Below are 44,454 nucleotides of genomic sequence, written 5' to 3' on the forward strand. Positions count from 1 at the left end.
CCCCGGTGCCGGCCGCCCGCCGCGGCGCGGCGGGCACCGCCGGTGACTTGTCGGCCTGGACGCGGCCGAGGAGGTAGGCGGCCAGGGGGGCGGGCGCCGGGTGGTCGAAGACGAGCGTGGCCGGCAGCCGCAGCCCGGTCGTGGCGGCGAGCCGGTTGCGCAGTTCGACGCCGCCCATGGAGTCGAGTCCGATGTCCTTGAACGGCCGGTCCGCGGGGATCGCGTCGCCGCGGGAGTGCCCGAGGACGCCCGCGGCCGTGTCGCGGACGACACGCAGGACCGCCGCCTCCCGTTCGTCGGCGGGCAGCGCGACGATCTGCCCCGCCCAGGCCGGCTGGTCCCCGCCCGATCGACGCGCGCGTGCGGCGGGCCGGGCGGGCGCGGGCAGCAGGGTCCGCAGCAGGGTCGGCACCTCGGCCGGTACGGCACGGGACATCCGCAGGGATACGGGCGCGAGGAGCGGGCTGGGCGTGGCGAGTGCCCGGTCGAACAGGGCGAGACCCTGCTCCGCGCCCAGCGGCGTCACGCCGGACCGCGCCCAGCGGGCGCGTTCGGCCTCGCCGAGCGTTCCGCCCATGCCCCGGTCCTCGTCCCACAGCCCCCAGGCGAGCGAGGTGGCCGGCAGGCCGTGGGCGGCGCGGTGCTGGGCGAGGGCGTCGAGATAGCTGTTCGCGGCGGCGTAGTTGGCCTGGCCCGCGGTGCCGGTGAGGCCGGAGACGGAGGAGAACAGCACGAACGCCCGCAGGGCGGAGTCGCGCGTCAGGTCGTGCAGATGCCGGGCCGCGTCGGCCTTGGGCCGCAGGACGGCGTCGAGCCGCTCGGGCGTCAGCGCCAGCGCGGTCGCGTCGTCCAGGACGCCTGCGGTGTGGATCACGGCGGTCAGCGGGTGGGCGGCGGGCACGGTGGCGAGCAGCGCGGCGACGGCGTCGCGGTCGGCGACGTCGGCGGCCTCGATGCGGACCTCGGCGCCCAGGCCGCTCAGTTCGGCGGCGAGTTCGGCGGCGCCCGGCGCGGCGGGGCCGCGGCGGCCGACGAGCAGCAGGTGGCGCGCGCCGTGCGCGGTGACGAGGTGGCGGGCGAGGAGCGAGCCGAGCCCGCCGGTCCCGCCGGTGACGAGCACGGTGCCCTCCGGGTCGATCGCCGCGGCCGGCCCGGCCGGCGGCGGTGCGGCCCGCACCAGGCGGGGCGCGCGCAGCACGCCGTCGCGGACGGCGAGTTGCGGCTCCGCGGTGGCCACGGCGGCCGGCAGCGCGGCGGCTGCTTCTCCGGAACTTTCGACGTCGATCAGCGTCACCCGGTCCGGGTGCTCGGACTGGACGGACCGCACCAGGCCCCACACGGCGGCGGCGCCGAGGTCGGTGACGTCCTCGCCCGTCCGCGCGGCGACCGCGCCCGAGGTGACCACGACCAGCCGGGCGTCGGCGAACGCCTCCCGGGACAGGAAGTCCTGGACCAGGCGCAGGACGCGCCGCGCCGCCGCGTGCCCCCCGGCGTCCTCGTCGCCCCCGGACTGCCGCACGACGACCACGTCGGCCCCCTCGACCGGGGAGAGGTCGTCCCCCGCCTCGGCCCAGTGCTGGGCCGGGTCCGGCGGCCGCGGGGCGGTGACCTCCTGCCACCGCACCTCGTACAGGGCGTCGGCCGTGTGCCGGGCGGCGTCGCCGAGCCGTTCCCTGGCCACGGGCCGCAGCACGAGCGACTCCACGTGGGCGACGGGCGCGCCGGTCCCGTCGGCGAGGGTGAGGGCAAACGTGTCGGGGCCGCGCGGGCTGATGCGGGCGCGGAGTTCGGTGGCGCCCGCGGCGTGCAGGGTGACGCCGGTCCAGCTGAACGGCAGCCGGATCGTGTCCTGTCCGGCCCCGGCCGCCGCGGCGAGCACCAGCGGGTGCAGGACGGCGTCGAGGAGCGCGGGGTGGGTGGCGAAGCCGCCCGCCGATGCGTGCAGTGCCCCGGGCAGCCGCACCTCGGCGCACAGGTCGTCGCCCGCGCGCCAGAGGCCGGTCAGGCCGCGGAAGGCGGGCCCGTAGGCGTAGCCGAGCGCGGCGAGCCGCTCGTACGCGTCCTCGACGGGCTCCGGAGCGGCGTCCGCGGGCGGCCACGCGGCAGACTCCGGCCGCGCGGCGGCGGCGTCCGCCGGCTCCCGGTCGAGCAGGACGCCGGTGGCGTGCCGGGTCCACCGGCGTTCGCGGTCGTCGCCGCCGTCCGGGCAGGCGTGGACGCTGAACGGCCTGCCGCCGCCCGCGTCGGGGGCGCCGACGGTCACCTGCACGCGGGCGGCCCGGTCGGGGAACAGCGGCAGCGGCGCCTCGACGGTCAGCTCGCCCACGTGCGGGGCACCGAGGTGGTCGCCCGCGGCCACGGCCAGTTCGAGGAAGGCGGTGGCCGGGACCAGCACGGTGCCCGCGATGGTGTGGTCGGCCAGCCAGGGGTGGCCGGACAGGGAGATGCGGCTGGTCAGAACGGCCTCGCCGCGTTCCGCGAGGTCGACCGCGGCGGTGAGCAGCGGGTGGTCCGCCGGGTCGAGGCCGAGGCTGCGCGCGTCGGCCGGGGTCTTCTGGGCGAGCCAGAAGTGCTCCCGCCGGAACGCGTAGGTGGGCAGCTCCGCGGGGGCCGCGCCGGGGAAGAAGGTGGCGGCGTCCAGGGGCGCACCGGCCGCGTGGGCGCGGGCCATGCCCAGGGCAGCGGTGCGGGCCTCGGGGCGGCCCTTGCGCAGCAGCGGCACGGCCGTGGCCCCGGTGTCGGCCAGGGCTCCCTCGGCCAGGGCGGTCAGCACGGCGTCGGGGCCGAGCTCGACCAGAACGGTGACGCCCTGGCGGGCGAGTTCCTCGGCGGCGGCGCGGAAGCGCACCGCGGCGCGGATCTGACCGGCCCAGTAGCCGGGCGAGGTCAGCTGCTCCGCGGTGGCGATCTCGCCGGTCACGGTGGAGACCAGGGGAATCGCGGGCGGGTGGAACGCGATCCGGGCCGCGGCCTCGCGGAACGCCTCGACGATGCCGTCCATGTGCGGGGAGTGGAAGGCGTGGCTGACCGTCAGCCGGTTGGTCCTGCGGCCCCGTTCGCGCCAGGCGGCGGCGATCTCGTCGACGGCGGCCTCGTCGCCCGAGACGACCACCGAACGCGGGCCGTTGACGGCCGCGATGGCGACGGCCCCCTCGTGGCCCGCGAGCGAGGGCAGGATCTCCTCCTCGTCGGCCTGGACGGCGGCCATGGCGCCGCCCGCCCTTGCCGACTGCATCAGCCGGCCGCGGGCGGCGACGAGCGTCGCGGCGTCGCCGAGGGTGAACACGCCCGCCACATGGGCGGCGGCCAGTTCACCGATCGAGTGGCCGGCCAGCAGGTCCGGCGTCATGCCGTGGTGCTCCAGCATGCGGAAGAGGGCGACCTCGACGGCGAACAGCGCCGGCTGGGTGTACGTCGTCTCGTGCAGCAGCGCCGCCGCGTCGCTGTCCCCGGGCGCGAACAGCACGTCGCGCAGCGGCCGTTCCAGCGTGCCGTCGAAGGCGTCGAAGACGTGGTCGAGCGCGGCGGCGAACACGGGGTGGGCCGCGTACAGTTCCCGGCCCATCCCCGCGCGCTGGGCGCCCTGGCCGGTGAAGAGGAAAGCGGTCCTGCCCGGGGCCGCGCTGCCGCGGACGACATCGGGCGCGGCGCCGTCCGCGGCGCCCTCCGCGACGGTACCGGCGGCCAGGGCGTCGAGTCCGGCCAGGTAGCCGGCGAGGTCGTCGGCGAGGATCACGCCGCGTTCCTCGAAGACGGTGCGCGTCGAGCCAAGGGCGCGCCCGATGGCGGCGGGCGCGGCCCCGTTCCCGAGGTGGGTGCGCAGCCGCGCGGCCTGGGCGCGCAGTGCCGCCTCGTCGCGGCCGGTGAGCACCCAGGGGGCCGGCAGTCCGGGCCCCTGGCCCATGGCGGGCGCGGCGGGCGCGGCGGGGGGTTCGGCGTCCGGGGCGTGCTCGATCACGACGTGTGCGTTGGTGCCGCTGATGCCGAACGAGGAGACGGCGGCCCGCCGCGGCCGGTGCGTGTCCGGCCAGGGCACGGATTCGGTCAGCAGCCGTACGGCGCCGGAGGACCAGGCGACGTGCGGCGTCGGCTCGGCGACGTGCAGCGTCCTGGGCAGGACGCCGTGGCGCATCGCCTGGATCATCTTGATGACGCCGCCGACGCCCGCGGCGGCCTGGGTGTGGCCGATGTTGGACTTCAGCGAGCCGAGGAACACCGGTCCGGCCGCCGCCCGGTCGCTGCCGTAGGTGGCCAGCACGGCCTCGGCCTCGATGGGGTCGCCGAGCTTCGTGCCGGTGCCGTGGGCCTCCACGGCGTCCACGTCGGACGCGTTCAGCCGGGCGTCGGCGAGTGCCTGGCGGATCACGCGCCGCTGGGCGAGCCCGCTGGGCGCGGTAAGGCCGTTGCTGGCGCCGTCCTGGTTGACGGCGGAGCCGCGGATGACGGCGAGGACCTGGTGCCCGTTGCGGCGGGCGTCCGAGAGGCGCTCCACGAGGAGCAGGCCGACGCCCTCGGCCCAGCCGGTGCCGTCGGCGTCCGAGGAGAAGGACTTGCAGCGCCCGTCCGGTGCGAGCCCGCGCTGCCGCGAGAACTCCACGAACATGCCGGGGGACGCCATCACGGTGGCGCCGCCGGCCAGCGCCAGGTTCGTCTCGCCCGACCGCAGGGAGCGGATCGCCAGGTGCAGGGCGACCAGCGAGGACGAGCAGGCGGTGTCCGTCGTCACCGCAGGCCCGAGCAGGCCGAGTTGGTAGGCGATGCGCCCGGACATGACGCTCGCGGTGCTGCCGGTGAGGACGTTGCCCTGGACGCTCGGCGGCGCCTCGGACATCCGGGGCCCGTACTCCAGGGCGGTGCCGCCGACGAAGACGCCGGTGCGGGTGCCGTGCAGGGACCCGGGCACGATCCCGGCCCGCTCGATGGCTTCCCAGGACGTTTCGAGCAGCAGCCGCTGCTGCGGGTCCATGCCGAGCGCCTCGCGCGGCGAGATGCCGAAGAACGCGGCGTCGAACTCGCCCGCGTCGTGCAGGAATCCGCCGTGGCGCACGGCGCTCTTGCCCTGCCGCTCCGGGTCCGGGTCGTACAGGTCCTCGTCCCAGCCGCGGTTGGCGGGGAACGGGCCGATGGCGTCGCGCTCCCCCGCGACCAGCCGCCACAGGTCCTCGGGCGAGGCCACGTCGCCCGGGTAGCGGCAGGCCATGCCGATGACGGCGATCGGCTCGGCCGCATCGGCCGCGCCTGCCTGCGTCTCGGAACGGGCGTCGCCCCCGCCGAGCAGTTCGGCGGCGAGGTAGGCGGTCAGCGCCTCGGGCGTCGGGTGGTCGAAGACGAGGCCGGTGGGCAGGCGCAGCCCGGTGGCGGCGGCCAGGGCCGTGCGCAGCTCGGTGGTCATCATCGAGGTGAAGCCCAGTTCGCGGAACGGCGTCCGCCACTCGATCCGCTGCCCGCCGGGCGCTTCGAGCACCACGGCGGCCAGCTCGTTCACCAGATCGGCGACGGCCCGCTCGCCCTCGGCGGGCGACAGCCCGGCCAGGCGGGCGCGCAGGGAACCGCCGGGCTCCCGCTCCGGCTCCGGCTCCGTGGCGGGGGCGGCGGCCGGGGCGCGGGAGGCGCCCGCCGCGGGGCGCGCCCGCTCCGCCAGCCAGTACCGCTTCCGCTGGAACGCGTAGCCCGGCAGGTCGGTGCGGCGGGCACCGGTGCCCTCGTACAGCGCGGCCCAGTCGGCCTCCGCGCCGCGCACGAACGCGGTCGCGAGGGCGGTGACGGCCGTTTGCGCCTCCGGCCGGTCGCGGCGCAGCACCGGAACGGCCGCGACGGCCCCCGGGTCGAGCACGGAGTCGGCGGCGAGCGAGCTGAGCACGGCGTCGGGGCCCGCCTCGACGAAGGTGGTGACGCCCAGGCTCTCCAGGTGGCGCACCCCGTCCGCGAAGCGGACGGTGCCGCGCAGGTGCCTGGCCCAGTAGTCGGGCGAGGCCAGTTCTCCCGGCGCCGCCCGCACGCCCGTGACGTTGGAGATCACCGGCAGGTGCGGCTCGCGGTAGGTGAGCCGGGCCGCGACCGCGCGGAACTCCGCCAGCACGCCGTCCATGTGCGGCGAGTGGAAGGCGTGGCTGACGGTGAGGTGCTTCACCCGGCGGCCCTGCGCGCCGAGCCGGGCGGCGATGTCCGCGCAGGCGTCCGGGTCTCCGGAGATCACGGTGGCGCGCGGGCCGTTGAGCGCGGCGAGTGACACGCGGTCCTCGCGGCCCGCCAGCAGGGGCAGCACTTCTCCTTCCGTGGCCTCCAGGGCCACCATCGCCCCGTCGGCGCGGGCGGACTGCATCAGGCGGGCGCGTTCCGCGACCAGGGTGGCCGCGTCGGCGAGGTCGAGCACGCCGGAGACGTGGGCGGCGGTCAGTTCGCCGATGGAGTGCCCGGCCAGGAAGTCGGGCCGCAGCCCCCAGGACGCGAGCAGCCGGTAAAGGGCGACCTCGACGGCGAACAGCGCGGGCTGGGTGGCGGCCGTCTCGTCCAGACGCCGCCCGGTGGTGATGGTGTCGGCCAGCGGGTGCGGCAGGTGCGCGTCGAGCGCGGCGGCCACCTCGTCGAACGCGGCGGCGTAGACGGGGAAGGCCGCGTACAGTTCCCGGCCCATCCCGGCCCGCTGCGCGCCCTGGCCGGTGAACAGGACGGCCAGGCCGCCCGGTTCCGCGACGCCGGTCACCAGGCCCGGGGCGGGGCGGCCGGCCGCCAGGGCCGCGACGCCCTCCAGCAGGCCCGCGGCGTCGGGCGCGACGGCGACGGCCCGGTGCCGGAAGAACGTGCGCGTGGTGGCGAGCGACCGCCCCAGATCGGCGGAGGGCTCCGCCGCGCCCCGCCCCCCGGGGGCCGCGAAGGCCGCGAGGCGCCCGGCCTGGGCGCGCAGCGCGGACTCCCCCGCGGCCGTGACCACCCAGGGCAGCACGGCGGGGGCGCCCCCGGCCCGCTCCGCGGCGGCGGCCCCGGCCGGCGGCTCGGCGACCACGACGTGGCAGTTGGTGCCGCCCATGCCGAACGAGCTGACGCCCGCCACCAGCGGGCGGTCCGGGCGCGGCCAGGGGCCCGTCGTCGTCTGCACCCTCAGGCGCAGTTCGTCCAGCGGGATGCGGGGGTTCGGCGTCTCGAAGTTGAGGCTGGCGGGCAGGGTGCGGTGACGGATGCCGAGCAGCGTCTTGATCAGCCCGGCGATGCCCGCCGCGCCCTCCAGGTGCCCGATGTTGGTCTTGACCGAGCCGACGGCCAGCGGCTGCGCCGCGGGGCGGCCCGCACCGAGCACCGCGCCGAGCGCGGCGGCCTCGACCGGGTCGCCGACGGGGGTGCCGGTGCCGTGCAGTTCCACGTACTGGACCTGGTCGGCGGGAACGGCGGCCCGTTCGTACGCCGCCCGCAGCACCTCTTCCTGGCCCGCGCGTCCTGGCACGGTGAGGCCGTCCGTGGCGCCGTCGTTGTTGACGGCGCTGCCGTGGATGACGCCGTGCACGCGGTCCCCGTCGGCCAGCGCCTGCCGCAGCCGTTTGAGGACGAGGACGCCGCCGCCCTCGCCGGGGACGAAGCCGTTGGCCCTGGCGTCGAACGTGTAGGTGACGCCGTCGGGCGACAGCGCGCCGAACCGTTCCTCGGTGACGGTGTTCTCCGCCAGCAGATTCAGGTTCACGCCGGCGGCCAGGGCGACCGTCGACTCGCCGCCGCGCAGGCTCTCGCAGGCCAGGTGGACGGCGACGAGCGAGGAGGACTGGGCGGAGTCGACGGTCAGGCTCGGCCCGCGCAGGCCCAGGTGGTAGGAGACCCGCCCGGCGATGACGCCCCGGTTGACGCCGGTCATGGTGTGCTGGGTGACCGCGTCGGTGCCCTGCTGGTACAGCAGGGCCGTGTAGTCGTCGCGCAGGGTGCCGACGAACACCGCGGTGCGGGTGTCGCGCAGGGACGCCGGTACGATGCCCGCGTCCTCCAGTGCCTCCCAGGCCAGTTCGAGGACGAGCCGCTGCTGCGGGTCGACCGCGGGTGCCTCGCGGGGGGAAATGGCGAAGAATCCGGCGTCGAAGTCGCCGACGGATTCGAGGAATCCGCCCCGCGTGACGGCGGCCGGTGCGTCCGGCCCCCACCTGTCCTCGGGAACGTCCCGCACGGCGCTCGTGCCGCTGTTCAGCAGGTCCCAGAATTCCGCGGCGTTTTCGGCGCCCGGGAGCCGGCAGGACAGCCCGATGACAGCAATGCGGTCGTCCTCTTCCGCGGGTCCGCCCGCCGAAGCTGCCTGCTCACCCATCATGACGTTCAGCCGCCCTTCCATTCATCGAATCCCCACGACACGAGACGTTGGATCTGCGCACGGGACGCGCGCGACAAAAGCGGGTGGTGTTTTCCGAGTCCGGCACTGCACGCTATCGCCGCAGGCGCATCCGTTCTCCAGCGCGCGGCCACACAGCGGTAATCGGTAATTCCGCGGACGAAGGACACGGCTCGGGGCCGGGGCCGGGGCCGGCACGGAACTGGTGCCGTGCCGGTCCCGGCCGCAGGCCGCGTCAGGTCACGTAAGGCCGCTTCAGGCCGCTTCAGGCCACGGGAATGGCCAGTCGTTTCCCGGTCTGCCCGCGCAGGATGGCGCAGACGTCGGTCAACGCCTCCTCAAGACGGTCGATTTCCGCGTCCGTGAGCAGGACGGAGGGCTCGAAGCGCAGGGTGCTCACCGCGCTCGCGGTGGGGAACGTCCGAATCCGGTGCGCTTGGAGCAGGTGCCCGGCGATCAGGTAACCGAACGTTCCGGAGGCGACCGCGTCGCGGATCAGGGGGTCGGTGGAGCCGGACTGGTCGTGGAATTCGAGGCCGAGCATGAGCCCGCGGCCGCGGATCTCCTTGACGACGTCGGGGAACGTGGCGCGGACCGACTCCAGCATCCCGGCCAGCGCTTCACCGCGTTCGAGGGCCAGGGTGTAGGCCCGGCCGCCGTCGGCTTCCAGGAGTTCGAGGACGGTGAGCGCGATGGGGCAGGAGAAGCCGTCCTTGGCGAAGGTCGAGCTGTGGACCAGCTCGAACTCCTGCCGGTACCTGCTGCCCCGCACGAGCATCACCGCGGCCTTGGCCAGGCCGCCGCCCAGCGACTTGGCGAGCACGTAGTAGTCGGCGCGCAGCCCGAGGTGGGAGCTGGCGAGGAGCCGGCCGACCCGGCCCATGCCGCTCTGGATCTCGTCGACGACGATCGGGCAGCCGGCCGCCGCGGAGAACTCCTGGATCTGCCGCGCGAATTCCTCGGACAGCGGCCTGATGCCGCCCTCGCCCTGGATGGGCTCGACGAGGAAGGCGCACAGGGTGTGGTGGTCGCGCTCGACGAGCCGGACCCCGCCGCCGGTCACGGCCAGGCCGAGCAGGGTACCCGACTCCTCGGCGAGAATGTCCTTCAGCACCTCGGGGCGCTCCCGCGGCACGAAGCGCGCCCCTGCGGCGAGTGCCTGGAAAGGCGCACGGTAGCCCTCGTTGTGGGTCAGCTGGACACTGGTGCCCAGCTTGCCGTGGAAGCCGCCCTCCAGGGCGAGGAAGACGGGCGGCCGCGCGGTCTGCACCGCGTTGCGCCGCGCGATCTCCGCCACGAGGTCCGCCACCGCGTCGCCGTCCCCGGCCGGGCGCGGCACGCCGAGGCGCTGCCACACGCCGGGGTCGACGGCCGCCTCGCCGGCCAGCACGGCGGACCGCGCCCGCGCCGTCGCGGCCTCCAGTTCGCCGGTGACGGCGGAAAGGCGTGAGACCCGGTCCAGTTCGGCATGCTTCACGGCGGCCTCGACGGCCTCGGCGCCGCTGTTGGCGAAGGTGGCGTAATAGGGCTCGGTGTCGCCGAGTTCCCGGTGAATGATCCGGTTCAACTCCAGGACCAGGCGGCTCGCCTGCGGATGCGCGGAGAACTGGGCGAGAACCGGCGTCCCGGTGTCGAGTAGTTCGCGGGCGCGCGCCGTGATGACGGGATGGTTGTGCCCGAAGAACAGGGCCCCGTATCCGCCGGCGTAGTCGATGACGGGTATCTCGGCACCGTCGTCGCCGCGCATGAACAGCGTATTCCCCGCACCGCGGACGTATTCGACGTCGAGCCCGATCGTCGTCAGCCAGGCGCGCAGATTGGGTTCGGCAAGCTCGGTCGCGCCGGATTCAGAATTCATGCCACTCCTTGTCGGACATGAAGCGGATGCCCCCGGCGGATGGCGGCTGCGCTCCTGATGCCCGTGAGATCCTCCGGACATCATCGCGCTTTCACCCCAGTGCGCGGTCACGAGCAAGTCATGCGCCACCATCGGGTTCTCATATGGCTGCCGGAAATGGTCGCCCGATTACCCGGCCCTGCCACCGGAGTTACTGAACGGGGCGCGGGGCCCGCCGGAAGGGGCGGCGGGCTCCGCGCCGTTTCAGACGCCGGTGTCGGCAGGGCTCTTCGGCCGTTCGCTGCGCGCCGCCGACAGCAGGAACTCCACCAGTTGTTCGGTGGTGATCCGCGCCGGCGGGTCGAGGGTGACGGTGGTCGCGTGGCTCTTGCCGCCGGCCCAGGTCGGGCGGCGCAGCAGCAGGTCGGGGGACGCGGCGGCGATGACGACCAGCGAGCCCGACCGGGCGGACTCCGCCAGCTCCTCCACGGCCCGCAGTACCGCGTCGTCGGCGCGGTGCAGGTCGTCCACGCACAGCACGAGCGGAACGCGCCGCGCCGCCTCCTGGAAGAAGCCGCACCACGCGTCGAGCACGTCCTCGGCCGCGCCCGCCCCCGCGCGAGCGCCCGCCACGGTCTCGATCAGCGGCGTGAGCACCGCCAGGTGCCGGCTCGCCGCGGGCCCGTCGGCGAACAGGGCGCGGACCTTGGCGGCGAGCGCCGCCCTGGCCACCACCACGTCGTCCGCCGGCCTGACGCCGCAGTAGGCGGCGAGGGTCTGGGCCTGTGCGAGGAGCGGGTCCTCGTGCGGGGCGGTGGGGGCCCGGCCCGCCAGGAAGAGGGTGGGCTCCGGCTGGGAGGCGATCAGATGCCCGAAGTCCCCGAGCATGCGGCTCTTGCCCGTGCCCGGCCCGCCCAGAACGGTGATCAGGTGCGGGACGGAACGGTGCCTGGTGCGTTTCACCAGCCCGTGCAGGACGTCGAGTTCGTACCCGCGGTCCTGTCCGCCGGGGCGGCCGTCCGGGGTCTCGGACCAGGCACCGATGGCGCGCCAGCCCGCCGAGGGCGGATCGGCCTGGTGGTAGACGATGGTGTTCTCCGTCGCCCGGCGGATCGCGTCGTTGACCCGCACCTCGCCCGCGGGGACGCCCTGGAGCAGCGACTGCGACTCGTCCAGCACGCCGCCGACGACCGTGGGGGTGGCGGTCTGGCCGCGGCGGCGCAGCAGGACCTGGCCCATGCTGACGGAGACGTGGACGCTGAACCGGGCGTGTCCGGCGCCGGTTTCGTCGCACACGTCCAGCGCGTCGCGGATGGCGAGACCGGCGAGCACGGCCTGTCTCGCGTCGTCATCGGCCGGCTCATGGACCCCGAACAGGGCCAGCGAGACGGAGCCCATGGAGGCCATCACGGTGCCCCCGAAGCGTTCGATCTGCTCGCCGACGACGAGCGTCACCCCGTCCATGAGGTCGTCCCTGTCCTCGCGGACGCCGGTGCTGAGGGAGGGGGCCATCCAGGTGCGCACCGCGACGACACTGACCCGCCTGCGGTCGACGTCCGGCTGCCGGACCGCCGCGGCGCCGCCGTTGCCGGAGGCGGGCGCGGTGACCCGGGGCGTCTGCGCCGCCGGGGCGGCGGGCCGGCGGGGGCGGGCCTGCTCGCGGGCGCCGGGTGCGGAGGCGGCCACCAGCTCCGGTTCCCTGACGGGCTCGCCCGCCATTTCCCGCAGGACGTCGCCTGCCCCGGTGCGGGTCTGCGACAGCGCCGGGTCCTGGGTGAGGATCGCGCGCTGGAACCGCTGGAGTTCGCGGCCCGGCTCCAGGCCGAGTTCCTCGACGAGGGCGGAGCGCACCCGGCTGTAGGCGTTGAGCGCGTCGGCCTGCCGCCCGCAGCGGTAGAGCGCCAGCATCAGCTGGGCGCATGAACGTTCCCGCAGCGGCTCGGCCTGCGAGATCGTCTCCAGTTCGGCGAGGACGGTGCTGTGGCGGCCGCAGGCCAGTTCGGCGTCGAAGTAGTCCTCCATGGCGTCCAGCCGCAGGCTCTGGAGCGCGCCGAGCTCGGGCCAGTCGATGCCGACCTCGACCAGGTCGGCCAGCACGGGACCGCGCCACAGCGCGAGCGCGTCCCGCAGCAGCGCGGCCGCCTGCTCCACCGCGCCTTCCGCCTGCTTTTCACGCCCCTGGCGCACCCACTTGTGGAAGAGGTACATGTCGACCTGCTCCGGGTCCACCCGCATCATGTAGCCGGGCGGCCGGGTGAGCAGGGTGGCGCTCTCGCCTCCCGCGGCACGCCCGCCGGCCAGGATGCCGCGCAGGCTGTAGACCGCGTTCTGAAGGATCTTGCGTCCGGTCGTCGGCGCGTCGTCCACGCCCCACAGGGCGTTGAGCAACTGGCTGGTCGCCACAACCCTATTGGCCTGTAATAAGAGGAAACCCAGGGTGGCGCGCTGCTTCGTGCCGCCCAGGGCCACGGGCCCGTCGCTGCCGACCACTTCGAGCGGGCCCAGTATTCGGAACTGCATCGATCCCCCACTTCGCACCAACCGGTGGTCGCGCCGCCGGTGGGCGGGCGCGCTCAGCCATGCCGCGACGCCCGCCTATCGGCAGACGTCAAAAACCATGGTGGATGGGGGTACTCCAAGCCCACACAAACCTTGGCCAAGGGGCAGGCCCGCCCGGCGCGGCGCGGGCGGGAAAGGGCCGGCGCCGGTGCGCAGGCCGGATGCGGCGCGGGCGAACGGGGCACGGCCGAACGGCGGCCGGGCACGAACCCGGCCGATGGCCGACCGGTCGGCGCAGTCTACGCAACGGCCGCACCGGGCCCGCGCGCGGGTTGCGTCAACGGCGGGGCACGGCCCGCGGCACGGCCGCGGCTACCGGTCCGCGTCCGGCGTCGGCGCGACCGCGGCCAGCCCTTCGTCCAGCCACCACAAGTCGAGCTTCGCCGTCTCGTCGGCGTGCCAGACCTCCAGGCCCGTCCCCTTGGCATTCAGCGCGGCCAGGCCCTGCTGCGCGGACAGGCGCGGCAGCATCACCTGCCAGAACCCGGTGACGGAGCGCCGCAGGGGCCACTCGGGGTCGCTGCGCGCGAGCACCGCGATGCCCACCACGGCGGCCGTGATCGCCCCGACCGCGTCCTCGAGCGACACGTCCGCCGCCAGACTGCCCTGACCGCTGGCGAAATTCAGCATTCCCCTGACCCAATTCCGCCACTCCAGCCACAGCTTGACCCCGGCGTCCCAGGTCAGGTCGTTGCCGAGGCCGAATCCCGCGCGCAGGACGACGTCCTCCTCCAGGCGCTGGGCCAGGAAGTGCGAGGCGTCGACGAGAAGTTGCAATGGCGCGTCGTGTCCGAGCGGACAATGGGCGATGATGCGGTGGAGCGTGTGCGCGGCGGCGGCCTCCACCGCCTCGCCCAACTCCTTTTTACTGCTGAAGTGAAAGTGCAGGGCCCCGGTGCTCACACCCGCCCGGCTGCTGATCTCGGCCAGCGAGGAATGCGCGAACCCGCCCCGGTCGAAAGCCTCGGCCGCCGAACGGATCAACTCCTGGCGTGTGCGCATCGCGCGGTCCTGCCTGGCCATCCAGTCGCTCCGTGAGTCAAGATCAAGCGGTGTACACCGACGCACACAGGGGGATCGACCTTAGCAGACCCACTGTATGGCACTGATCAACAGACCGTCATGTCTGGCTAAAGTGGCGCGGGCCCGATGTGCGGCGATCGAAACAACGGGGCACGTGGGGCACCTTGGGGCGCCCGTATGGAAGGACTTCCGGCCACCCCTTGGGTAACATCGCGCCGGGCCGAGGCGATTGCCGAATGACGGGCGAGGAGAAGGCGGGGCGGGCGTTGACCACCGAGCGGTTGCGGGTGCCCGTCGGCGCCGACGCCGAACGGTGGGTGACCCGGCGGGCGGCGCGGCGCGCCCTGTTCGTGGTGCACAACGTGACCTCCGCGACCCGCCTGCTGGACGTCCTGCCGCTGCTCGACAGCGATCCACGCCTCCAGCTGCTGGCCACCTGCACCGGTTCCTCGCCGTTCCTCGCGGGCGTTCCCGAGGCGCTGGAGACGATGGGGCTGCCCGTGCTGCCCTGGGAGCAGGCGGTGCGGCTGCCGGTGCACCTGGCCGTCACGGCCAGTTACGGCGGCGGGCTGCACGCACTGCCCGGCCGCCTGGTGACCCTGTCACACGGGGTGGGTTACAACAAGAAATTACGGTCGGCGTCCGGTGCGGACGGGCCGGCGGCCTTTGGCTTCGGCCCCGAGTGGCAGCTGCACGGGGGCCGGCCGATAGCGGCCGCGACCGTTCTCTCGCACCCCGAGCAGGTGGAGCGGCTGGCCGCGGCCTGCCCCGAGGCCGCACCGACCGCCGTGCTCGCCGGTGACCCGTGCTACGACCGGATTCTGGCCGAACTGCCGCTGCGTGAACGGTTCCGGCGGGCGTTCGGCGTGGCCCGCGGGCAGCGGCTGGTCGTGGTCAACTCCACCTGGGGGCAGCGTTCCCTGTTCGGCGACGGCGGCGAGGCCGACCCGCTGCTCTCGCTGCTGCCGCGGCTGACCGCGGAGCTGCCGGCCGACGAGTACCGCGCGGCCGCCGTGCTGCACCCCAACGTCTGGCACGGGCACGGCCCCGGACAGGTGCGGGCCTGGCTCGCGGAGGCGCGCCGCGGCGGGCTGACGCTCATCCCGCCGCTCGGGCCGTGGCGGCAGGCGCTCATCGCCGCCGACTGCGTCATCGGCGACCACGGCTCCGTCACGTTCTACGCGGCGGCGATCGGCCGCCCCGTGCTCATGGCCGCCTTTCCCGACGAGGACCTGGACCCCGGCTCCCCCGTCGCCTCCCTGGGCCGGGCCGCGCCGCGGCTGGCCCCGCACCGCGGGCTGCGCGCGCAGCTGGACGAGCTGATGGGGCGGCACGTGCCCGGCCGCTACGCGGCGCTCGGCGCCCTGTCAAGTTCGGCCCCCGGCGGCTCAGCGGCCCTGCTGCGCACGCTGTTCTACGACCTGCTCGGCCTGCCGGAGCCGCACGGGCGGCCCGCCGCCCTGGCCCGGCTGCCCCTGCCCTCCCCGGCGGCCGAGGAACGCACCGCGCCGCTGCGCGTCCTGACCCGGGTGTGCGCGGGCGCGGCGCCCGAGGTCGCGGTGGCCCGCCACGCCGGCGCCACGGCGGAGCCGGCGGTGGACGGCTTCGAGGACGCCCACACGGTGGTGCACGAGGACGGGCTCGACGTCACGCGTCTTGAGGTCGCCGACGTGATCGTGCGGTACGGCGCCGTGGACGATCCGCGGACGGGCCCCCCGCGGGCGTGGGCGGCGGAGGTCCTGGGGCGGCACCGGCACTGCCGGCTGGCCGCGTACGTCACCGGGCCCGACAGCTGCACCGTCCTGGTGCGCGGCGGCCGGGTGTTGCGGCTGACGGCGGAGCCGGAACCGTCCGGCCGCGTGGACCTGTGCGACCCGGCCGCCTACGCCTCGGCGCTCCACGCCTGGCTGACGGCGGGGAGTTCACTCCCCGGCGGCCTTGTGGTGCGGACCGGCGGGACGCGGCACCGCGTCCGCGTCGAGCCCGGCGGCTGACCACGCCGCGGCGGCGGGCTGCCGGGCGAGGGCCTCCAACTGCCGGACCACGCGGGCGAGCGGCGCCGTCGCGTCGATCTCGGCATCGGCCGTCGCCCGCAGCAGCGGCTCGACCTCGGCCAGGTCGGCCAGGATCGCGGCGCGCTCCTCGGGCCGCTTGCCGTAGGGGTTTCCGGTGCGTGCCGCGCCGCGGTCCATCAGGACCGCGGCGGGCGCGCTCAGCAGCACCACCCGGTCGAACAGCGGGTAGAAGTCCCCCTGGTTGCTCTTGCAGCCCGCAACGAACAGGCTGCCATCGCGGTGCCCGGTGAGCAGATCCTTCATGGCCGCCTCACGCCGCACCCGGTCGGCGGAGCCGTCCGGCAGCGTCACCCAGTGGCTCCACCGGTCGGTGTCGGTGTCGACGGCACGGTGCCCGCGGCCGGCCAGGGCCCGGAGGGCGGTCGACTTGCCAGTGCCCGACATTCCGGTGACCAGGACCTTCGGCATGCCAGGAGCGTACGCGGCGCGCTGCGGTCAGGAGGCTCCGAGGCCGCGCAAACGTTCGTCGATGCGGGCCACGAGGGCGTCGTTCCCCGTCTGCGCGTACAGGGCACGCGCCGTGCGCAGGTGCTCCGCCTCGGCCCGCGGCTCGGAAAGCTCCATGGCGCAGCGCGCCAGCAGCCGCGCGCACTCGGCCTGTTGCATCGGCGCGCCGTCGGCGGCCATCGCGGCGGACGCCTCCCTCAGCGGCGTCCGGGCGGCGCCCGGGTCCCCGGCGTCGAGGAACGTCTCGCCCAGGCTCATTTTCACCCGCGCCTCGTTGTACGGGTCGGGCGCCGGAAGCTCGGTGAACAGTGCGAGAGCGTTGAGCAGTTGGGTCGTGGCCTGGTCCGTGCGGCGCCCCAGGCGCAGCGCCCGCCCGCTGTGGTGGGCCAGGATCGCCAACGCGCGCGGCACGTCGGCGGCCCCGTCCTGGTCCTGGGCGATGAGGCCGAGCCGGTGCCTGGCCTCGGCGAAACGGGACTCGGCCTCCTCGTACCGCCACTGGTCGAGCCGCAGCAGACCCAGCACCTCCAGGGCGGTGGCCTCGCCGCGGTGGTGCCCGGCGCGCCGGTCGGACTCCGCCGCCCGGGCCAGCTGCCGTTCGGCTTCGTCGTACCGCCCGAGCCCCTTGAGGGCGAACGACAGCTGGACCCGCATCCGGCCCTCGGCGCGGGGGTCCCCGAACGCCTCGGCACAGCGCTCGGCCGCGGCCACGCCGCGCTGGTGCGTCTCGGCCCACTGCCGGTGGAAGCCGCATTTGAGGTGCAGGCCCCACAGCGCCTCGCACAGCTGCCAGACCAGGTCGTCGAAGCCGTGCTCGTCCGCGGCACGTACGGCCTCGGCCAGGTTCTCCCGTTCCCGCAGCAGCCAGTCCAGGCCGGTCGCCGCGGACTCGCTCCGGGGCAGGCCGCGTTCGGCGTAGGCAGGGCCGAGCCGCCAACGGCCGGGCAGGACCGCGCTGTCGGCGGCGGCCGCCTCGCGCAGATACCAGCGGACGATGCGGCCCGTGGCGCGCGCGGACTCCTGCGGACCGTCCGTCAGGGCCGCGCGCTGCTCGGCGTGGCGGCGGATGACGTCGTGGTAGCGGTAGCGCTCCTCGCCCGTCTCCTCGACGAGGTGGGCGGCGGCCAGTTCTTCGAGCAGGGCGCGCGCGGCGGCCTCGTCCCCGTCCCCCGCCGCCGCGGCGGCGGCGCCGACGGAGATGTCCGGCCAGGGGCGGAGGCCGAGCAGCCGGTACAGGCGGGCGGCGGGCGCGCCGAGTTCGCGGTAGGACAGGTCGGTGGCCCGGAAGGCCGCGGTGTCGTCCGGCCCGCTGTGCATCGCTCCCTCCCGCCGTTCCCCGTCGCCGTCCCCGCCGCCGTCGCCGGATTCGGCCTCGGTGAAGTCGCGGAGAATCCGCTCCCAGCTGAGGTGTTCCCGCCCCGCGGCGCGCGCACCCGTGGCGCACAGCGTCAGCGGCAGCCCGGCGCACCGCCCGGCGACGGCCTCGGCGTGCTCGCGGCCCTCGGCGACGCGGTCGGGGCCGACGAGGCGGGCCAGCAGGCGCAGCGAGTCCTCCGGCGGGAGCGGGCCGAGCCGGATGACGCGGGCCCCGTGGTCCCTGACCAGCTCGGGCAACCGGTAGCGGCTGGTGACCATCACCAGCGACCGCGGCGCGGCGGTCAGCAGCGGCGCGACCTGCGCCGCCGAATGCGCGTTGTCCAGCAGTACCAGGAGCCGCCGCTCGGCGGTCAGGTCGCGGTAGAGGTCGAGCAGGCGCTGCTCGTCACCGGAGATCCGGCCGGCCGGGACACCGAGAACGGCGAGGAAACGGGCGAGGACGTCGGAGGGGGCGACGGCGGTGGCCGCCGCGGCGCCCCTGAGGTCGGCGTGGAGCTGCCCGTCGGGGAAACGTTCGGCGAGGAGCCGGGCGCAGTGCACGGCGGTCGCGGTCTTGCCGATGCCGCCGGGGCCGATGAGGACCACGATGCCGGGGTGGCCGAGGGCCTCCTCGCCGAGCCCGTCCGCCAGGTCCCGCACGTCGGCGAGCACGTGCTCCCGGTCGGTGAAGACGGCGGTGCCCGGCGGCAGCAGGCGTGGGCGGGCCGTCGCGCCACGCGGACCGCCGGCCCCGCCGACCGCGGCCGAGTCCCGCAGCCACAGCTCCAGGTCGCGGGCGAACGCGGGGTCGCTGGCGGCCTCCTGGAACAGCCGCTCCGCCAGCTCCCGGCGCTCCTGCGGCCCGTCGGGCAGGGCCGTTCCGCCGTCGGCGTCGCGGCGCAGCGATCTGCGCACCAGGCCGGACAGGGCCTCGGACATGCGCCGCCCGAACTCGCCGGTGGCCCCCGACAGGGCGTCGGAGGTCACCGTCTCGACCGCCGACACCACCGCCGACATGGTCAGCAGTTCCATTCAGCCTCCCCCGCCGCGTGGGGAAACACGTTAGCCGACGCGGGAGTTGGTCACACGTCCGGTCCGGCCGGTCACGGCCAGGTGCGGGGCTGCGGGGGCGTGGTGCCGCCGACCAGGTAGCCGGTGAGCACCGCGGCGGCCGGGGCGAGCGCGGCCAGCGGCCAGGTCATGCCGTGCGCGTTCTCCGTCCAGCCCTCCCACATATCGGAAAAGTTGTCGAAGAACATCTCGAACGCGCCCTTCGCGCCGTCGGTCGCCTCGGAGGCCAGCACGGCGGTCGCGAAGGTCTCACCGAGCAGCATGGCGACCACGGCCAGCGCCCCGGCCGTCCAGTAGGCCGCGGGCTGTCCGGGGGCGAGCTTCGCGGCCGGGAGGCCGATCAGGGCGCCCACGGCCGCGGCGAGCCAGGTCAGCTGGGCGACATCGATCTCGGTGTCGCCGTTGCGGGCCGCGTCCTCGATCAGGGACTCGAAGTCGACGACCATGCCCGTGAGGAAGCCGTACAGCAGGGCCAGCGCGAGGGCGGCGGCCGCGCTCACCAGGATGGCCACCCCGGGCTGGGGCCTGCGGGTGTAGGGCGCCGGCGGCGGCGCGGGCGGGCCCATGCCGGGCTGCGGATAGCCGTACCCCGGCTGCTGCGGGTAGCCGTACCCGGGTTGTTGCGGGTAGCCGTACCCGGGCTGTCCCGGCTGCGGCTGGTGTTGGTGCTGCCAAGGCTGGCTCATGATCCCCCCTGTGGCCGTGACGACGTGACGGTCGGCACGGGCTCAGCCGGTGTAGACGACGGTGCAGACCAGGACGGATTCGGCGTCCGCGGTCCACCACCAGTAGGTGTTCTGGTCGTTGGCCGACTGCCGGCACGCGCCGTCCGTCACCGTCGCCGGGGCGGAGTAGACGCCGGTGACGTTGTACAGCTGGCTGTAGGGCGGAACGACGCCGCCCTCGCAGTCCACCCAGCTCATGAGGTTGGCACTGCCGTCCGCCATGCCGAGGAAGCACTGCCCGACCTCGAACTGCCGGGTGACGCAGAGGGCCACGGTCTCGGCCCCCGAGCTGTAGGACAGGTAGGAGCGGCCGGCGTCCACGGGGCAGGCGCCCACCGAGTCCGCCGTGTCCGACACCCAGACGCCGGCACCGTCGTCGTCGCAGGAGACCGGGTCGGGGGTGTCGCTGACCCATTCGGTCTCGGAAATCATCCAGTTGTTGAGACAGTCGCCCGCGGAGACCTGCTGGTACAGCTCCAGCGTCGGGTCCGTCGGCGTGGGCGTCGGGGTGGGGGTCGGAGTGGGCGTCGGCGTGGGTGAGCCGCCGATGTCGCCGAGCCCTTCGGTCGAGCCGCCGCCGGACCCGTCGAAGTCCTGGTCCTCCAGGCCGGGTATCTCGCCGAGGTCCCCGCCGTCGATCGCCCCCGGGCCCCCGATGCCGGGAGCGGCGGCGGATGCGTTGCCGCGCGCGTCGGCGCCGGTGGCCTTGGCGAGGCCGAACGAAAGGGCCACCGCGGCCACGACGACAATGGCGAGGATGCCGAGCCGACGCCCGTCATTGCCGCCCGCGCCCGGCCCCGGGACGGGCCCCGGCTGCCCTGGGACAGGCCCCGGCTGCGGACCCGCGTAGGGCCCGCCTGGTATACCACTCATGCTTCTTCCCCCGTGACACATGCTGTGCTCATGTCCTGCGCGGGTCAGGCTAGCAACCACGGGCCCCCTGGGCACAATTGTTCGCCGGCCGGCTCGTACCAACGCCGTTCAGTCAAGCGTGGGCACTAGTAGCCCTCGGAGCAGAGACCAGTCCAGCCTCCCTCGGGGGAGCGGTGGTTCGGCCACTCCATGGCGCGTCGCGTCTCCGGCCCGTAATCGCCGTCCACCGTGGCGCCCTCGTTGCGCTGGACGAACTCGACGGCCGCCTCGGTGTCCGGGCCATACTCGCCGTCCGCCGCGATGGGCATGGAGTAGCAGCGGCTGATTGCCAGTTGGAGCTGCCGTACGGCCGGGCCCTGAGAGCCGACGCCCATGGTGCAGTTCCGGCTGCCGGTGGCTCCGTTGACGGGCTGACGAAGGTAGATGTCGCTCTGGACGTAGTACTCCTTCCACGTGGTGCACGTCCCCGCCTGGGCGGCGACGTCCTCGGCCGCCGCGCCGGGGGCGAGGGCGAGGGTGACGCCGGTGAGAGCGGTGGCCAGGGACAGGGCGAGGCCCGTGCGCAGGGGCATGGCGGTTCCCTTCGTGCCGGACAGATGCGGCTTTCCTATGGTGGCCGGTCTCTGCGCCCGGAGGGAGGGTCCACCAGACCCCTCCCTTCGACGGGGGCATCCGTACGGCCGTGGGAGCCTCTGCCGTACGCCCGTCATCGTTCGTGATCTGCCTGGTCGGCGAGCGGTGTGCACATGGGAACGGCCACCGCTGACCATCGATGTGCGCGAGGACAATCGAAGATCAGCGGTGGCCGTGGGGTACAGCGCAGATCCTGCCCGTCGGCAGGAGGAATTCGAGTCAGCTCGGCTCTCGACCCGTTCGCCATGGCTCGGTCCCGACATCGTGGTGGGTGGGCGCGAGGACTCTGCCCACGTCGTGCCGGGTGGCTCGGTGCCGATTCCCCAGTTCCCGGTGGCCGGTGGCCGGTCGCGATGCGGCAGGGTCATACCCCCTGCGGCCCTCATGTGATGGATCTTTGTGACGGAGCACGTGATCGTGCGGGGGCCGTCCGCCTGTCCGGCACATCTCAGGTGAGTGAGTCAGTGCGAACACTGTTCGGGGTGGGCCCGACTCGCGGTCGTAGGACTCGGGACCGGTCGGTCCGGGAGCCTTCGGCCGATGCCGCGGGGGACACACGCGCATACGCTGCCGCAGCGAACGTGACCGATCACGAGGAGTGTCCCATGCCCGCCACAGGCCAGAGCCATATCCGTATCGCCCGGCCGTCGCGCGACCTCGCTGCGGCGGAGCACTTCTGGGTCAGCGGGCTCGGGCTGAGCGTGCTGTTCCGAGCGGAGAGCGAAGGCGGACCGGACGAACACGACCTGCTGATGGTCGGCTGGCCGGACGCCTCCTGGCATCTGGAACTCGTCCAGGACGCCGCCGTCGAACCGCGCCCGACCGAGGAAGACCTGCTCGTCGTCTACCTCGGCGAGCAGGTACCGCAAACGGTGCTCTCACGCCTGGAAGCCCACGGCGGTAAGCGCGTGCGGTCGCGTAACCCGTACTGGGACACATGGGGTGCCACCATCGAGGACCCGGACGGCTACCGGCTGGTACTCAGCACCCGCGGCTGGACCAACTCCTAGGCCTGTCCTGTCCTGGGGCGGCCCGCCCGTCGCGGCGATGCGGCAGGCTCCGCGACGGATCGGGACGGGACGGCCCCGCTCACGTGGATACCGCGCGACCGGCTGCCGCACGCGGCGGGAGAGCGGCCTGCTGCCGGGCGTCCCGACCGCCGGCGGCACGGGCGGGGCGCCGCGGGTTCGCCGCGGGCGGAAACGCGGGCGGTCGCGGCGCGGGCGGGCAGGCATGGCGGGGGGGCGGGAGCCCGGTGCGGAGCGAAGGAGTGGCACATGGCGTCGACGGCGGCCTACGACGAGATCGCGGACTGGTACGAGGAGGAGTTCATCGCCGGGCAGCGGTACGGCTCGGGGCGGGACGACCCGCTGGACCTCGACGGACTGCTGCGCGGCATGCTCGGCGAGGGCGAGGGCACCTGCCTGGAGATCGGCTGCGGCACGGGAATCCATGCCGCGCGCGTGCGTTCCCTGGGCCGGACCCCGGTCGGCGTCGACCTCTCCGGCGGGATGCTGCGCCACGCGCGCGGGCGGCTGCCCGCCGCCCGGGCCGACGCGGCGCGGCTGCCGGTCCTGGACGCGTCCGTTCCCGCCGTGCTGGCGATGATGGTGCACACGGACATGCCGCGCTATCCGGCGGTACTGGCCGAGGCCGCGCGCGTGCTGCGACCCGGGGGCGTGCTGGTGCACATCGGTGTGCACCCCTGTTTCTGCGGCGGGTTCGCCGACCGGGGAGACCCGGACGCGGTGGTCATCGGGCCCGGGTATCTCGACGGCCACTGGACGAAGGCGTCGTGGACGGACCGCGGGGTGCGCGACAAGGTCGGGGCCACGCACCTGCCGCTGCCCGAGCTGCTTGGTGTGTTCACCGCCGCGGGCCTGGTGCTGAGCCGGTTCGCCGAGGGCGGGCGGCCCACCCCCGCGGTGCTCGCGGTGCGGGCGGTCAAACCGCACCGGGCCCGCTGACCGCGGCCGGCTGTCGGACCCTGCGGCTACGTTGAGGTCATGGACGAATACGCGGTGCCGGTCCTGCCCAGCCGGGATCTGGCGGAGACGCTGGCCTTCTACACCCACCTCGGCTTCGAGCCGCACGGAGACCCGCCGGAGCGGCACCGGTACCTGATGGTGACCCGGGGGGCGGTCGAGCTGCACTTCTGGCATCACCCGGAGGTGGACCCGCTGTCCACCGCGGCGAGTTGCTACGTGCGCGTGCGGGATGCGGACGCCCTGCACCGCGCCTGGTCCTCGGCCGGGGTGCCGGCCGAGGCGGAGACGGGCAGCCGGCTCGTGCCTCCGGCCGACACGGACTACGGGATGCGCGAGTTCTCCCTCGTGGACCGCAGCGGCAATCTCCTGCGCATCGGAAGCCCGCTCCCCGTCCCCTGACGACCACCGACGGCCGCCTGCCGTGTCAGGTGTTACTCGGCCGGAAGGTGGCGGAGCCCTGTCGGGAGCGGCGCGGCCACAGGATATCTTGATGTCGAGCAATGTTGCATACGTGGAGCGGAGCACCCGGTGACTGACTCGACCATCATCTATACCCACACTGATGAGGCCCCGGCCCTGGCGACGTATTCGTTCTTGCCCGTGGTGGAGGCCTACGCCTCGACCGCCGGGGTGCGTGTGGAGCGGCGTGACATCTCGCTTGCGGGCCGCATCATCGCCGGTTTCCCGGAGTACCTGGAGCCTGCGCAGCGCATCGGCGACGCCCTCGCCGAGCTGGGCGAGCTGGCGCAGACGCCCGAGGCCAACATCATCAAGCTGCCCAACATCTCGGCGTCGATCCCGCAGCTGAAGGCGGCGATCGCCGAGCTGAAGGAGCAGGGGTACGCGCTGCCCGACTACCCGGACGACCCGAAGACCGACGAGGAACGCGACATCCGCGCCCGATACGACAAGGTCAAGGGCAGCGCGGTCAACCCGGTACTGCGCGAGGGCAACTCCGACCGCAGGGCGCCCGCGTCGGTCAAGAGCTACGCCAGGGCGAACCCGCACCGCATGGGGGCGTGGTCGCCCGATTCGCGGACGAACGTCGCGCACATGACCGCCGACGACTTCCGCTCCACCGAGAAGTCCGCGATCGTCGCCGAGTCCGGCTCCCTGCGCATCGAGCTGGCCGGGGACGACGGCAGCACCACCGTGCTGCGCGAGTCGGTACCGGTGCTGGCGGGCGAGCTCGTGGACGCCTCCGTGATGCGGGTGGGCGCGCTGCGCGAGTTCCTGGCGGCGCAGGTCGCCCGCGCCAAGGCGGAGGGTGTGCTGTTCTCGGTGCACCTGAAGGCCACGATGATGAAGGTGTCCGACCCGATCATCTTCGGTCACGTGGTGCGGGCCTTCTTCCCGAAGACCTTTGCCGAGCACGGCGCGGCGCTCGCCGCGGCCGGGCTGACGCCGAACGACGGCCTGGGCGGCATCTTCAAGGGCCTTGAGGCGCTGCCGAACGGCGACGCGATCAAGGAGTCTTTCGACGCCGAGCTGGCGGAGGGACCGGCCCTGGCGATGGTCGACTCCGACCGCGGCATCAGCAACCTGCATGTGCCGAGCGACGTCATCGTCGACGCCTCCATGCCGGCGATGATCCGCACCTCGGGCCACATGTGGGGGCCGGACGGCGAGGAGGCCGACACGCTCGCGGTCATCCCCGACAGCAGCTACGCGGGCATCTATCAGGCCGTGATCGACGACTGCCGGGCGAACGGCGCGTACGACCCGGCGACGATGGGTTCGGTGCCGAACGTCGGCCTGATGGCGCAGAAGGCCGAGGAGTACGGCAGCCACGACAAGACGTTCGAGATCCCGGCGACCGGCACGGTCCGGGTGCTCGACGGCGAGGGCAACGCGGTCCTGGAGCACGCGGTGAGCGCCGGGGATGTGTGGCGCATGTGCCAGACCAAGGACATTCCCGTCCAGGACTGGGTCAAGCTGGCCGTGAGCCGCGCCCGGGCCACCGGTGACCCGGCCGTGTTCTGGCTGGACGCGACGCGGGCGCACGACGCCGCCCTCATCGAGAAGGTCAGGGCCTGCCTGCCGGAGCACGACACCGAGGGGCTGACCATCGAGATCATGGCGCCGGTCGAGGCGATCACGTTCTCCCTGGAGCGCATCCGCCGCGGCGAGAACACGATCTCGGTCACCGGGAACGTGCTGCGCGACTACCTGACCGACCTGTTCCCGATCCTGGAGCTGGGCACGAGCGCGAAGATGCTCTCCGTCGTGCCGCTCATCAACGGCGGCGGCCTGTTCGAGACCGGGGCCGGCGGCTCGGCGCCCAAGCACGTCCAGCAGCTGGTCAAGGAGAACTACCTGCGCTGGGACAGCCTGGGCGAGTTCCTGGCGCTCGCGGTCAGCTTCGAGCACCTGGCGCAGACCACGGGCAACGCGCGGGCCCAGGTGCTCGCCGACACGCTGGACCGGGCGACCGGCACGTTCCTGAGCGAGAACAAGTCGCCGAGCCGGCGGCTCGGCGGCATCGACAACCGCGGCAGCCACTTCTACCTGGCCCTCTACTGGGCCCAGGAGCTGGCCGCGCAGGGCGACGACGCCGAGCTGGCGAAGGCGTTCGCCGGGCTGGCCAGGACGCTGGCCGAGCAGGAGGAGACGATCGTGGGGCAGCTGACCGCGGTGCAGGGCTCCCCGGCCGACATCGGCGGGTACTACCAGCCCGACGGGGAGAAGGCCACGGCCGTCATGCGCCCGTCGGCCGCGTTCAACGAGGCGCTCGCGACCCTCGTCTGATGCACACGTGTCCGCCCCGGCCGGCTTCGTCCGGCCGGGGCGGTCTCTCGTTCCGGCCCCGGTGGCGCCGCGGCTCCTGGACCGGGCTCTGATCTTTCCGTGGCGGAACGAGCCTGCCGTGACCGCCCGCGATGGCCGCCGGGCGGGGTGGCGGGGTCAGTCCTCCTCGCCCTCCTCGTCGCCTTCGAAGAAGTCGCCGACCTCGTCAACGACTTCGGCGGCCACCATTCCGCCCACCACGCCGACGGCCAGGCCGGCGGCGCCCGCGGCGATCACCGTGCCCATGCCGGGGCCCGAGCCGTGGTGCTCGTCGTGCCCGTGGCCCTCGCTCTTGTGCGCCCAGCCGCCGTCGTGCGGCGGGTGACCGTGCGAGGCGTATGCCGCACGGTGCTCCACCAGCGCGCGGACCCACGCGTCGACCTCGGCGGCCCAGTCGGTGTGGGCGACGCTGTCGTGGCTGACCGCGTGCCGGCCGAGCGTGTCGTGGCCGCCGGAGAAGAACCCGCCGCGCTTGTCCGCCTCCAGGACGATCTCCACCCCGCCGGGGGAGGCGAGGAAGGTGAGCTCGATCTCGTTGACCGCGTGGGCGTAGTGCGGCGGCGGGGTCAGCTCGATCTCCTGGTAGAACGGGAGTTGCTGGCCCGTACCGTGCACGTGCCCCAGCTCCAGGTCGGCCGAGACGAAGCCGAAGCCCAGGCCGCCGAGCGCCTCAAGAATCGCCTCCTGCACGGGCAGCGGGCCGATCGTCAGCGGGTCCAGGTCGCCCTTGTCCCGGGCGCCGGCCACCGCGAGCTCGGTGCGCACTCCGAGCACGATGCCGAGCGGCTGGCCGTACAGCTCGGTGAGCGGGGTTTCCCAGGGCAGCGTGACGGCGAAGGGGACCGCATGCCGTTCGCCCTCGGCGAGGCGGAACCCGCCGCCGACGGTGAACCGTTCGAAGATCACGGCGCCTTCGTCCTCGCCGTCGTGGCCCTCGGCCTCCACGCGCGCGAGCAGTTCGAGGGTGATGTGCTCGATGTCGACGTCGGCGTTCCCGCCTTCGAGGTGGACCTGCCCGTGCAGCAGCCCGCCGGGCAGCACCGCGCCGCCCTCCAGGACCGTGTCCACCGTGGGGCCGCCCATGCCGAGCGAGCCGAGCAGCCTTTTGAACACCATCGTGGCGTTCACTCCTTTACACGTTCGTGAGGGTCGGCACCGCGCCGCGGCGGCGGGCGGCAGGCCCGTGGGCCGCCGCGGGGCGGGGCGAATGACGGTACGCGGAAACCGACGCTCGCGGTTTCTACACGCCTGTAGAAGAATAGTTGCCCCCCGGCGGGCCGCCCGCGCTTGCGGGCGTCCGGCGGAAGAAAGGCCGAAAGGCACCCCCGACAGGCACACCCCCACACCTCCCGGCGGCAACTTTACCGACCCTTTACTATGGGGCTCAGTGCCCGTCCGATCTTTGAAGGAGCAGCAGCCCTCATGGGCGAACCACCCAGTACCAACCGTGTCGTTCCCGGCCCAGCAGTGACGAGCAACGGGGCGGGGGTGGCACGGTGACCGAGATCCTGCTGCTTTTCGTGGCCCTCGCGCTGATCCTCGCCTGCGCCATCTTCGTCGCCGCCGAGTTCTCCCTGACCACCATCGAGCGCGGCGAGCTCGAGCGCGCCGCGCGGGCGGGCGAGCGCGGCGCCGAGGGCGCGCTCGCGGCCGTCCGGCGCCTGACCTTCCAGCTCTCCGGCGCCCAGCTGGGCATCACGGTGACCTCACTGGTGATCGGCATGCTCGCCGAGCCCTCCCTCGCCTCGCTGCTGCGCGGGCCGCTCGAATCGGCCGGTCTCGGCGGCGCCGCATCCGCGACGGCCACCGTGCTCGGCGTGGTGATCTCCACGATCGCGCTCATGGTGATCGGCGAGCTGGTCCCGAAGAACTGGGCGATCTCGCGCCCGCTGGCGGTCGCCAAGGTGGTGGCCGGCCCGCAGCGCGGTTTCACCGCCGCCTTCGGGCCGTTGATCCGGCACCTGAACAGCACGGCGAACCGCCTCGTGCGCCGCGCCGGTCTGGAACCGGCGGAGGAGCTGGCCTCGGCCCGCACCCCGCAGGAGCTGGTCGCGCTGGCCCGTCACTCGGCGGCCCAGGGCGTGCTGCCGCCGGACTCGGCCGAGCTGTTCGTGCGCACGCTGCACCTGAGCGAGCTGACGGCGGAGAACGTCATGACACCGCGCGTGGACGTGCACGCGCTGCCCGTCTCCGCCACCGCGGCGGACGCGGCGGCCCTCACCAGGTCCACCGGCCACTCCAGGTTCCCGGTCTACCGGGACATCCTCGACGACGTGGTCGGGACCGTTCACATCAAGGACGTGCTGGCCCTGGCCGCGGACCGGCGGGCCGCGACCCCGGTCACCGGGCTGATGACCGAGCCGCTGCCGGTGCCCGACACCCTGCCGGTCGACCGGCTGCTGGAGCAGCTGCGCGGTACCGCGTCCATGGCGCTGGTCGTCGACGAGTACGGCGGCACCGCGGGCGTGGCGACGCTGGAGGACATCATCGAGGAAGTCGTCGGCGAGGTCCGCGACGAGCACGACCCGGAGGAGGCGCCCGACCTGGCGCCCGCCGGACCCGGCGCGTGGGAGGCGGACGGCGGGCTGCGCGTCGACGCCCTCTCGTCCATCGGCATGTCCGTGCCCGAGGGCCCCTACGAGACCGTCGCGGGGCTGCTGGCCGCCGCCCTCAGCCGCATTCCGGCCACCGGCGACACCGCCGAGGTCGACGGCTGGCGGCTGACCGTCCTGGCCACCGCGCATCACCGCGCCGACCGGGTCAGGATCGCCGCGCCCGGCCCGTCCGCCACTGCCCCTGGGGAAGCCCGATGACCGCCTTCCAGCTCGCCCTCGGCGCCCTGACGCTGCTGACCAACGCGTTCTTCGTGGGAGCCGAGTTCGCCCTGATCTCCGTGCGCCGCGACCAGATCGAGCCGCGGGCCGAGGCCGGCCAGCGGCGCGCGCGCACCGTGCTGTGGGCCCTCGAACACCTCTCCCCCATGATGGCCACCGCACAACTGGGCATCACCGTCTCCTCGCTCGTCCTCGGGGCGGTCGCCGAGCCGGCCATCGCCCATCTGCTCGAACCGGCCTTCGAGGCCGCCAGCGTTCCCCACGCCCTGGTACACCCGATCGCATTCACGATCGCCCTGGCACTGGCCACCTATCTCCACATGCTCATCGGCGAGATGATCCCCAAGAACATCGCGCTGGCCGCCCCCGAACGCACCGCCCTGGCGCTGGGCCCCGCGCTGGTCGCCCTCACCCGTGCGCTGAAGCCGGTGATCTTCGGCATCAACGCGTTCGCCAACACGCTGCTGCGGCTGATGAAGGTCGAGCCGAAGGACGAGGTGGCGTCGGTCTTCACCGACGACGAACTCGCCCGTATCGTGAAGGACTCCAGCGACGCCGGTCTGCTGGAGGCGGCCGAGAGCGAACGGCTGCGCGACGCGCTCGCCCTCGGCACCAAGACCGTCGCCGAGATCACCGTCCCGGCCGGGCGGATGATGACGGTCGACCACCGCACCACGCCGCGCCGGCTCGAACAGGCCGCCGCGACCTCGGGGTTCTCGCGATTCCCCGTCACAGGGCCCGGCACCACGGTCCTGGGCTTCCTGCACGTGAAGGACGCGCTGGAGGCGGAGTCCGCGGACAGGCCGTTCCCGCGGGAGGCCCTGCGCCCGATCACCCGCATCCGCCCGGAGACGCCGCTGGACGACGCCCTCACGGCGATGCGCGCCGGAAGCACGCACCTGGCCGCGGTCATCAGCGACCGTGGGTCGCTGCTCGGATTCGTCACGATGGAGGACGTCCTGACCGAGCTGGTCGGCCCGCCGCCCGCCCGGCGCTGACACTGCCCCGCCGCGCGGAACGGTCTGGACCGGGATTGACTGGCGAGAGCCGTGGTACTCAATACCGTTCCGTGCGGCGACCGCAGCAAGGAGCGCATCCGTGTCCGACATCCTCACCGGCCAATGGCCGCTGAGCTGGAGCATTGCCGTCTTCCTCCTGGCGGGGCTGGTGACCGTCGTGGGCAGCGTCCGGCTGGCCACGCTCGGCGACGTGCTGGCCGACCGGACGGGGCGGGGCGAGGCGCTGTTCGGTGCGGTGTTCTTCGGCGTGGTGACGTCCCTGTCCGGGATCGTCATGACGGCGGTCACCGCCGCCGCCGACCAGCCGGAGCTGGCATACAGCAACGCGGTCGGCGGCATCGCCGCGCAGACCCTGGCCGTCGCCGCGGCCGATGCCACCTACCGGCGGGTGAATCTGGAGCACGCCGCCGCCTCGCTGCCGAACCTCCTCTTCGGCTGCCTGCTCATCGGCCTGCTCGGCATCGCCCTGATGGCCGCCTTCAGCCCGGATGTCACCGTGCTCGGCCTGCACCCGGCCTCCGCCTTCATGATCGCCTTCTACTGGGGCGGCATCCGCCTGATCAGCGACCGCCCGCGCCCGATGTGGGTGGCGGTGCGGACCCTCGAGACCGTGCCGGACGTGCCGCAGCCGGGCGGCGAGGCGCAGGCGCGGCGCACCGGCACGCTGTGGGCCGAGTTCCTCGGTGTCGCCGCCGTCGTGGTGGTCGGCGGCTGGGTCATCGCCCGCGCCGCGGAGACGCTGGTGGCGAGCACCGGGCTGAGCGCGGGTTTCGTGGGCGCGGTGCTCATGGGCATCGTCAACGCGCTGCCCGAGACCGTCACCGCCATCGCGGCCGTGCGGCGCGGCGCGGTCACCCTCGCCATCGCGGCCGTGATCGGCGGCAACTGCCTGGACGTGCTCAACCTCGTGATCGGCGATTTCGCCTACGGTGGCGGTTCCCTCTTCCACGCCGCGGGCCCCGACCAGCTGTTCCTCACCGCCGCCGCCCTGGTGATGACGAGCGTGCTGCTCGGCGGGCTCCTCGTGCGGCAGGAACGCGGCTGGTGGCGCCTGGGGTTCGACGGCGTCCTGCTGATCGCCGTCTACGCCGGCGCGGTGGCCGTCCTCGCCTTCTGACGAACCCTGCCGCCCCACCTTTCCCACCGGGCCCACGCTGCCGTGGAATGGGCCGCATGGATGCAAAGCCCGACCACGCCACGACGACGCCCCGCCCGGGGCGCTACCTGATCGACCCCGATCGTTCGGCCGTCACGTTCACCATGAAGTCCGTCTTCGGGCTCGCCCCGGTGCGCGGCTCGTTCGCCATCGGATCGGGCACGGCCGATGTCGCCGAGCCGCTCGGGGAGTCCCGGGCGCACGCGGTGATCGAGGCGGGGAGCTTCCGTACGGGGAGCGCCAAGCGGGACGAGCATGTACGTTCCCCGAGATTCCTCGACACGGAGGCGCACCCGCTGATCACCTTCGTCTCGGGGCACGGGGACCGCGCGGACCCCGCCGTCCTCGCCGGAACGCTCACCGTCCGCGGCGTCGAACGGCCCGTGGAGCTGACGATCGAACGGGCGCAGGTGTCGGCCGGGGAATTCACCGTCCGGGCCACCGCCTCCGTCGACCGGGTCGCCTTCGGGGTGAGCGCGTCCCGCGGCATGACCGGGCGCCACCTCGGCGTGACGCTGGACGTGACGTTCGTACGCTCCTGACGGCGGCGGCGGGGGCCGGATACCAGCGGACCTGAGGACCGGCCGCCCCCGCCCGGGCGGGCCGCCGGGCCGCGCCGCGCGGCCGCCCCGGACGGCACCCGCGTCAGGGCCCCGCCGCGGCCCTGGCAACGCCGTTCGCTGCGCCGGGGGTTGACGGCCCCGGGCGCCTGCTCTACGTTCCGGCCAGTATTCCGAATGGCATTCGCTATTTCGAACATGGAGCCGCCGCATGCCCCGTCCCCCCACGCCCCCCGCGGGGCCCCGACCCCCGCGGGGCCGCATGTCCCCCACCCCACCAGGACCGTTCGCGGTCTGACCCCCGTACCCGCCCGGCCGCGCGGGAGCTGTCGCACGCATGTCACTGGGAGCGCTCCCAAGCACCTTGCGCGGCGCTCGGCCTGAAACGTTATAAGGAGGTTCTTCATGCCCCCCATTCCCCTGGCGCTCCCCCGTGAGCGCCGACGGCACCGGCGCGCGGGACTGCTGCTCGCGGTGCTCGCCCTGCTGCTGTGCGGCGGTACCGCCGTCGTGCCGCAGCAGGCGGCGGCGGTACCCGCCGTCGACACCGACGCCTGGTACGTGCTGGTCAACCGGAACAGCGGCAAGGCCCTGGACGTGTACGACCTCGCGACGCACGACGGGGCCGAGATCGTGCAGTGGACCCGCAACGACGGCGCCTGGCAGCAGTGGCAGTTCGTCGACGCGGGCGACGGCTACTACCAGGTGCGCTCCCGGCACAGCGGCAAGTTCCTCGACGTACTCGACTCCTCCACCGCCGACGGCGCCGCCATCGTCCAGTGGGCCGACGAGGACCGTGCCAGCCAGCAGTTCAGGCTGGAGGAGTCCGCGGGCGGCGCCGTGCGGCTGATCAACCGCAACAGCGGCAAGGCCCTGGACGTGCTCGACTTCTCGACCGAGGACGGCGGCCGGGTCGTCCAGTGGCCGGACCTGGACGGCGCCAACCAGCAGTGGGAGCTGATCGAACTCGGCGGGGGGACGGCCGGCACGTTCACCAACCCGATCAAGCGCAACGGGCCCGACCCCTGGCTCCAGTACCACGAGGGGTACTACTACCTGGCCACGACCACGTGGAACTCCACGATCACGATGCGCCGCTCCGAGACGCTGGGCGGGCTGGCGAGTGCGCAGGAAACCACGCTGTTCGACCTGTCGGGCATGCCGAACGGCTGCTGCAACATGTGGGCGCCCGAGTTCCACCTCCTCGACGGGCCCAACGGGCCGCGCTGGTACCTGTACTACGTGGCCGGGCAGAACGTTCCCGACTTCAATCCCACGCAGCGGCTGCACGTTCTGGAAAGCGAAGGCACGGACCCGATGGGCCCGTACCACTTCAAGGCCGATCTGGGGAACGACTGGCAGCTCGACCCCAGCATCCTGACGGTCGACGGCGAGCTCTACCTGCTGGGCAGCATTCACGACGGCACGCAGAGCCTTTCGATCACCCCGCTGAGCAACCCCTGGACACTCGGCGGCCAGCGGCGCACCATCAGCTCCCCCACGCTGCCCTGGGAGCAGCAGACGGCCGCGGTGAACGAGGGCGCGGAAGCGCTCTACCACGACGGCCGGATCATGATCGTCTACTCGGCGAGCGCCTGCTGGGGCCCGGACTACAAGCTGGGCCTGCTCACACTGACCGGCAGCGACCCGCTGAACCGGGCGCACTGGACGAAGCACCCCGACCCCGTGTTCGAACGGGACGACTCCGCCGGGGTCTTCGCGCCCGGCCACAACGGGTTCTTCACCTCGCCCGACGGCACCGAGGACTGGATCGTCTACCACGCCAACGATTCGGCCAGCGGCGGTTGCGACATGAACAGGTCCACCCGCGCCCAGCGGTTCACCTGGAACGACGACGGCACCCCCGACTTCGGCACCCCGGTGCCGACCGGCGTGGAGCTCCCGGGCCCGTCCGGCGAGTGACCGGCCGCACTTTCGCGGCGGAACACGCAATGAGAAAGCGGTAAGAGCACGTTCACGGAGAAGGCGAGGAGAGCATAGTGAGCAAGAACCGAAGGCGCGCGGGAGCGCGGCCGTCCCGGCGGCGGCTGCTGGGCGGTCTGCTGACCGCGGGCGCCCTGGCGATGACGTCGCTGGCCGGCGCGACCGGGCTGCCCAGCGCGGCGGCCGAGGTACAGGCGGCCGACTACCCCAACCCCGGGGCGGTCACCGGGGACATCGGCGTGCACGATCCGACGTTCGTCAAGCGGCCGTCGGGCGACTACCTGGTGGCACACACGGGTGACAACATCGCCCTGAAGACATCGACGGACCGCACCGCGTTCCGGAACGCCGGGAGCGCCTTCCCCAACGGGGCGCCCTGGACGACGGAGTACACCGGTGGCAGCCGCAACCTCTGGGCGCCGCACCTCACTTACCAGAACGGCCAGTACTACCTGTACTACTCGGCGTCGAGCTTCGGCTCGAACCACTCGGCGATCTTCCTGGCGACCAGCCCGAGCGGCGATTCCGGTACGTGGACGGACCGGGGCGTGGTGGTCGAGTCGCAGCAGTCCGACGACTTCAACGCGATCGATCCCGACCTCGTGGTGGACGACGACGGCCGCTGGTGGCTGTCGTTCGGCTCGTTCTGGTCGGGGCTCAAGATGGTGGAGATCGACCCGTCCACCGGCAAGCGCGCCGACGGGACCATGCACGCCATCGCCGGGCGGGGCGGCGGCGCCATCGAGGCGCCGACCGTCTTCAAACGCGGGGACTACTACTACCTCTTCGTGTCGTTCGACCTGTGCTGCCGGGGTGCGGACAGCACCTACCGGGTGATGGTCGGCCGGGCGACGAGCGTCACCGGGCCGTACTACGACAGGAACGGCGTGGCGATGAACTCGGGCGGCGGCACCGAGATCCTGGCCGGGCACGGCAGCATCAACGGCCCGGGGCACCAGGACGTGTTCGCAGACTCCGACAACGACATCCTCGCCTACCACTACTACGCGGACGACGGCAGGTCCCTGCTGGGCATCAACTGGCTGGGCTGGGACGCCGAAGGCTGGCCCTACGTGCACTGACCGGACCGGCGGCGGCACGGCGCGGCCGTTGCGGCGGGGGTCCCCGCCGCAACGGCCGACCGTGCCCGTGCGGTCGGAGCCGATGCGGTCGTAGCGCGCTACTCGGCCAGGACCATCTGGAGGCGGCGGACGAGGTCGGCCCTGCGGTTGACTGCATCTTGCGGTAGATCCCGGTCAGGTGCCGGCCGACCGTGCTCTGCATGGTGAACAGCCGCTCGGAGATCTCCCGGTTCGTGCAGCCCTCCCGGGCCAGCACGGCGACCCGCCGCTCCGCACCGCTCAGCGCGGGCGCGTGCTCCTGCTCCCCGCCGCCCGCCGCCCGCCGCCCGCCGCCCGCCGCCCGCCGCCCGCCGCCCGCCGCCCGCCGCCACGACGAATACCGCTTCCGCGGCGAACGCGTCGATCCGCTCCCGCAGCGGACGGGCGCCCAGGTCCTCGGCGAGCCGCCCGGCCAGGCCCAGCAGGCGTTCGGCGCGCGCGTACTCGCCGGTCGCGTGGCAGTGGCGGGCCAGGGGAGCAGCGCGCCGGCGTATTCGAAGGCGTGGCGCGACCGGCTCAGGAGGCGGACGGCGTCCTCCAGCGGCTTCCTGCGGTGTTCCGGACTCAGGGTGCCGGCCAGCAGGCGCAGCGAGGATGCGTGTACCACCGCCGAGGTCCCGCGGGCGAGGTCGATCTGCCTGCGGAGCAGCTCCCCGGCCTTCTCCTGATCGCCGAGGGCGATCAGGGCCTCGGCCGCGTGCCGGCGCCAGGGCAGCAGTGCGGAATTGTCCATGCGCCAGCGGGTCATCAGCTCGCCGCAGGCGAGGAACTTCCGCAGGGCCAGCGCCCCGTCGCCCGCCGCCAGGTGGCAGAAGCCCTGCGCCTGGATGTAGGCCGGCCCGTACCTGGTGCGCAGCATCGCGGGCGGGTGGGCCGTTCCCAGCAGCCTCCGGGCCGCGGGGAGGTCGCCGAGTGCCAGCAGCCCGAGGACCCCGCCCGCCAGCGGCAGGCCGATCCGCACCCCACATGCCCCTGGGCACGTCGGCGAGCGCCGTCTCCGCGGCGGCGACCGCGCCGTGGAAGTCGCTGGTGTGCGTTGACGCCGACGACGTGGCCGCCCGCGGCCCCGGCGTGGTCGGCGAGGGCGGTGACGACGGTGGTCCTGCCGCTGACGACGGGACCGCTCACCGGCACGACCCGGCCGGTCCGTTCCGCCTGCACCTGTGTGAAAAGACCGGTCAGCCGCTGGATTTCATGCCGCCGAATCATGGGTCACTGCGCCCCTCTCGCACGGCCCGGGCCGGCCGGAAAGTGGATGTCCTCGTCGTTGGTCTTTGATGGACGCGGCCGCACAAAGGGTGTTGTTGCTTCCTGCGTTGGCAACGTACCAGCGCACAGCGTTGTGCGGGCGAGGGGTTCGGCGCGGCTCAAGAGCCCGGCCGGCGGATACGCGCCGAACGGCGCACCGGGCCTATTGAACGGGGCGGCCACCGCGCCCTTCCGCGGATTCGGCGTTTCGAAGTCCCGTTGAAGCGGCACCGGCAATGGCGGCCGGGATACCTGGTTTCAGACCGCCTTTTTCTCGGCGGCGTCCCGCCGCCAGGCCACTCCGAGCGGTGCCGCGGACAGCAGCAGGAGCAGTACCGTGACGGGCAGCGGCCAGGCGGGCACGTCGGCCGTCTGGTTCGTGCGCCACTGGAGTCCGCACAGCGGCAGCAGCGCGGCCCCGAGGCCGGCGTTGAACAGCAGCAGGCTTCTTGGCGGTGCGGCGGGCGGAGGCCGCGGTGGCGGGGCGGTTGTGGGAGACCGCGGCGGCCCTGGCCCAGGGGTCGGCGGGCTCGGGCATCTCGTCCAGCGGGGTGCTGCGGGCGGCCCACGCGGCGCAGGCGGCCAGGAGCAAGGTGACCCCGGCGTACAGGTAGACGGGGACGAAGGCACTCAGGACGGTCTTGTCCGTCCAGGCGTCGACGCCGCCCGGGCCTATGTGCCGGGGCAGCCGGTCGGGCAGGCCCGGATAGCGCACCGCGCCCCAGGCGGTCATGGCGGCGAGCAGCAGCAGGCTCGGGACCAGCCAGGCCCACGGCGGCCTTCTGCGCCGGCTTCCGGATGGGGCGGCCACGTCCTGCTCCGTCCTCCTCGTCCTGCGGTCGTCCGCCACCGAGCCTAGGTGTATTGCCGGCGGGTTGTTGACGCGGCTGATGGGTGGCTTGCCTCCGAGTGCGGTGTGGCAGCGATGGTGGTTGCAGGTGTGGAGGCAGTCGTCCAGGGCGGCGGTTCGTTCGGTCTTGGTGATGCAGGGGCGGATGTAGGCCCATTCCTCCAGGGGGGCGGTTCATCCGCTCGGCTTCCCGTTCGTCTGCGGGCGGTAGGCGTGGGCCGGGCCGGTATCAGGGATCGGGGCGGCCGTGGTCGCCCGCGGCGAGGTGCCGTTGCAGCTCGATGTGCCGCAGCTGGTACACCGCGCCGGACTGCCGCAGCACGCCGCGGCGTTCGTGCGCGTCCGCGAGGAACGCCATCAGCCTGCGGGGCAGCCGGTGGCACAGCGCGAGGTGGATGCGGGTGATGGTGAACGGCCCGCAGGCCGTCTGCTGCCAGGCGACGGCCAGCCCGACGACGGCGCCCAGCAGGGCCCCGGTGAAGAGACCGCCGACCAAGCCGGGCAGCGTCGGGGCCAGTTCGAGGTCCTGCCAGCGCACCTCGCCCGTCGTGGCGGGGGCCAGGCGGATGGAGTTGGAGCACCAGAAGACGAGGCCGAGGGCCAGGCCGATGACCCCGGCGGTCACACAGCCGAGCCGGCGGAACGTGCGCCGGTCGCGGGCCAGAAGCGCCGCGGGGGCGGGGGCGAGGGTCAGGTCGGCCGTGGCGCCCCTGATGCCGTACATGATGGCGCAGCCCAGGCAGTTGGCGGTGAGGGCGCCGGTGGCGTGAATGGTGCCGAAGTGGCTGGCGAGGGTCACGCCCGCGACGTCCGCGGCGAGACCGTGCGAGATCCCGTACTCGCTGAAGCCGATCAGCCAGGTCGGGAGGGTGACGGCGAGGCCGCCGCCGAGCCCGATCCACAGCCCGGCCCAGTCCCAGGACCACCGCAGGTCCGCCGCCGGCGGCACCTCCTCGGGGCCGGGCCCGTGCCCCACGGCCAGGCCGCCGATGAGCGCGAAGACGCAGGCCAGACCGACCGCCATGGCCGGCATGCCCTGCGCGCAGCCGTAACAGCCCCCGATCCCCGCGCCGAGCAGGGCCGCGCCGCGGCTCCACGGGCGGCGCCCAGCTGCCCGGGGCCGTTCCCCGCCGGCCCGCCGGGCCGCGAGACCCGCGGTCAGCTCGCCGCCGAGGCCGCCGACGAACCCGTAGACCAGACCGGCGGTGAGAACCTGGCAGGTCCAGGCGCCGAGCGGATCGCCGTGGCCGATCACGACGCCCGCCGCGCCGATCGAGGCGCCGATCAGGCCGCCCCCTATCCGGCCGGTGACCCCGCCGACGAGCCCCGCGAAGAGCCCGTCGAGGGACGCCTGCGACCACGTCAGTCCCCCGTCGCCGTGCCGGTCGCCCCAGAACGGGCCGTACGCGCTGACCTGCATGGTCAGCCAGGTCACCGCGGTCTCCAGGGCGCCGGCCAGCACGCCGAGCAGCACGGGCAGGAGCCAGCGCGGAACGGCCCGGCGCAACTGCCACCAGGCCAGGTCGGTGGCCCCGGCCCGCACGCGCTCCGCGTGCCGGGCGAGCCAGCGGAGGGTGCGGCCCGCCTCGGCCGCGGACCAGTGGGAGGGCGCCGCGGGGTGTCTGCGGTAGGCGGCGGGGACGAACGCCTCGAAGAGGTGGGCCTCCACGGCCGCGCGGCTGCTCAGGGCCGGGTTTTCGAGCAGCTCGGCCGGGGAGCGGGCGGCGTCGAGCGGCTCGCCCGTTCTGGGGTTGTAGATGGTCCTGGCGAGGAAGATCATCAGGGGGGTGCTCAGGGCTTCGGCGACCGGCCCGCCCTGCTTCAGGCTGTGCACCACGGAGTCCCAGCGGGCCGCGGTCGGCGTGCCCGTTCCCCCGGCGTCCCGCAGCAGGTAGGAGGAAATCTCCTGCGGGTCGAGGGGCAGCAGCTCGATGCCGGCCGCGCCGACCAGCTTGTGCGGCAGCCCGGCGGCGGGCCGGACGGCCTCGCTGTACTCCCTGGTCCTGCTGGAGAGGATGACGCTTTGGCCCTGCGGCACCGCGCGGTTGATCTGGTCGAGGGCCGCGCCCCTGGCCTGGGCGGGCAGCTCGTCGAACCCGTCCAGCAGGGGCAGCACGAGCCGGTGCATGAGCAGGGCCCGCGCGCGGCTGATGCCGCCGAGGGCGGCGCCCCCGGTGGCGGCCAGCTCCTTGAAGTCCTGCGTCAGCCGGTGGGTCAGCCAGGATTCCAGGTCGAGTTCGGCCGGGTCCCAGGAGGAGAGGGTGAACAGCACCGGCACGGCGGCGCCCCGGTGGCGGTGCTCGATCAGGTCGAGCAGCAGCCGGACCAGCAGCATCGTCTTGCCCGAGCCCGGCGCGCCCAGAACGACGAGACGGCGGGTGGGCACCCGTTCCCTGAAGACATGGAGGATCTGCCCGCCGCTGCCCGCGAGGTCGCCAGGACCCGAGGCGCAGCCGGAGTCCGCGGTCCCGGAGCCGGGGCCCCAGTCGTCGGCCAGCCGCCGCAGCCAGTCCCATTCCTCGACGAGCCGCTCGGGCGCGGGCCGCCAGGCAACGGTGAGCGGCCGCGGGTCGTTGAGCCCCCGCACGCCGGCCTCGGTCTCCCACTGGCGCCGCACGGCGACCGCGAGCTGGTCGGCGAGGGCCGCGAGGCCCGGCTCCGTGGCGGGCGGGGGGCGGCGCGGCAGCGGGAACGCGCGGGCGGCGGCGCGCCGTTCGCCGGTGCGGCGCGGCTCGGGCACGCGGCCCGCGCCGGCCGCGACGGCGCTGCGCAGCACCTCGGGCAGGGCGGGCCGGTGGCGCGGGTCCTTGGCCAGGCAGGCCGCGACCAGCGGGCGCAGCACCTCGGGCACGGCGTGGACGTCCGGCTCACGGTGCACGACGGCGTAGGCGGCGGCGATCGGCTCGGCGCCCGCAGCATCACGGTCCTCGAAAGGGCTGCGGCCGAGGAACGCGAAGGCGAGGACCGAGCCGAGGGCGAACACGTCGGTGGCGCGTCCGACATGGTGCGGCCCGTCGAGCTGCTCCGGGGCCATGAACGCGGGCGTGCCCATCACGCTGCCGGTGCGCGTGAGGTGGCGGCCGGCGCCGACGGGGCGGGAGATGCCGAAGTCGATGACGCGGATGCCGTCGTCGGCGAGGAGGATGTTGCCCGGTTTGAGGTCACGGTGCACGATGCCCTGGCGGTGGATGTCGCTCAGCGCCTCCGCGAGCTGAGCGGCCAGCCGCACGGCCTCCGGCAGGGGTAACGGGCCGTCCCGGCGCACCCGTTCCGCCAGGGAGTCGCCGGGCACGTACTGGGTCGCCAGCCATGGCGGGCTGCCCTCGGTGTCGGCGTCGACGACGGAGGCGGTGAACGCGCCGCTCACCATGCGCACGGCCGCGACTTCGCGCCGGAAACGGTCCCGGAATTCCGCGTCCTCCGCATATTCGGGCCGGATCACCTTGAGGGCGACGCGCCGCCCCGTGGCGCTTCGCGCCAGATAAACGACCCCCATCCCGCCGGCGCCGAGGCGCCGTTCCAGCGCATACCCGCCCAGCCGTCCAGCCGCAGATGGTCCGGACTCGGCCATGCACCCCCCAACAGCACCGGTGCCGGCTGCGTGTCCCGGCCTTCAAGGACACCTTACCGGCGCCGTAAAGACCGTCTGCGCCTCCGCGGAATATCGAAAAGGAGCCCTTATCTCGAACAAATTGACTTCACCCGAAAAGGCCGCAGACCGCGAAAAGCCGCGAAGGGCGCACGGTGAATTCCCCGCGGCGCGAGGCGCTCGGCGGAGGGCCGGCCGAGGGCTCCGGCCGGCCGTCCGGACTCGATGGCTCTCACCCCGCCCGGTCCGGCCCCCGCTCTTCCGAACGGCCGGCAGCCGTCGGCTCGGGGCCGGGATCGAGGGCACGGCGAAGCAGTGTTCCCACGACGAAGAGGGCGGCGAGCCAGCAGGCCCCGAGCGCGAGCGTCGGCCGATGCCCCAGGCTCCCCGCCACGGCCCCGCTCACCGCGTTGCCCACCGCGTCACCCAGCAGCCAGACACTGACCATCAGGGTGTAGGCCCTGGTGAGCGCCGACCGGGGAGCCAGCGTGTCCAGCAGCGCAGAGGAAGCGATCGCCGACGGGCCACCGCACAGGCCCACCAGGAACAGCGCGGGGAACAGCAGCGCGAGGCTGTTAGCGGCCCACGCCGCCAGACCGACCGCCAGGGCGGAACCCGCCAGGGCCACGAGCATCAGCCGAGCATGTGACCAGCGCCATGAGACCGCTCCGAAGGCCAGTCCCGCGATGATCTGGCCGGCGGAGGACGTCGCGATGAGCATTCCGCTGTCGGCAGCGCTGCCCAGACAGAGGGCGGCGGCCGGCACCGCGACGGCGACGGCACCGGCCGAGACGCCCGCGCCCGCCATGAGCAACAGCAGCACGGCGAGGCCCTTGCCCGTGCGGGCTCCACCCCGGCTGACCGAGCCGCGCAGAGGCCGCCACGTCCGCGACGCTCGCGTGCCCGCGAAGAGCAACGCCGCGCCGCAGGCCAGGAACCCGCCGGCCAGCACGGCCTCCCCGGGTCCGGCCGCCACCAGCAGCAGCGACGTCAGCAACGGCCCGGTCAGCACCGCCAGTTGGAACAGCACCGCCAGCAGTGCGTATCCGGCCGTCCTGGCTTCGCCTTCCCTGACCAGCTCGGCCAGCAGCACCCGCATACTGCCGGTCGTCGCGGGAATGCCGGCCCCCATCCCGGCGCCGGCCACGACGACAAAACCCCGCCAGTCCACCAGCGGCGCGGCGGTGACCAGGAAGATGCCAAGGACCGCGCAGGCCACCCCCGCTGCCGCAACGACCTTCGGCTGTCCGTGACGGTCGATCAGCCGCCCCTGCGCGCTCAGGCCGACGGCGTTCCCCAGGCCGAACGCGGCCGTTGCCAGCCCGCCGAAGGCGAGCGAACCGGTCCGCTCGTGCGCGTACAGCAACAGGCTCAGACCCAGCATGCCCAGGGGGAGCGCACCGATCACGGTGGCCAGCAGCGGGACGCGCAGGCCGGGAGTCCTCAGGACGTCGACGTAGCCCTGCATGGCGACATGCCTTTCGAGCATGCCCACCCACCCGGGAGCCGGACTCCCAACCGCCCGCCGTCGTGCACGACGGCGGCTGACACCGCACAGACTACGGCCGGCGGGGCAGCGGCCTCAACCGTCACCGAGCCGTGGGCGCCGGGTGGCGGGCGTGGGGCACGACCATGGGGGTCAGGGTCCTGGGGTCGGGCACGATGTCGCAGGCGAGGCCGAAGACGTCCCGCACCAGCTGCGGGGTCATGACCTCGGACGGCGGGCCCTGCGCGACGACGCGCCCCGCGTTCATCACGACCAGGTGGGTGGCGAAGCGCGCCGCCTGGTTGAGGTCGTGGAGCACGGCGACGACCGTCCTGCCCTCGCGGTGCAACTCGCCGCACAGCTCCAGCAGTTCATACTGGTGGGCGATGTCGAGGAACGTGGTCGGCTCGTCGAGGAGGAGCAGTCCTGTCTGCTGGGCGAGCACCATCGCGATCCACGCCCGCTGGCGCTGGCCGCCGGAGAGCTGCGCCGCCCGGGCATCGGCGAGACCGGCGAGACCGGTGCGCTCCAGGGCCAGGGCAATGGCGGTGTCGTCGTCGGGCGACCACTGGCGCAGCAGCGTGTGGTGCGGGTAGCGGCCGCGCCGGACGAGGCCGCGCACGGTGATGCCCTCCGGGGCGATGGGGCTCTGCGGCAGCAGGGCGAGCTGCCGGGCGACCTGCCTGCCGCGCAGCGCGTGGATGTCGGTGCCGTCCAGCAGGATCTGCCCGCCGACTGGCTTCAGGACCCGCGCGAACGCCTTGACCAGGGTGGACTTGCCGCAGCCGTTCGGCCCGATGATCATGGTGAGTTCGCCGGGCGGGATGTCGAGACTGAGGTCGCGCACGACGGGGTCGCCGCCGTAGGAGAGGGTGACGTCCCGTGCGGCCAGGCCGGTTCCGGGCGGCGGGGCTTCGGTGCTCACAGTCTTCCCTTTCGCCATTCGCGCATCAGCAGGTAACCGAGATAGATGCCGCCGAGGGCCATGGTGTAGATGCCGACGGGGAGATTGTCGGAGAAGGGCAGTTGCTGTGCGGCGAGGTCGGCGAGCACCAGCAGCAGCGCGCCGATCAGCGCCGACAGGGTGAGGTGGGCGCCCGAACCGCCGGTCAGGCGCCGGGCGATCTGCGGTGCGGTGAGGGCGATGAACGCGACGGGCCCCGCCACGCTGACGGCGCCGGCGGACAGCACGATCGACAGCACCACCGCCAGGGCGCGGGTGCGCTGGGGCTCCGCGCCCAGGGCCGCGGCCAGTTCGTCGCCCATCTCCGCGATGTGGAGGCGGCCCGCCAGCAGCGCGGCGAGCGGGGCCACGACCAGCAGCACGACCCAGATGGTGGTGGCGTCGTCCCAGGACCTGGCGGCGAGGCTGCCGTTGAGGTAGGCGGTCAGGGCGGTCGCGCGGTCCCGTTCCACGGCGTAGACGACGTACTGGGTGAAGGCGGTCGCCATGGTGGCGACGCCGATGCCCGCGACGATGAGGCGGCCGGGGCTGCGGAAGCCGGTGCCCGTGGACACGTACACCAGGGCCATGGCCAGGGCCGCGCCCGCGACGGCGCCCACGGGCACCGGCAGGGTGCCCGGCAGCATCAGGGCCGCCACGGCCGCGCCGGCCCCGGCGCCCGCGCCGAGTCCGATGACGTCGGGGCTGCCCAGCGGGTTGCGCGTCACCGACTGGAACAGCGCACCGGACAGGCCGAGGGCCGCCCCGGTGGCGATGCCGACGACGAGGCGCGGGCCGCGGAGGCGTTCGAGGACGAACTCCTCCTTGCCGTCCGCCCCGCCGAACACCGCGCCCGCTACGTCGGCGAGCGGGATGCCGAGCCGTCCCATGGAGAGGGTGGCGACGGCGGCCGCCAGGAGCAGCAGCAGCGTCAGCAGCCCGATGACGACGGCCCGCACGTTGACCGGGAGGGCCAGCGCGCGCCCGGCGGTGAGCAGGCGCGGCGGCGCCGCCTCGCGGGACACGTGCGGGGTGGGGGTCGTGGTCACACGCCCTCCTTCATCCGGCGCACGGCGTACAGCAGCACGGGGCCGCCGACGAACGCGGTGACGACACCGACCATCAGCTCCTGCGGGCGCATGACGACCCGGCCGAGGACGTCGGCGAACAGGAGCAGCGCCGGTCCGACGACGGCGGAGAACGCGATCTGCGCCCGGAAGTCGACGCCGGCGAACGCCCTGACGATATGGGGCACGGCCAGGCCGACGAAGGCGATGGGGCCGACGGCCGCGGTGGCCGCGGCGCTCAGCAGCGTGGCCGCGACGAGCCCGCCGGCCCGCAGCACGGTCGGGCTGGCACCGAGCGAGGAGGCGGACTCGTCGCCCAGCGCCAGGGTGTTGAGGCCGGGCGCGAGCAGCAGGGCGAGGACCAGGCCGATGACGGCGAACGGCAGGACGGACCGCAGCACGTCGAAGTCCCGGCCGCCGAGGGCGCCCACCACCCAGTAGCGGTAGCTGTCGAAGACGTCGGGCTTGCTGAGGGTCACGGCCTGGATGTAGGCCGTCAGCACGGCGGACACGACGGCGCCGGCGAGCACGAGCCGGACCAGGCCCGCTCCGGCGCCCGCCGATCCGATGGCGTAGACGAGGAATCCGACGATCAGTGCCCCCGGCAGCGCCCACCAGACGGTGCCCGACTGGCCGGAGGCGCCGAGGAACGCGGTACCGGTGACGACCGCGGCGGCGGCGCCCGCGTTGATGCCGAGCAGCCCGGGATCGGCGAGCGGGTTGCGGGCGATGCCCTGCATGAGGGTGCCCGCGACGGCGAGGCAGACGCCGGCGAGCACACCGAGGGCCGTTCTCGGGTAGCGGCTCTCGACGACGGTCGTGACGTAGGGGTCGGCGGAGCCGCCCCACACGTCGAGGACTTCGGCGAAGGACGTGGCCCTGCTGCCGAACATGATGCTCGCCAGGACGGCGAGCGCCAGCAGGACGAGTCCGGCGATCAGGGCGTACGCCAGCCGGGCGG

General features: G+C 73.9%; 29 protein-coding genes and 1 pseudogene. 13 read left to right on the forward strand and 17 right to left on the reverse strand.

All coding sequences use genetic code 11. The features are described 5' to 3' along the window. From STBA_RS02575 to STBA_RS02595, 4 genes are all read right to left on the reverse strand, one after another. On the reverse strand, positions 1 to 8,305 hold an 8,305-nt coding region (locus tag STBA_RS02575), incomplete at its 3' end, for a type I polyketide synthase (protein ID WP_253194493.1). A gap of 262 nt (positions 8,306 to 8,567) precedes the next feature. Then, on the reverse strand, positions 8,568 to 10,160 hold the full coding sequence (locus STBA_RS02580; RefSeq protein ID WP_077057668.1) for an aminotransferase class III-fold pyridoxal phosphate-dependent enzyme: 1,593 nt from the start codon (positions 10,158 to 10,160) through the stop codon (positions 8,568 to 8,570). 243 nt (positions 10,161 to 10,403) lie between these two features. Then, the gene (locus tag STBA_RS35455) at positions 10,404 to 12,659 is read right to left on the reverse strand and encodes a BTAD domain-containing putative transcriptional regulator (protein ID WP_079251674.1); all 2,256 of its coding nucleotides are present in this window, start codon (positions 12,657 to 12,659) and stop codon (positions 10,404 to 10,406) included. A 351-nt stretch (positions 12,660 to 13,010) separates the two neighbouring features. After that, positions 13,011 to 13,721 carry a ScbR family autoregulator-binding transcription factor gene (locus STBA_RS02595; protein WP_077057669.1) on the reverse strand — a complete coding sequence of 237 codons (711 nt, stop codon included), beginning with the start codon at positions 13,719 to 13,721 and terminating at the stop codon, positions 13,011 to 13,013. Between the two features lie 236 nt (positions 13,722 to 13,957). Between STBA_RS02595 and STBA_RS02600 the strand changes: the two genes are divergently transcribed. Further along, the gene (locus tag STBA_RS02600) at positions 13,958 to 15,715 is read left to right on the forward strand and encodes a hypothetical protein (RefSeq protein ID WP_077057670.1); all 1,758 of its coding nucleotides are present in this window, start codon (positions 13,958 to 13,960) and stop codon (positions 15,713 to 15,715) included. Here the strand turns inward: STBA_RS02600 and STBA_RS02605 are convergent. From STBA_RS02605 to STBA_RS02625, 5 genes are all read right to left on the reverse strand, one after another. After that, positions 15,644 to 16,204 (reverse strand): AAA family ATPase, encoded by a 561-nt coding sequence (locus STBA_RS02605; RefSeq protein ID WP_077057671.1) that lies wholly within the window; start codon positions 16,202 to 16,204, stop codon positions 15,644 to 15,646. The genes STBA_RS02600 and STBA_RS02605 overlap by 72 nt on opposite strands. Positions 16,205 to 16,231: 27 nt before the next feature. Then, positions 16,232 to 18,631, reverse strand: a complete 2,400-nt coding sequence (locus STBA_RS02610) for a tetratricopeptide repeat protein (RefSeq protein WP_077057672.1) — start codon at positions 18,629 to 18,631, stop codon at positions 16,232 to 16,234. Positions 18,632 to 18,702: 71 nt separating this feature from the next. Then, the gene (locus STBA_RS02615; protein ID WP_077057673.1) at positions 18,703 to 19,356 is read right to left on the reverse strand and encodes a hypothetical protein; all 654 of its coding nucleotides are present in this window, start codon (positions 19,354 to 19,356) and stop codon (positions 18,703 to 18,705) included. Positions 19,357 to 19,398: 42 nt separating this feature from the next. Then, complete coding sequence (locus STBA_RS02620) at positions 19,399 to 20,268, reverse strand: hypothetical protein (RefSeq protein WP_143659412.1); 870 nt, start codon at positions 20,266 to 20,268, stop codon at positions 19,399 to 19,401. A 125-nt stretch (positions 20,269 to 20,393) separates the two neighbouring features. Further along, a complete protein-coding gene (locus STBA_RS02625; protein ID WP_077057675.1) occupies positions 20,394 to 20,840 on the reverse strand; it encodes a peptidoglycan-binding domain-containing protein in 447 nt (148 codons plus the stop codon). Between the two features lie 666 nt (positions 20,841 to 21,506). Between STBA_RS02625 and STBA_RS02630 the strand changes: the two genes are divergently transcribed. From STBA_RS02630 to STBA_RS02645, 4 genes are all read left to right on the forward strand, one after another. Then, positions 21,507 to 21,911 (forward strand): VOC family protein, encoded by a 405-nt coding sequence (locus STBA_RS02630; RefSeq protein ID WP_077057676.1) that lies wholly within the window; start codon positions 21,507 to 21,509, stop codon positions 21,909 to 21,911. Positions 21,912 to 22,178: 267 nt separating this feature from the next. After that, the gene (locus STBA_RS02635) at positions 22,179 to 22,868 is read left to right on the forward strand and encodes a class I SAM-dependent methyltransferase (RefSeq protein ID WP_077057677.1); all 690 of its coding nucleotides are present in this window, start codon (positions 22,179 to 22,181) and stop codon (positions 22,866 to 22,868) included. Between the two features lie 39 nt (positions 22,869 to 22,907). Then, a complete protein-coding gene (locus tag STBA_RS02640) occupies positions 22,908 to 23,288 on the forward strand; it encodes a VOC family protein (RefSeq protein WP_077057678.1) in 381 nt (126 codons plus the stop codon). A gap of 129 nt (positions 23,289 to 23,417) precedes the next feature. Then, on the forward strand, positions 23,418 to 25,637 hold the full coding sequence (locus STBA_RS02645; RefSeq protein ID WP_077057679.1) for an NADP-dependent isocitrate dehydrogenase: 2,220 nt from the start codon (positions 23,418 to 23,420) through the stop codon (positions 25,635 to 25,637). A gap of 156 nt (positions 25,638 to 25,793) precedes the next feature. Here STBA_RS02645 and STBA_RS02650 read toward each other — a convergent pair whose 3' ends face one another. Then, positions 25,794 to 26,792, reverse strand: a complete 999-nt coding sequence (locus tag STBA_RS02650) for a sporulation protein (protein ID WP_077057680.1) — start codon at positions 26,790 to 26,792, stop codon at positions 25,794 to 25,796. Positions 26,793 to 27,172: 380 nt separating this feature from the next. Between STBA_RS02650 and STBA_RS02655 the strand changes: the two genes are divergently transcribed. From STBA_RS02655 to STBA_RS02680, 6 genes are all read left to right on the forward strand, one after another. Next, entirely contained in the window at positions 27,173 to 28,489 is a 1,317-nt protein-coding gene (locus STBA_RS02655) for a hemolysin family protein (RefSeq protein WP_077057681.1), read from the forward strand. Continuing rightward, positions 28,486 to 29,508, forward strand: a complete 1,023-nt coding sequence (locus tag STBA_RS02660; protein ID WP_077057682.1) for a hemolysin family protein — start codon at positions 28,486 to 28,488, stop codon at positions 29,506 to 29,508. Before STBA_RS02655 ends, STBA_RS02660 begins: the two co-directional genes overlap by 4 nt. A 109-nt stretch (positions 29,509 to 29,617) precedes the next feature. Further along, positions 29,618 to 30,646 (forward strand): cation transporter, encoded by a 1,029-nt coding sequence (locus STBA_RS02665; protein WP_077063057.1) that lies wholly within the window; start codon positions 29,618 to 29,620, stop codon positions 30,644 to 30,646. A gap of 56 nt (positions 30,647 to 30,702) precedes the next feature. Continuing rightward, complete coding sequence (locus STBA_RS02670) at positions 30,703 to 31,227, forward strand: YceI family protein (protein WP_077057683.1); 525 nt, start codon at positions 30,703 to 30,705, stop codon at positions 31,225 to 31,227. Positions 31,228 to 31,650: 423 nt separating this feature from the next. Then, positions 31,651 to 33,168 (forward strand): family 43 glycosylhydrolase, encoded by a 1,518-nt coding sequence (locus tag STBA_RS02675; protein ID WP_077057684.1) that lies wholly within the window; start codon positions 31,651 to 31,653, stop codon positions 33,166 to 33,168. 77 nt (positions 33,169 to 33,245) lie between these two features. Then, the gene (locus STBA_RS02680; RefSeq protein ID WP_216355906.1) at positions 33,246 to 34,271 is read left to right on the forward strand and encodes an arabinan endo-1,5-alpha-L-arabinosidase; all 1,026 of its coding nucleotides are present in this window, start codon (positions 33,246 to 33,248) and stop codon (positions 34,269 to 34,271) included. Here STBA_RS02680 and STBA_RS37540 read toward each other — a convergent pair. Further along, complete coding sequence (locus STBA_RS37540) at positions 34,225 to 35,271, reverse strand: helix-turn-helix transcriptional regulator (protein ID WP_077057685.1); 1,047 nt, start codon at positions 35,269 to 35,271, stop codon at positions 34,225 to 34,227. The genes STBA_RS02680 and STBA_RS37540 overlap by 47 nt on opposite strands. Before the next feature lie 5 nt (positions 35,272 to 35,276). Between STBA_RS37540 and STBA_RS37020 the strand changes: the two genes are divergently transcribed. Both STBA_RS37020 and STBA_RS38610 read left to right on the forward strand, forming a co-directional pair. Further along, on the forward strand, positions 35,277 to 35,588 hold the full coding sequence (locus STBA_RS37020) for a hypothetical protein (protein ID WP_143659413.1): 312 nt from the start codon (positions 35,277 to 35,279) through the stop codon (positions 35,586 to 35,588). A gap of 425 nt (positions 35,589 to 36,013) precedes the next feature. Beyond that, the gene (locus tag STBA_RS38610) at positions 36,014 to 36,172 is read left to right on the forward strand and encodes a hypothetical protein (RefSeq protein ID WP_253194494.1); all 159 of its coding nucleotides are present in this window, start codon (positions 36,014 to 36,016) and stop codon (positions 36,170 to 36,172) included. Between the two features lie 242 nt (positions 36,173 to 36,414). Here the strand turns inward: STBA_RS38610 and STBA_RS35460 are convergent. The 6 genes and pseudogenes from STBA_RS35460 to STBA_RS02720 all read right to left on the reverse strand — a co-directional run. Continuing rightward, positions 36,415 to 36,618 (reverse strand): annotated as a pseudogene (locus STBA_RS35460) (IS481 family transposase); the annotation flags it as partial. A 19-nt stretch (positions 36,619 to 36,637) separates the two neighbouring features. Continuing rightward, entirely contained in the window at positions 36,638 to 39,979 is a 3,342-nt protein-coding gene (locus tag STBA_RS38615; protein ID WP_077057688.1) for a serine/threonine-protein kinase, read from the reverse strand. Between the two features lie 250 nt (positions 39,980 to 40,229). Further along, positions 40,230 to 41,486: an MFS transporter gene (locus STBA_RS02705; protein ID WP_079251675.1), complete on the reverse strand. Its 1,257-nt coding sequence runs from the start codon at positions 41,484 to 41,486 to the stop codon at positions 40,230 to 40,232. A 100-nt stretch (positions 41,487 to 41,586) separates the two neighbouring features. Further along, positions 41,587 to 42,408 carry an ABC transporter ATP-binding protein gene (locus STBA_RS02710; RefSeq protein WP_253194495.1) on the reverse strand — a complete coding sequence of 274 codons (822 nt, stop codon included), beginning with the start codon at positions 42,406 to 42,408 and terminating at the stop codon, positions 41,587 to 41,589. Continuing rightward, positions 42,405 to 43,451 (reverse strand): iron chelate uptake ABC transporter family permease subunit, encoded by a 1,047-nt coding sequence (locus tag STBA_RS02715; RefSeq protein WP_107485176.1) that lies wholly within the window; start codon positions 43,449 to 43,451, stop codon positions 42,405 to 42,407. Before STBA_RS02715 ends, STBA_RS02710 begins: the two co-directional genes overlap by 4 nt. 20 nt (positions 43,452 to 43,471) lie before the next feature. Further along, positions 43,472 to 44,446, reverse strand: coding sequence for an iron ABC transporter permease (locus STBA_RS02720; RefSeq protein WP_077063059.1), 975 nt, complete (start codon positions 44,444 to 44,446; stop codon positions 43,472 to 43,474). Positions 44,447 to 44,454 lie beyond the last annotated feature (8 nt).

This window comes from Streptomyces sp. MP131-18, assembly GCF_001984575.1.
Classification (GTDB): Bacteria; Actinomycetota; Actinomycetes; order Streptomycetales; family Streptomycetaceae; genus Streptomyces; species Streptomyces johnsoniae.

Excerpts from the sequence above, each read along its gene's own strand:
- STBA_RS02670 (WP_077057683.1), top strand. The coding sequence starts at position 30,703 with ATGGATGCAAAGCCCGACCACGCCACGACGACGCCCCGCCCGGGGCGC.
- STBA_RS37020 (WP_143659413.1), top strand. The coding sequence starts at position 35,277 with ATGCCCCTGGGCACGTCGGCGAGCGCCGTCTCCGCGGCGGCGACCGCG.
- STBA_RS02605 (WP_077057671.1), bottom strand. The coding sequence starts at position 16,204 with ATGCCGAAGGTCCTGGTCACCGGAATGTCGGGCACTGGCAAGTCGACC.
- STBA_RS02630 (WP_077057676.1), top strand. The coding sequence starts at position 21,507 with ATGCCCGCCACAGGCCAGAGCCATATCCGTATCGCCCGGCCGTCGCGC.
- STBA_RS02640 (WP_077057678.1), top strand. The coding sequence starts at position 22,908 with ATGGACGAATACGCGGTGCCGGTCCTGCCCAGCCGGGATCTGGCGGAG.
- STBA_RS02620 (WP_143659412.1), bottom strand. The coding sequence starts at position 20,268 with ATGAGTGGTATACCAGGCGGGCCCTACGCGGGTCCGCAGCCGGGGCCT.
- STBA_RS02600 (WP_077057670.1), top strand. The coding sequence starts at position 13,958 with ATGACGGGCGAGGAGAAGGCGGGGCGGGCGTTGACCACCGAGCGGTTG.
- STBA_RS02705 (WP_079251675.1), bottom strand. The coding sequence starts at position 41,486 with ATGCTCGAAAGGCATGTCGCCATGCAGGGCTACGTCGACGTCCTGAGG.
- STBA_RS35455 (WP_079251674.1), bottom strand. The coding sequence starts at position 12,659 with ATGCAGTTCCGAATACTGGGCCCGCTCGAAGTGGTCGGCAGCGACGGG.
- STBA_RS02660 (WP_077057682.1), top strand. The coding sequence starts at position 28,486 with ATGACCGCCTTCCAGCTCGCCCTCGGCGCCCTGACGCTGCTGACCAAC.
- STBA_RS38615 (WP_077057688.1), bottom strand. The coding sequence starts at position 39,979 with ATGGCCGAGTCCGGACCATCTGCGGCTGGACGGCTGGGCGGGTATGCG.
- STBA_RS02610 (WP_077057672.1), bottom strand. The coding sequence starts at position 18,631 with ATGGAACTGCTGACCATGTCGGCGGTGGTGTCGGCGGTCGAGACGGTG.
- STBA_RS02615 (WP_077057673.1), bottom strand. The coding sequence starts at position 19,356 with ATGAGCCAGCCTTGGCAGCACCAACACCAGCCGCAGCCGGGACAGCCC.
- STBA_RS02650 (WP_077057680.1), bottom strand. The coding sequence starts at position 26,792 with ATGGTGTTCAAAAGGCTGCTCGGCTCGCTCGGCATGGGCGGCCCCACG.
- STBA_RS02675 (WP_077057684.1), top strand. The coding sequence starts at position 31,651 with ATGCCCCCCATTCCCCTGGCGCTCCCCCGTGAGCGCCGACGGCACCGG.
- STBA_RS02595 (WP_077057669.1), bottom strand. The coding sequence starts at position 13,721 with ATGGCCAGGCAGGACCGCGCGATGCGCACACGCCAGGAGTTGATCCGT.
- STBA_RS02635 (WP_077057677.1), top strand. The coding sequence starts at position 22,179 with ATGGCGTCGACGGCGGCCTACGACGAGATCGCGGACTGGTACGAGGAG.
- STBA_RS02625 (WP_077057675.1), bottom strand. The coding sequence starts at position 20,840 with ATGCCCCTGCGCACGGGCCTCGCCCTGTCCCTGGCCACCGCTCTCACC.
- STBA_RS02580 (WP_077057668.1), bottom strand. The coding sequence starts at position 10,160 with ATGAATTCTGAATCCGGCGCGACCGAGCTTGCCGAACCCAATCTGCGC.